The 56,357-nt window shown below is 63.3% G+C and carries 52 protein-coding genes and 1 pseudogene (1 of these 53 running past the window's edge); 12 read left to right on the top strand and 41 right to left on the bottom strand.

Going from position 1 to position 56,357, the window contains the following annotated elements; genetic code table 11:
• From EP867_RS02505 to EP867_RS02500, 3 genes are all read left to right on the top strand, one after another.
• Positions 1 to 548, top strand: partial view of a hypothetical protein gene (locus tag EP867_RS02505; protein ID WP_128486633.1) — the 3' portion only. Its footprint begins 67 nt before the window's first position; 548 of the gene's 615 nt are visible here — the last part of the coding sequence; the start codon falls outside the window, past its left edge; the stop codon is at positions 546 to 548.
• A gap of 68 nt (positions 549 to 616) precedes the next feature.
• Positions 617 to 766 carry a hypothetical protein gene (locus EP867_RS19745; RefSeq protein ID WP_164888742.1) on the top strand — a complete coding sequence of 50 codons (150 nt, stop codon included), beginning with the start codon at positions 617 to 619 and terminating at the stop codon, positions 764 to 766.
• Between the two features lie 208 nt (positions 767 to 974).
• Positions 975 to 1,178, top strand: coding sequence for a helix-turn-helix domain-containing protein (locus EP867_RS02500; protein WP_124965382.1), 204 nt, complete (start codon positions 975 to 977; stop codon positions 1,176 to 1,178).
• A gap of 92 nt (positions 1,179 to 1,270) precedes the next feature.
• Here EP867_RS02500 and EP867_RS20180 read toward each other — a convergent pair whose 3' ends face one another.
• From EP867_RS20180 to EP867_RS02475, 5 genes and pseudogenes are all read right to left on the bottom strand, one after another.
• Positions 1,271 to 2,014 carry a type VI secretion IcmF C-terminal domain-containing protein gene (locus tag EP867_RS20180; protein WP_241656802.1) on the bottom strand — a complete coding sequence of 248 codons (744 nt, stop codon included), beginning with the start codon at positions 2,012 to 2,014 and terminating at the stop codon, positions 1,271 to 1,273.
• 300 nt (positions 2,015 to 2,314) lie between these two features.
• Positions 2,315 to 3,262 (bottom strand): annotated as a pseudogene (locus EP867_RS20175) (ImcF-related family protein); the annotation flags it as partial.
• 120 nt (positions 3,263 to 3,382) lie between these two features.
• Positions 3,383 to 4,579, bottom strand: a complete 1,197-nt coding sequence (locus EP867_RS02485; protein ID WP_164888741.1) for a type VI secretion protein IcmF/TssM N-terminal domain-containing protein — start codon at positions 4,577 to 4,579, stop codon at positions 3,383 to 3,385.
• A 2-nt stretch (positions 4,580 to 4,581) separates the two neighbouring features.
• Positions 4,582 to 5,820 (bottom strand): type IVB secretion system protein IcmH/DotU, encoded by a 1,239-nt coding sequence (gene icmH / locus EP867_RS02480; protein WP_128486629.1) that lies wholly within the window; start codon positions 5,818 to 5,820, stop codon positions 4,582 to 4,584.
• Positions 5,821 to 6,456: 636 nt separating this feature from the next.
• Positions 6,457 to 7,137, bottom strand: a complete 681-nt coding sequence (locus tag EP867_RS02475; protein ID WP_128486628.1) for a nitroreductase — start codon at positions 7,135 to 7,137, stop codon at positions 6,457 to 6,459.
• 167 nt (positions 7,138 to 7,304) lie between these two features.
• On the opposite strand from EP867_RS02475, the gene EP867_RS02470 reads away from it, so the two are divergent.
• Together EP867_RS02470 and EP867_RS02465 are read left to right on the top strand one after the other, a co-directional pair.
• Entirely contained in the window at positions 7,305 to 8,483 is a 1,179-nt protein-coding gene (locus EP867_RS02470) for a thiolase domain-containing protein (protein ID WP_128486627.1), read from the top strand.
• 6 nt (positions 8,484 to 8,489) lie between these two features.
• Entirely contained in the window at positions 8,490 to 9,638 is a 1,149-nt protein-coding gene (locus EP867_RS02465) for an ATP-grasp domain-containing protein (RefSeq protein WP_241656793.1), read from the top strand.
• 19 nt (positions 9,639 to 9,657) lie between these two features.
• On the opposite strand, the gene EP867_RS02460 is transcribed toward EP867_RS02465, so the two are convergent.
• The 11 genes from EP867_RS02460 to secG all read right to left on the bottom strand — a co-directional run bounded on the left by EP867_RS02460 (position 9,658) and on the right by secG (position 20,963).
• On the bottom strand, positions 9,658 to 10,641 hold the full coding sequence (locus tag EP867_RS02460) for a Rieske 2Fe-2S domain-containing protein (RefSeq protein WP_128486626.1): 984 nt from the start codon (positions 10,639 to 10,641) through the stop codon (positions 9,658 to 9,660).
• Positions 10,638 to 11,735 carry a GNAT family N-acetyltransferase gene (locus EP867_RS02455; protein ID WP_128486625.1) on the bottom strand — a complete coding sequence of 366 codons (1,098 nt, stop codon included), beginning with the start codon at positions 11,733 to 11,735 and terminating at the stop codon, positions 10,638 to 10,640. Before EP867_RS02455 ends, EP867_RS02460 begins: the two co-directional genes overlap by 4 nt.
• Positions 11,732 to 12,979, bottom strand: a complete 1,248-nt coding sequence (locus EP867_RS02450) for a CoF synthetase (RefSeq protein ID WP_128486624.1) — start codon at positions 12,977 to 12,979, stop codon at positions 11,732 to 11,734. The genes EP867_RS02455 and EP867_RS02450 overlap by 4 nt, the downstream gene beginning before the upstream one ends.
• Positions 12,976 to 13,776 (bottom strand): MBL fold metallo-hydrolase, encoded by an 801-nt coding sequence (locus EP867_RS02445; RefSeq protein WP_128486623.1) that lies wholly within the window; start codon positions 13,774 to 13,776, stop codon positions 12,976 to 12,978. Before EP867_RS02445 ends, EP867_RS02450 begins: the two co-directional genes overlap by 4 nt.
• Positions 13,773 to 14,744 carry an NAD-dependent epimerase/dehydratase family protein gene (locus EP867_RS02440; RefSeq protein WP_128486622.1) on the bottom strand — a complete coding sequence of 324 codons (972 nt, stop codon included), beginning with the start codon at positions 14,742 to 14,744 and terminating at the stop codon, positions 13,773 to 13,775. Before EP867_RS02440 ends, EP867_RS02445 begins: the two co-directional genes overlap by 4 nt.
• Position 14,745: 1 nt before the next feature.
• The gene (locus EP867_RS02435; protein WP_128486621.1) at positions 14,746 to 15,723 is read right to left on the bottom strand and encodes a 3-oxoacyl-ACP synthase III family protein; all 978 of its coding nucleotides are present in this window, start codon (positions 15,721 to 15,723) and stop codon (positions 14,746 to 14,748) included.
• A 60-nt stretch (positions 15,724 to 15,783) separates the two neighbouring features.
• Positions 15,784 to 16,683 carry a LysR family transcriptional regulator gene (locus EP867_RS02430; RefSeq protein WP_128486620.1) on the bottom strand — a complete coding sequence of 300 codons (900 nt, stop codon included), beginning with the start codon at positions 16,681 to 16,683 and terminating at the stop codon, positions 15,784 to 15,786.
• 3 nt (positions 16,684 to 16,686) lie between these two features.
• Complete coding sequence (locus tag EP867_RS02425) at positions 16,687 to 17,655, bottom strand: glutathione S-transferase family protein (protein ID WP_128486619.1); 969 nt, start codon at positions 17,653 to 17,655, stop codon at positions 16,687 to 16,689.
• Between the two features lie 17 nt (positions 17,656 to 17,672).
• Positions 17,673 to 18,506: a VOC family protein gene (locus tag EP867_RS02420; RefSeq protein WP_128486618.1), complete on the bottom strand. Its 834-nt coding sequence runs from the start codon at positions 18,504 to 18,506 to the stop codon at positions 17,673 to 17,675.
• Positions 18,507 to 18,829: 323 nt separating this feature from the next.
• The gene (locus EP867_RS02415) at positions 18,830 to 20,473 is read right to left on the bottom strand and encodes a CTP synthase (protein ID WP_128486617.1); all 1,644 of its coding nucleotides are present in this window, start codon (positions 20,471 to 20,473) and stop codon (positions 18,830 to 18,832) included.
• Positions 20,474 to 20,609: 136 nt separating this feature from the next.
• Positions 20,610 to 20,963: a preprotein translocase subunit SecG gene (gene secG, locus EP867_RS02410; RefSeq protein WP_128486616.1), complete on the bottom strand. Its 354-nt coding sequence runs from the start codon at positions 20,961 to 20,963 to the stop codon at positions 20,610 to 20,612.
• A 544-nt stretch (positions 20,964 to 21,507) separates the two neighbouring features.
• On the opposite strand from secG, the gene EP867_RS02405 reads away from it, so the two are divergent.
• Positions 21,508 to 22,800, top strand: a complete 1,293-nt coding sequence (locus EP867_RS02405; RefSeq protein WP_128486615.1) for an adenylosuccinate synthase — start codon at positions 21,508 to 21,510, stop codon at positions 22,798 to 22,800.
• Positions 22,800 to 23,021 carry a DUF2842 domain-containing protein gene (locus tag EP867_RS02400; RefSeq protein ID WP_128486614.1) on the top strand — a complete coding sequence of 74 codons (222 nt, stop codon included), beginning with the start codon at positions 22,800 to 22,802 and terminating at the stop codon, positions 23,019 to 23,021. Before EP867_RS02405 ends, EP867_RS02400 begins: the two co-directional genes overlap by 1 nt.
• A gap of 64 nt (positions 23,022 to 23,085) precedes the next feature.
• Here the strand turns inward: EP867_RS02400 and EP867_RS02395 are convergent, their stop codons facing one another.
• The gene (locus EP867_RS02395) at positions 23,086 to 25,116 is read right to left on the bottom strand and encodes a hypothetical protein (protein WP_128486613.1); all 2,031 of its coding nucleotides are present in this window, start codon (positions 25,114 to 25,116) and stop codon (positions 23,086 to 23,088) included.
• Positions 25,117 to 25,253: 137 nt separating this feature from the next.
• Between EP867_RS02395 and EP867_RS02390 the strand changes: the two genes are divergently transcribed.
• The gene (locus EP867_RS02390; protein WP_128486612.1) at positions 25,254 to 25,937 is read left to right on the top strand and encodes a thiamine diphosphokinase; all 684 of its coding nucleotides are present in this window, start codon (positions 25,254 to 25,256) and stop codon (positions 25,935 to 25,937) included.
• Here the strand turns inward: EP867_RS02390 and EP867_RS02385 are convergent.
• From EP867_RS02385 to EP867_RS02330, 12 genes are all read right to left on the bottom strand, one after another.
• Positions 25,867 to 26,802, bottom strand: a complete 936-nt coding sequence (locus EP867_RS02385; RefSeq protein ID WP_128486611.1) for a DMT family transporter — start codon at positions 26,800 to 26,802, stop codon at positions 25,867 to 25,869. The two genes, EP867_RS02390 and EP867_RS02385, sit on opposite strands and share 71 nt — an antisense overlap.
• Positions 26,803 to 26,923: 121 nt before the next feature.
• A complete protein-coding gene (locus EP867_RS02380) occupies positions 26,924 to 28,093 on the bottom strand; it encodes an ABC transporter substrate-binding protein (RefSeq protein ID WP_128486610.1) in 1,170 nt (389 codons plus the stop codon).
• A 39-nt stretch (positions 28,094 to 28,132) separates the two neighbouring features.
• Positions 28,133 to 30,019: an AMP-dependent synthetase/ligase gene (locus tag EP867_RS02375; protein WP_128486609.1), complete on the bottom strand. Its 1,887-nt coding sequence runs from the start codon at positions 30,017 to 30,019 to the stop codon at positions 28,133 to 28,135.
• 2 nt (positions 30,020 to 30,021) lie between these two features.
• A complete protein-coding gene (locus EP867_RS02370) occupies positions 30,022 to 30,795 on the bottom strand; it encodes an ABC transporter ATP-binding protein (RefSeq protein ID WP_128486608.1) in 774 nt (257 codons plus the stop codon).
• Positions 30,792 to 31,592 (bottom strand): ABC transporter ATP-binding protein, encoded by an 801-nt coding sequence (locus EP867_RS02365; RefSeq protein WP_128486607.1) that lies wholly within the window; start codon positions 31,590 to 31,592, stop codon positions 30,792 to 30,794. Before EP867_RS02365 ends, EP867_RS02370 begins: the two co-directional genes overlap by 4 nt.
• Positions 31,589 to 32,671: a branched-chain amino acid ABC transporter permease gene (locus tag EP867_RS02360; protein ID WP_128486606.1), complete on the bottom strand. Its 1,083-nt coding sequence runs from the start codon at positions 32,669 to 32,671 to the stop codon at positions 31,589 to 31,591. The genes EP867_RS02365 and EP867_RS02360 overlap by 4 nt, the downstream gene beginning before the upstream one ends.
• A 3-nt stretch (positions 32,672 to 32,674) precedes the next feature.
• Positions 32,675 to 33,550 (bottom strand): branched-chain amino acid ABC transporter permease, encoded by an 876-nt coding sequence (locus EP867_RS02355; RefSeq protein WP_128486605.1) that lies wholly within the window; start codon positions 33,548 to 33,550, stop codon positions 32,675 to 32,677.
• 243 nt (positions 33,551 to 33,793) lie between these two features.
• Positions 33,794 to 34,585, bottom strand: coding sequence for a cytochrome c1 (locus EP867_RS02350; RefSeq protein ID WP_128486604.1), 792 nt, complete (start codon positions 34,583 to 34,585; stop codon positions 33,794 to 33,796).
• A 17-nt stretch (positions 34,586 to 34,602) separates the two neighbouring features.
• The gene (petB, locus tag EP867_RS02345; RefSeq protein WP_128486603.1) at positions 34,603 to 35,916 is read right to left on the bottom strand and encodes a cytochrome b; all 1,314 of its coding nucleotides are present in this window, start codon (positions 35,914 to 35,916) and stop codon (positions 34,603 to 34,605) included.
• A 10-nt stretch (positions 35,917 to 35,926) separates the two neighbouring features.
• Entirely contained in the window at positions 35,927 to 36,487 is a 561-nt protein-coding gene (gene petA, locus EP867_RS02340) for a ubiquinol-cytochrome c reductase iron-sulfur subunit (RefSeq protein WP_128486602.1), read from the bottom strand.
• A gap of 397 nt (positions 36,488 to 36,884) precedes the next feature.
• Positions 36,885 to 37,052: a YdcH family protein gene (locus tag EP867_RS02335; RefSeq protein ID WP_128486601.1), complete on the bottom strand. Its 168-nt coding sequence runs from the start codon at positions 37,050 to 37,052 to the stop codon at positions 36,885 to 36,887.
• A 99-nt stretch (positions 37,053 to 37,151) separates the two neighbouring features.
• Positions 37,152 to 37,916: a tRNA1(Val) (adenine(37)-N6)-methyltransferase gene (locus tag EP867_RS02330; RefSeq protein WP_128486600.1), complete on the bottom strand. Its 765-nt coding sequence runs from the start codon at positions 37,914 to 37,916 to the stop codon at positions 37,152 to 37,154.
• A gap of 245 nt (positions 37,917 to 38,161) precedes the next feature.
• Here EP867_RS02330 and EP867_RS02325 point away from each other — a divergent pair, with 245 nt between their 5' ends.
• Positions 38,162 to 39,097 (top strand): polyprenyl synthetase family protein, encoded by a 936-nt coding sequence (locus tag EP867_RS02325; RefSeq protein WP_128486790.1) that lies wholly within the window; start codon positions 38,162 to 38,164, stop codon positions 39,095 to 39,097.
• A gap of 57 nt (positions 39,098 to 39,154) precedes the next feature.
• Here EP867_RS02325 and murD read toward each other — a convergent pair whose 3' ends face one another.
• From murD to EP867_RS02310, 3 genes are all read right to left on the bottom strand, one after another.
• Positions 39,155 to 40,558 (bottom strand): UDP-N-acetylmuramoyl-L-alanine--D-glutamate ligase, encoded by a 1,404-nt coding sequence (gene murD / locus EP867_RS02320; RefSeq protein ID WP_128486599.1) that lies wholly within the window; start codon positions 40,556 to 40,558, stop codon positions 39,155 to 39,157.
• A gap of 3 nt (positions 40,559 to 40,561) precedes the next feature.
• A complete protein-coding gene (locus tag EP867_RS02315) occupies positions 40,562 to 43,672 on the bottom strand; it encodes a valine--tRNA ligase (protein ID WP_128486598.1) in 3,111 nt (1,036 codons plus the stop codon).
• A gap of 67 nt (positions 43,673 to 43,739) precedes the next feature.
• Positions 43,740 to 44,171, bottom strand: coding sequence for an Lrp/AsnC family transcriptional regulator (locus EP867_RS02310; RefSeq protein ID WP_128486597.1), 432 nt, complete (start codon positions 44,169 to 44,171; stop codon positions 43,740 to 43,742).
• A gap of 221 nt (positions 44,172 to 44,392) precedes the next feature.
• Here EP867_RS02310 and EP867_RS02305 point away from each other — a divergent pair, with 221 nt between their 5' ends.
• Positions 44,393 to 45,535 carry a type III PLP-dependent enzyme domain-containing protein gene (locus EP867_RS02305; protein ID WP_128486596.1) on the top strand — a complete coding sequence of 381 codons (1,143 nt, stop codon included), beginning with the start codon at positions 44,393 to 44,395 and terminating at the stop codon, positions 45,533 to 45,535.
• 41 nt (positions 45,536 to 45,576) lie between these two features.
• Here the strand turns inward: EP867_RS02305 and EP867_RS02300 are convergent, their stop codons facing one another.
• The 3 genes from EP867_RS02300 to EP867_RS02290 all read right to left on the bottom strand — a co-directional run bounded on the left by EP867_RS02300 (position 45,577) and on the right by EP867_RS02290 (position 49,884).
• Entirely contained in the window at positions 45,577 to 46,434 is an 858-nt protein-coding gene (locus tag EP867_RS02300; RefSeq protein WP_380050379.1) for a 4-(cytidine 5'-diphospho)-2-C-methyl-D-erythritol kinase, read from the bottom strand.
• 2 nt (positions 46,435 to 46,436) lie between these two features.
• The gene (locus tag EP867_RS02295) at positions 46,437 to 48,146 is read right to left on the bottom strand and encodes a tetratricopeptide repeat protein (RefSeq protein ID WP_241656792.1); all 1,710 of its coding nucleotides are present in this window, start codon (positions 48,144 to 48,146) and stop codon (positions 46,437 to 46,439) included.
• 82 nt (positions 48,147 to 48,228) lie between these two features.
• Positions 48,229 to 49,884 (bottom strand): electron transfer flavoprotein-ubiquinone oxidoreductase, encoded by a 1,656-nt coding sequence (locus EP867_RS02290; RefSeq protein ID WP_128486594.1) that lies wholly within the window; start codon positions 49,882 to 49,884, stop codon positions 48,229 to 48,231.
• A gap of 301 nt (positions 49,885 to 50,185) precedes the next feature.
• On the opposite strand from EP867_RS02290, the gene greA reads away from it, so the two are divergent.
• Together greA and EP867_RS20425 are read left to right on the top strand one after the other, a co-directional pair.
• Positions 50,186 to 50,656 (top strand): transcription elongation factor GreA, encoded by a 471-nt coding sequence (greA, locus tag EP867_RS02285; protein WP_128486593.1) that lies wholly within the window; start codon positions 50,186 to 50,188, stop codon positions 50,654 to 50,656.
• A 50-nt stretch (positions 50,657 to 50,706) separates the two neighbouring features.
• The gene (locus EP867_RS20425; protein ID WP_128486592.1) at positions 50,707 to 51,636 is read left to right on the top strand and encodes a hypothetical protein; all 930 of its coding nucleotides are present in this window, start codon (positions 50,707 to 50,709) and stop codon (positions 51,634 to 51,636) included.
• Between the two features lie 64 nt (positions 51,637 to 51,700).
• Here the strand turns inward: EP867_RS20425 and EP867_RS02275 are convergent, their stop codons facing one another.
• Genes EP867_RS02275 through EP867_RS02250 form a run of 6 tightly spaced genes read right to left on the bottom strand, consistent with a single transcriptional unit; the run spans position 51,701 to position 56,160 of the window.
• Entirely contained in the window at positions 51,701 to 51,973 is a 273-nt protein-coding gene (locus EP867_RS02275) for an HPr family phosphocarrier protein (protein WP_128486591.1), read from the bottom strand.
• Complete coding sequence (locus EP867_RS02270; RefSeq protein WP_128486590.1) at positions 51,970 to 52,398, bottom strand: PTS sugar transporter subunit IIA; 429 nt, start codon at positions 52,396 to 52,398, stop codon at positions 51,970 to 51,972. The genes EP867_RS02275 and EP867_RS02270 overlap by 4 nt, the downstream gene beginning before the upstream one ends.
• Positions 52,399 to 52,420: 22 nt before the next feature.
• Positions 52,421 to 53,332, bottom strand: a complete 912-nt coding sequence (gene rapZ / locus EP867_RS02265) for an RNase adapter RapZ (protein ID WP_128486788.1) — start codon at positions 53,330 to 53,332, stop codon at positions 52,421 to 52,423.
• Between the two features lie 10 nt (positions 53,333 to 53,342).
• Positions 53,343 to 53,765 carry an HPr kinase/phosphorylase gene (locus tag EP867_RS02260; protein ID WP_128486589.1) on the bottom strand — a complete coding sequence of 141 codons (423 nt, stop codon included), beginning with the start codon at positions 53,763 to 53,765 and terminating at the stop codon, positions 53,343 to 53,345.
• Positions 53,762 to 55,462: a sensor histidine kinase gene (locus EP867_RS02255; RefSeq protein ID WP_128486588.1), complete on the bottom strand. Its 1,701-nt coding sequence runs from the start codon at positions 55,460 to 55,462 to the stop codon at positions 53,762 to 53,764. Before EP867_RS02255 ends, EP867_RS02260 begins: the two co-directional genes overlap by 4 nt.
• Entirely contained in the window at positions 55,459 to 56,160 is a 702-nt protein-coding gene (locus EP867_RS02250; RefSeq protein WP_128486587.1) for a response regulator transcription factor, read from the bottom strand. Before EP867_RS02250 ends, EP867_RS02255 begins: the two co-directional genes overlap by 4 nt.
• Positions 56,161 to 56,357: the final 197 nt, after the last annotated feature.

The raw sequence follows: 56,357 nt of genomic DNA, 5'->3' as shown, positions 1-56,357 counted from the left end.
GATTGCATCTGAGCGGTGTTGAGGCCTCTTTCGCGGGCAATGAGACCGTTCAGGATACCCACCGCAGCTACCAGACCCGGATCGGCGAGCCCACTGACAGCGTGACTATGCATGACGCGCCGACCGGCACTGCGACGGGTGCAGGCGTCGGGGCCGCGGTCGGTGGCGGCGCGGGCCTGCTGGCAGGCTTGGGCATGCTCGCCATTCCGGGCCTCGGCCCGGTCGTGGCAGCCGGCTGGCTTGCGGCGACCCTCGCAGGTGCGGCGGGCGGCGCTCTGGCCGGGGGCGCGATCGGCGCGCTGGCCGATCTGGGCATCCCCGAAGAGGATGCGCCCCTTTACGGTGAGGCGCTGCGGCGCGGCGGGGTTCTGGTCTCGGTGCGCACGCCTGACGAGCACCGCGTCGCTGTTGAGAATGCCCTGAGTGTGGTCGCTGCCGCCGAAGTTGCAGAACTCCGCAGCCGCTATGAAGGAGAGGGCTGGCATGCCGCAGAAACCGAAGAGGAACGTGCAGAACGCCTGCGTCGCACCCCGCCGCCGATGATCTGACCGCCCGATTCGCGCCCGTGGCCATTCCTAGCCGCGGGCAGTCCTTTGCCCGAAAACCGGAGATCGCCATGACGGAAAATCCCGAAAAGACCGCCCCGCCAACCGCTGCCCCGGCGAAATCCGGGTCGCCGCCGCCCACCGGGCAACGCGAAGATCAGCCTCTGCGCCAGATCGGCGCGACTCAGGAAGAGGCCGCTGAAGACCAGGACGAGGGTTGAGGCGGCCAGTCGGCGCCCCTTTCCCATGTCCTTGCCTGCGTGGTTTTGTCACCGCCCGCCCCGAATGGAGTGGGCGGCGCCTTGTTTTTAAAGGGTTTTTACATCGGGTCCTCCGCAGGCGTCACCGCTCTGTCACCCATGCCGTTGCAGAGGGGCAAAGACTGTGCGAAAGGCGCGCTTTCCCGCCTGACAGCCAGAAAAGACCACCATGCACCTCTCCGAAAAAGACCGCGACATGCTGCTGAAGACTCTGGACAGCAAGAACCCGGAACTGCTCCAGGCCCGTATGGCCAATGCGCTTTTGCTGCTGGCAGACGGGCTCAGCGCTGAGGATGTGGCCGGCCTTCTCTTCATCGAAGAGCAGACCGTATCGACCTGGGAAAAGATCTACGCCCGTCGCCACGCCGCCTGAAGACCTCAGGATTCGCCGGCTGCCCTGCCAGCCGGCGCCCTGTCCCGGGGCCTCAGGGCCCGACTTGAGACGCTGAAAGATCCGGGCGGAGATTAAAACGACTGCGGACATTTAAATGTCGCAAGTGCTGCCAGTGTGTCTTCAAAACGTCCCCGGCTTTTTAGCGAAAAACTGACGCTGCGCCCGCCGATGCGGTAGAGGAGGAGCGTCCCGCCTTCGGTCGAGGGTCGCATCTCCGCCGCCGATAGAAGCCGGATCAGCGCCCAGGGTCCATGCCGGTGGAGGCTGTTTTCAACCCCCTCCCGCTCCGGCTCAAGGCTGATCCGCGCCCCGCCCGAGCGCCCCGGCCATGGCACAATCAGATCCCCGAAGTCTTCCGGGCCATAGGCTGTCCTATGCCCGTCAACTTCCAGCGTTATCCTTTGATCCTGCGCATCCGGTGCATGTGTTCCCAAACGGTGCGGTCTCAGTCGAAAACCTGCGCCGGAGGGAAGATCCGCCGCGAAAAAGCCGTCACGGATCTGCGCAGCGCGGTCAAAGGCTGCGATGACAAAAGGCGCCAAGGCAGGATCTTCCTGCGCCGCGCCGTTCTGGTCGGTCTCCGCTTTTTCTGTGGCAGTGAGATGTGTCTGGAAGAACCGCTCTATTGCACCCTCCGGCCCGAAAAGCGCCAAAAAGTCTTCCGGATGAACCTCAGCCTGAGCCCCTGGCTGGAAAGGATAGCCACCCTGGGTGACCTTTTCGCAGAGCGGCAGAACCTCGCTCTGCCAAAGCTGCGTGAGACGGCTGCGCAGACCGCTCCCCTCCGGAGCGGCGCGCGCCGCACGGATCTGCATCAGCCAGCGGTCGAGCAGGCGGGAGGGGTCTGAAGACCCGCCCCGCACGGCCGCGCCGATTCGCCCTGACGAACCGTCCCGGGGGTCAGCCAGGACAGCCCGCACTCTCTCGAAGGCCGAAGGCTGCCCGCCCGTCCCGTTCACCAGATCGCGCAGCGCACGAAAATGCCCCTCGACCACGGCACCCAGGCTGTCACTGCCGGGCGCATCGCCTCGGCCGTCCCGCAGACCCGCGCCCGTTTCTGCAGCACCAGTCGCCGTGGCGTCATCAGGCAGGCTCAGCAGGCTCTGCCGGGCGATCGCGTTCAGCAGGCTGAGCAGCGGCGAATCCGGTTGAGAAAGTTGTCTGAGCCCCTCAGCCGCATGCTGCGGATTCTCAAAGGGTATGATGTCGATGTCGCCCAGAAGGGCTTCATATCGCGCGATATAATCGCGGTAATAGATCCCCAGAACGTCCTGAACGACAGCGCGCTGCGCCTGATCGCCCGCGGCAGGCAGTCGGGCCGGACCGAGCACCCAGGCCTCGTTTTGCAAAAGCGCCCCGAGATCTGAGAGATGCGGCAGAATGACCTGATGAAAGCCCTGGCGGGTATAGAGCCCCTCAACCCCCTCTGTCAGCCCTGCGCCAGAGGGGCGGCGCAGGATCTGCGCGGCTCCCGGTCCTGCGGCCTCTTCGACCCGGAACGGGGGTGGCGCTTCTGCGGCAGCCCGGATGACAAGCTGAGCATAGATCCGTCGGGCCTGAGGCAGTCGTGCCAGAACACCGCGCATCTGCGTGATGAGCGACTCATCAAGCGCGACCGGCTGCATGGGTTGTCGCAGCAAATCTCCAAGGTGCACCGCCAGCCGCGCCCGCTGCGCCACGGACAGGGCATCGCCCCCCTGTTCAGCCCAATCCGCCGCGAACCAGTCAAGCACCTGCGATGGCACCATCAGCCCGGCCTGGCCCAGCATAAGATAGGTTCTGAGGGCGGAGAAAATCACCTCAGGCTCATTCACGCGGCCCTACATCACCTCTTCAAGCCGCAGGAGCAGCCGGGGGAGCAGCAGCCGGTTCAGGCCGTCACGATAGGCCAGACGGGCGCCGTTTTGCAGCAGATTGTCCACATAAAGGCCTGCCGAAGGATCCGGAGCTTTTGTAACCTCTCCCTCCGGCGCGCCGGGCAGACGGCGCAGGCGATCGAGTGCCGCAAGGACCGGCAGCGGATCGCTGTTAACCTCCGCTCCTTGGGGAATCTGCCTCTCCACCTCCTGGACCTGCTGTGCAACACGCGCGATCAGGGCCTCATTGGCGGCATGATGTTGAACCAGCGGAACGGCAAGTCCCAGCCCCAGACACAGGACCGCAGCAAAGGGGGCCACGCGCTTTCAGCCTTTCCACGCCCCTGTCTGTCCGGCCTCGGACAGAAGGATACGGTGAAAAAACCCATTCACAAACATCGGGGTACGGGTCTCATTTCCGCGCTGCGGCAGCTGCCGTGTCAGCCCGAAGCTGCGGAGCAATACGGGTCTCAGCGGATCGATCTGCCTGCCCCCTCCGCCGACGGAGCAAAACCAGACCCCCTGCAAAACGACAGTCTGCTCCCGCAGGTCGGGCGGAAAAATCTGCGCAAGCCACTCCGTCAGACGCGGGCGAAGCGCCGCCATGGCAGGGGGAAAACCAATCGCCAGCCGGAAGGCAGCCGGATCGCGTTGCACCGCCACACTGTCCGCGACCTGCGCGCTGAGCCGAGAGACCAGGGCGTCAAACCCCTGAGCAACCTGCACGGACGGATCAATCCGGGGACTGCGCCCCGATGCGGGCAGCCTGAACCCGAAGTGGTCAGGCGCAGGGCTCCCGTGCGGGAAACTTTCTGAAAATCCGGCAATCAGATCCGCCCTGGTCAGCAAAACCCAGACCGGAATGCGCGCACCCCGCCCCGTGTCAATCGCGGTCAGCAAAGGGGCGGGCAGCACAGACCTGGCGGGCTGTCCGGCGGCACCATCCGCAAGAGCACTCAGGCTCGCCATCAGGATGATCCCGTTCAGCCCAGGCTGCCCGCGCCGGGATTTCAGCAGGTCAATCAATGCCTGCGGGATCGTCCCCCCGCTGATTTCAATCAGCACTGCCTCCTTTGCAGGCAGGATCTGCCAGCCGCGCCCGGCCTGCCCGCCCCCGCCTGCGTCAGGATCGGGCGCAAAACTTAAGCCTGAGTTCAGAATGGCGGCAGTTTTCCCGACGCCCGGTGGCCCGATCACAAGATACCAGGGCCTTTCATGGAGGGGCCTCGCCCCGGTCGCACCACAGAGAGTTCCCCAGGGGAGCGTCGGATCAATCGCCGCCAGATCGCGCAGGAAGGCCGCTTCCCGTCGCCGCCTCAGTTGGTGTTTCCCCCGGATCGCGGCTGCAAGCCCCAGCCAGACCAGCGCAATGACGATCAGTCGGGTGCCTGCCGCATCCAGCGGGCGGTTCTGCGCAACCACCAGCAAGGGGCCCGAGACCCAGATGGCAAGGCTGAGCAGGAAAGCCGCCACAAGCGGGGGCGCGGGATCCGAAACCGCCCGGTTCAGGCGCAGCCAGGCCACTCTCATGGCTCCCTGACCAGCAAAAGATCGATGCTTTGATCACCGCCCGCAGCGCGGTGATGCGCCTCAGCGACGACACGCGGATGGTCTGAGAACAATCCGCGGCGAAGCCTCTCCGCTCGGGCAAGGCCAAGCGGCATCTGCGCGGGAAACCTGGCCGAGAGAATCCATTGATCCTCCGCGCGGGCGGAGACAAAAATCTGCCCCTCAAAGCCATCAAGCGCAGTGGCGATCCTGGCCAGGACGGGCCGGGTCGCGGGGCGCAGGCGATCACTGGCGGGAGTGAAAAACTGCTGCGGATCAAGCCTGAGCACGATCCTGCTCCCCTCCCCGATCAGACGGATCATGCCCCCGGAAATCTCCGGTGCGAGCTCTATTTCAAGCTGACGACGCTCCTCCCCGCTTCGGGGGGGGAGCTCCGGCACGAAGGGCCGCGCCGGGCGGCCGGAGGTGACGGGCCGGCCCTCAGGGGCTGCGGCAAAGGCTGCGAAAACCGCTTCGCTTTGGGTAAAAAGGCGCCTTGCGAGCAGCAACTGTCCCGCTGACCACAGACAGGCCATCAGTGCTGTCAGCAGAAAAATCCTGGCCGGGATGGAAGGGCGCCGCTGCGTCCGGACAGGATCCGGCGACCTCAGCGCCTGCGGGGCGCGCTTGCCCCCACTTGCCCGGATGAGGTCAGCAAGGCGCGTCAGGATCGCACGGCGCCGCGCCGCACCACCGGCAGTCCCGCGCAACTCCCCTTCAAAGCCTGCCGCGAGACAATGGTGAAAAACCTCCAGAAGATCACTGTTTCGACGCGGGTCACCCCCGAGCTGTTCCAGCAGATCAAAAAAATGGCAACCACCGATATTCTCCCGGTGAAAACTGCCGACCATCAGATCGCTCTCCCAACCTGATCCTTCGGACCATCCCGCGCTTTGCGCCAGATCATCGAGGGTTGCGCAAAGGGCATAGCGCGCGAGTTTCACCTGCTCAGGATCGGCACCCGCCTGCAGGGCCAGCCCTTCAAAAGCGCGGAGTTCCGCAAGGGCTGCACGATAAAGCCTTTCAGGGTCAGGCGGATGCGATGGCACCTGAAGACAGCCCATAAGCGCAAAGAGCCCGATGGCCGAGGTGCTGAGCGGGGTCTGTCCCGGACCGTCAGGACAGGGCAGACCGCAGGCGGCCGCGAAGCCGGACGGGGGAGCAGGTCCCGCCTGCGTATCGGCGATCGGAGCGGTTTTGCGACCCGGAAATCTCACCTCAACCTCCGCTGCCGATCAGAGCCAGGGAAGCCTCTCCCGCCGGTCTTCCGGCAGTGACGCAGGACGATGCCGCTGATGCAATCGGAACAACGCACCAGTGATACCCGCCTGCAGGCGCGTGCCATGGATTGCTCCGGTTGGCAGCCCTCCCTTGTCCGCGCGGCGCCACTCGCAGCCGCCCGGACAAGGGCGAAAGCTTCCCAATGTCAGGTCGACGGGACCCTGTCTCAGAAACGTTCACGACACTCCCTCTGCGCGGGGCCTGAAGCACCCGGCCCTCTCCGGAAACAGAAGTTTTCACAGCTCAGGCTTCCCGCAGCCGTAACGGTGCAACGGGGTGCCTCACGCGATCTAAACTCATCCTGAAGGAGAAATCGTTAAGATGCCCAGATTACTTCTGAGAGAGATCAGTCCTGCTGGCGGGTCAGCCACCCGGCCCGAGTGAAGCGTGAAACAAGGGCGGCCCCAGGCCGGGTCTGCGGGACCCCGGACTGTATCTCAATGCCTGGATGACGGGGCCCGCTGATGAAGATGCATTTTTAATAAGTAGGGTGCTCAGCGTGACGACTGAAGCACCAGCCCCGCAGAAGCTGCTTCGCCCTGCCCTTCGCGGGCGCGGCACGCAGATCCGCGTCAGCCGACCCAGGTGACGAAATCCTCCGGCGCGATGCGCGCAGGGGTGAAGGCGTTTTCCGGCGCTGCAGGATCTTCATACCCAAGGGCCATGCCGCAGACCAGTTGCAGGTCCTCCGGCAGCCCGAGGAAGCGGGGGATCAGGCGGGGGAAATCGGCAAAGGCTGCCTGCGGGCAGCTGTGCAGCCCAAGGCCCCGTGCGGCGATCATGATGTTCTGAATGAACATGCCCAGATCAAGCCAGCTGCCGATCTCCATATCCCTGTCAAAAAGAAAGAAAATCCCGACCGGGGCATCGAAGAAGCGATAGTTGCGGGCATGCTGCGCGGCCATGCGATCTGTCTGGCCCTTTTCAATTCCGAGTGCGGAGTAAAGCCCCCAGCCCGTGGCACGGCGGCGGGCGAGATAGGGCTCACGCCAGCTGCGCGGGTAGTAGTCATATTCCCGCCCCTCAACCTCTCCGGCGAGATATTTCGCGCTCAACTCGTCGCCCAGCGCTTTCAGGGGGGCTCCGGTCACCACAGCCACTTTCCAGGGCTGGATGTTTGACCCCGAAGGCGTGCGCGTGGCGGCAGCGAGGATCTCGCGGATCATCTCACCCGGCACCTCACGCGGCAGATAGGCCCGCACCGAGCGGCGTGAGCGGATGGCCTCAAGGACCGGGTTCTCTGTTGACGTCATGGATTTCCTCCCCACCTCTGGAAGGTAATCTGCGGTGGTGGCAGGCGCTGCGCAAGGCTGTGATCGCCGGAGAGGCGGCTGCGGCTTGATCGGCAGCAACAACCGCATTAAGCATGAGTAAGCTCTATACCGATGAGTAACATCGGCGAGCCCCAGGAGGAGCCAGCATGATCCCGAACGTCTCGAAAGTCAGCATCATCGGCGCGGGTCACACCCGCTTCGGACGGCTGTCGCAAAACCTTGAAGAACTGATTACCGAAGCCACGCAGGAAGCCCTGGCGGATGCCGGAGTGGCGGCCGCAGATGTTGATGCGATCTTCGTGGGTCATTTCAACTCGGGCCTCGTCTCCGATGGCTTCCCCTCATCGCTGGTGCATCAGGCTGATCCGGGCTTTCGCTTCACCCCGGCGGCGCGGATGGAAAACGCCTGCGCCTCAGGCTCGGCAGCGATTTTTGCGGGACTGAACGCCATTCTTTCGGGTCAGGCAGAGACGGTGCTGGTGGTGGGCGTCGAAAAGATGACCTCCCGCTCGACCGCAGAGGTGACAACGGCTCTGGCCGGTGCGGGCTATCAGAACGACGAATTTGAAGCCTCGCTGAGCTTCCCGGATGTCTTTGCCCTTGCAGCCCGGACTTACGCCGAGCGTTATGGCGATCCGCTGCCGGCCATGGCGAAGATCGCCTCGAAAAACCACATGAATGCGATGAAAAACCCGCTCGCGCAGATGCATCGTCCGATGACGCCCGAGCAGGCCAATACCGTGACCGAGAAGAACCCGGTGATCTCGGCGCCGCTGCGCCTGTCAGACTGCTCGCTGATCTCAGACGGGGCGGCGGCGATTGTTCTGACCACCACGGAGCGGGCAAAGGATTTCCCCCGTGCGGTGCAGTTCAAAGCGGCCGTTCATGTCAGCGACAGCCTGCCGATGACGGGCCGCGATGTCATCAGCTTCGAGGGCCCCGCCCGCGCCATCGGCAAAGCCTATGAGCAGGCGGGGGTTACCGTCGGCGATCTGAGCTTCGCGGAAGTGCATGACTGTTTCACCATTGCAGAACTGCTGATCTATGAAGCCATGGGTCTGGCTGAAAAGGGCAAAGGCGCAGAGGCGATTGACAGCGGCCGGGTGCTGGCTGAAGGCAGCCTGCCGGTGAACCTTTCGGGCGGGCTGAAGGCGAAGGGGCATCCGGTGGGCGCAACCGGCGTCTCCATGCATGCGCTGTCTTATCGTCAGCTCACCGGCCAGGCCGGAGAGATGCAACTGGCTGATCCGCGAAACGCGCTGATCTTCAACATGGGCGGCGCTGCCGTGGCCAATTACGCAACCATCCTCAGCCGACGCGACTGATCTGCGGTGAGCCTGCCTGAGACCCTTCTGGTGACCGGCGCGCGGGCGCCGGTTGCTTTGCATCTGACGCGGCTTTTGTCGGCGGCAGGACACCGCGTCTTGCTTGCCGACAGCCTGCATCTGCCGCTGGCGCGGTTTTCGCGGATGAAAGCGGGTTATCTGCGCATTCCGCCCCTGCGGTTTCAGCCCGAAGCCGCCGCCGGAGCCCTGAGTGATCTGATCACGCGGGAGGGGGTGGGGCTGATCCTGCCAACCTGCGAAGAGATCTTTCATCTCGCACGTCTGGCGCAGCAGGGGACCCTGCCCTCTCCTTTGTTCGCGCCGCCCTTCGCGCTGCTGCGAGAGGCCCATGACAAAGGCGCCTTCATCCGGCGCTGCGCGGCGCTGGGGCTGGCGGTGCCGCGCAGCCTTGTGCTGACCTCCCGCGCGGAACTGGAGCAGCTGCGCCCTGAGGCGGGGGATCTGGTCTTTAAACCCGTCTGGTCACGCTTTGCCGCAAAGGTGCTGCTGCGCCCTTCGCCGCAGGCGCTTGATCCTATCCGGCCCACGCCGCAGGCCCCCTGGCTGGCCCAGGCCTATCTGCCCGGCGAGGAAATCAGCCTCTGGGCCATGGCGCGTCACGGCAGGCTGCGCGGGCTTGCGGCCTATCGGGCGCGGGCACGGGCCGGTCAGGGCGCCGCCATCGCCTGCGAACCGGCAGAGAGCGCTGATATCACCGACTTCGCCCGCCGCTTCATTGAAGGCACCGGCTGGCATGGCCAGATCTCCTTTGATCTGCGCCGGGACGCAGAGGGACGTCTTCTTCCGATCGAATGCAACCCCCGCGCCACCTCGGGGCTGCATTTCTTTCGCGATCCCAAAGCCTTCGCCGCAGCCTTCGGTGCAGAGGGCCGCGAGGTTCACCCCGATGTGACGGGGCCGCAGGGCGTGAAAGCCGCAATGCTGGCCTGGGGGGTAAGGCCGCTTTTGCGTCATCCGCGACAGTTTCTGCGCGACTGGTCTGCCACGGGCGAGATGACCGCCTGGCCCGGGGATCCGCCCGGCCCGGGCGGGCAGATCGCGGCCATGGCGGAATTCACGCTGACCGCGCTGCGGCACCGCCTGTCGCTGCAGGAGGCCTCCACCCGCGACATCGAATGGAACGGCGAGGATTAAGGGCCCCGCCGGTCCCGGCTTACAGTTCGATGTAATGCACCCTCGGTGCGGCGGCGGCGGTCGGCATCTCTCCGTCGAGGATCTTTGCGATATCGCGGCGCAGGAAATCCAGCGGACCGATCACCGGTTTTTGCCCCGGCACGGCATTGGCCCGCGCAGAGGCGAGGACACGGCGGTCCTGCTCCAGCGCGACCCGGAAAAGCGGTTTAAAGAACAAAGCCTTCAGATGACCAAGCCCGCCCTGATGCGGGCCGGCCAGCCAGCCCACACCTTCCACGGTATCGGCATCCGCCTGGCGCAGGTGAAACGAGGTCGCCAGCACCATGCCCTTCGGCCCCCAGTATTCCAGCTCGGCAATCCCCGGCGCAAGAAAGCGCCCCACGGTTTTCATCCGCGCACCTTCGAGCAGCTTGGAGATCAGCCCGTGCTGCTCCTCCTCGCCCTCATAGCTGGCCTCGACCCAGCCCGGACCGCCGGTCACCTCAACCTTCACGCGGTAGCGCTTTGCCGAAAGGCCGCGCAGCACGCCTTTATGGGTGAAATGGGTATGGGTCGCATCCAGAATATTTTCAGCCGCATCAATCAGCGTCGAGCGGGTGGAACTGCGCACCACCCGGGTGACGATCTTCTGACCCGCGAGGCAGTGGCTGTAGGGCTGCCCCTCAGGCGTGCCGGAGGCCACAAAGATCGCGCCCTCATGTTCAACCGCCCGAAAGCGACGGACCCGCAGCGGCGGCAGCGCCTCACAAAGACCGGGGATCGCGGTGCAGGCCCCGTCACCGCCAAAGCGCCAGCCGTGATAGGGGCATTCGATCTCACCCTCGACCACCTTCCCCTTTGAGAGTTCCACAAAGCGGTGCGGGCAGCGATCGGTCAACGCGGCCACGCCCTTTGCACTGCGAAAAAGAACCAGGGGCTCCCCCTCCCACATCACCCGCAGCGGCTTTGCGCCCAGATCGGCTGAACGCGCGAGAGCCACCCAATGGCCCGGATCCGTCGTCATAAATCAAACCTTTGCAAAAGCGGTATCCCAAGCCGGGTCAGAACCCCGGCAATAACGGAGGTGGCGCGGCGCTGAACCGCAGGCAGATGGCCGGTATAGACCGCGGTATATTCGATGACCGGCTGCGCGCGGCGGTTTTTCTTAAACCCGGCCGCCCCCGCGCTCATATTAAAAAACCGCCCCGCATCTTCCGCGCGCTGCCGCGAGAGCGCCATCATCCGGCGATAAAGCCCCTCCGCCTCCGGACGCGTGGTGTCATAGCCGACCACGGGCTGCGTCAGGGTCAGGCCGCTCTCAAAGAGCCCCGTCACCGCGACCAGATCCCCCTCCGGGCCACGCAGGGCGATCAGATCCAGCAGCCCCGCGCGGTGCATCTCGCTCAGGAACAGCCCCTGGTACTGCGGATTGAGGGGGGTGTATTTGTGCAGATAAAGCTGGCCGTAAAGCTGTGCTGCTGCGTCATACTCCTGCGCGGAGAACTCTGTGACCGTCTCAAATGCGCCATCGCGCAGCAAAGCCTCATCGCGCCGGATGTCGCGGGACCGCGCGGGGCTGCACCCGTCGTAAAGCCAGATCCGCCGCGCCGGCAGCATTTGAAACCCGGCCTCACGAAGTGCTGCCATGCTCTCCCCATCCGCCACCTCATTGAGCGAGCGGATCACCAGCGCCCTGTCGGGATAAGCGGCGCAAAGCCTGTCGCGGATCAGCCGCGCCTGCGCGCCCCCCAGCGCGGGGACGGGATTGGTCGAAAAGAGCCAGTTGTTGATCTGCACCTGATGATCGAGACCGCTGGCGCGCAACAGCGGGCGGCAGGCGCGGATCAGCCCCGCCATACTGCGCTGCAACAGCGGCTGACGGGCGAAGTGGCGGATCTCCTCCAGCGCATAATCGATATAGGCCGCAGAGGGGCGGCAGATATAGCAGTTGCCCGCCTCGCCCCGATCGTTCAGCGTCAGCGGAAAGGCGGCCCCGTCCGGGTCGAAAAGCGACATCCGTGTGGTCAGACCCGCGATCAGATCCTCGATAGGATGGGCATTGATCAGCGCGACAAAGGCAGCGGCCCGTGCCGGATCAGCCGCCGCGAGACCCCTCATCCGCGCGCCTTCACGCGGTTCTCAATCCGGCGCAGCTTGCGCGAGGGATCAAAGACCAGCGGCTCGCGCAGCAGCACCACGCCGACCGACAGCCCCCGGCCCGAGACATACTCCCGCAGCGCCGCCAGCGCCCGCGCCGCAGCCTCATCGGGCAGATCGGGGGGAAGCACCAGCCGGATCACCTGCGCGCCTGTGCGGATCACCCGGTAGTCGGTGATGCGCGGATCGGCTTTCACCACGGCATTGCGCAGCGCATCGGGCGTGATCAGGCGGCCTTCAATCTCAAAGCAATCGTCGCGCCGCCCCACCACTTCACTGACGAGCCGCAGCGGCGAGCCGCAGGCGCAGGGGCTGTCCGAGAGGCGCAGCAGATCATTCATCCGGTAGCGGGCCATGATCTGCGTCTCACGGCGGAAACTGGTGATCAGCGGGCTGACCAGATCGTCGCCCACCGGCTCAAATTCGAAAAACACCGAATCTTCTGCCAGATGCAGCCCGCCATGCGCACAGGAGACGCCCAGAAGCCCCTCGGTCGCCATATAGATCTGCCGCAGCGGCTGACCTGACCAGGCCTCAATCGCCGCGCGCTCCTGCAGATCAAGGGTTTCTGCTGCCGAAAAGATCCGCCGCGGGCGGAGCGGGCTTTGCCGCGCTGCCAGCCAGCTGAGCAGGCGCGGCGGGGCCACGAGCACATCGGGGGCAAAAGCCTCGAGCGCGTCAACGAAGGTCTCCGGTCCCTCGGTGATATCAAAAAACCGCAACTCAATGCGCCGGGTCTTTCGTGCGGCGTCGTAAAGGCGGGTGTTTTGCGGCAAAATCACCGCCACCCGCACCCGTGAGAGCAGAAGATCCGGGATCGCCTTGCCCAGGAGGCTCCCAAGCCAGCGATAACGCTCGGCATCCGAGATCACGAAAAATCCGCGATTTCCGCTGGTCCCGGTGCTGGCCCCGACGGTGTGGCTTCCGATCCGGCAGTCCTGCTGCAGCGCCTGCGCCACCTCTTCCGCAGAGATGCCGGGGCGGTTGAAAGCTGCGAAATCCGCCATCAGCCGCGTCTTATCCATGACCGGCAGATCCTGAAGCCGCGCCGCACCAACCCTGTAAGCCGCCACCTGGATCACATCCCGGGCCAGCCAGCGTGAGAGGGCCCGGGCCTGCCAGGCCTCAAAGCGCGCCCGGCTTACCTTCGGCGAAGCCGCAAGGCGGGCCGTGGCGAAACTGCTCAGCGCCTCGGTGAGCTTCATGCGGGCTCTCCCTCATCAAAGGGCGTGGGTGCAGGGTCGTGACAGAGCACGATTTTCGCCCCCCGCGCCTCCGCCTCGCGCACAAAGCGGCGGCTGTCGGCGGCAGAGGTTGTGTCACTTGCCACCAGAGAGGATGTCACAGGTGGGGTGCCGCCCGGTGAGAGGGCCTGTTTCACCCATTCGGTATCGACAGCGTAAAGAAGCTTTGCCTGCGCAAACCAGAGGCCGAAATGTCCCTCAGCATGTCCGGGCAGTGCCACGGCCAGCACCGAACCATCGCCAAAGAGATCGCGGCCCGAGGGCGGGCTTTCGCGCAGCGGCAGGCTCTCCACCTCGGTCAGGCGGCTTTCAAGATCTTCGGGCAGCAGTTCCGGAAAGACGCCGTGGCGCAGATTTCCAAGGGTGCCTGCCGCCCGGATCGCCCGCAGAGCACCGCCATGGCCAATCACCCGCGCCCTTGGAAACAGCCCCAGCCCCGAGATGTGATCGGCATGATAATGCGTCACGATCACCACTTTGATATCGGCAGGCCGCAGGCCCTGACGGGCAAGAAAATCCACCGGCTGCGCGTCCGGAGTAATCTGCAAAGCGCGGGCATAAAGCTTCAGTGGCAGGGAGCGCCCGGCCCCTTCGGTGACCGCATAGCTGTAACCGGTGTCAATCAGCACCGGCCCCGCTTCGGGGTGACGAAAAAGCCCGTAGCGCACCTTAAGCCGCAGTCTGGAAAAGCCCCCGCCGCGCTGCACGAGGAAGCGGCGCACCGGCACAAAGGCGCTGTTGGCAAAAACCGGGATCATGGCGCATGTCCGAAGGTGCGCCGCAGTCCTTCCTCGAAAGAGATCTGCGGCTGCCAGCCCAGCGCCTCGCGCGCGCGGCTGAGATCGAGACTTTGCCGAAAAGCAAAAAGCGCCAGCGAATAGGGCGTGATCATCGGCTCATACCCGCGAAAGCGCGCTATGAACTCAACGATCCGGGCCACAGCCATGGCCCCGCGCCAGGGCAGCGGCCGCCACTGCGGCGTAAAGCCGGAACGCGCGCAGGCCGCCTCGACGATATCAACCACCGAAAGCATCTCACCGCCCGAGATGTTATAAACCGCGCCCTCTGCAGCCTCGGGCGCGTCGAGGGCTGCGCGGATCGCAGAGATGACGTCATCCACATGCGTCAGATCGATGGCGGCATTTCCGCCCCGCAGCATCGGCAGCGGACGGCTCTTCGCAACCTTCAGAAGGCGGGGCAGAAGCGCGGTATCCCCGGCGCCATAGATCCCGCGCGGGCGCAGAATGACCGGACCGACCTCAGGGGTGGCGAGGACCAGGTCTTCGGCCTCGCGCTTGGTGCGGGCATAATGGTTGATGGGTTTGGGGAGCGGCGCGGTCTCTGAGAGGTTGATCTGATCGCGCGGCGCAAAACCGACCGCAGGGCTTGAGATCTGCACAAAGCGGCGCACCGCACAGGCCCGCGCCACCGCCAGCGCATTTACGGTGCCGGTCACATTGGCCGCGCGAAACGCCTCCAGAGGCCCGAAGGGAGAGGAGAGCGCCGCCGTATGCACAACTGCATCAAAAGGCCCTGCCAGCGTCAACGCCGCCACGCAGGAGGGATGTGAGAGATCTGCCGCGAGAGCAGGAATGCCCTCTGCCTGCAGCGCCGCCAAAGCCGCGCCGCTGCGCCCGGTTCCCACCACCCCGCGCCCCTCTCGTGCGAGGTTGCGGATCAGCGCGCCGCCTAAAAATCCGGTCGCTCCGGTGACAAGGATGCGCATCTTAAATCTCCAGTGCCAGACCGCCGAAAGAAACCCCCGCCGAAGTGCCGAGGATCAGCACCTTCGTGCCGGGGCTGACCCGCCCCTCACGCCGCGCAAGATCAAGCACCAACGGGATAGAGGCCGCGATCTGATTGCCGTAATCCGCCGCCACATCGACCACCCGCTCCGGCGCAAAACCGGTCAGACGGATCATATGCGCCAGCCCGCCGGGACTGGCCTGATGGGGGATCACCAGATCGGGCCCCCCGCGCCAGCCCGCAAGGTCCAGAAGATCCTTCACGAAGCTTGCGAAATGCCGCACGGTCAGGCGGAACAACTCGCGCCCGTCCATGCGGAAGACCGCGTTGCGGGCAAAATCTTCGCCTTCATGATGATAGTCATAGCGCGTGCCGCCTGAGCCGATCGAACAGCCCTCCCAGCCCGAGGGGTAGCTGCGCAAAAGCGCAGCCGCCAGCCGCCCCGATCCGCCGCCGCGCAGCACGGCCGCCCCCGCGCCGTCACCGAAAAGCCCTGCCACCTCAGGCGCTTCTGCCCAGGGAAGCGCACGTGAGGCCAGCTCAGAGGAGAAAACGAGCCCGTATTGCCCGGCCCCCAGCATCCGGGCGGCCACCTCAAAACCGGTCACAAAGCTCAGGCAGGAACTGTTCACATCAAAGGCCGCGACCTGCCCCTCTGCCACGCCAAGCTGCCCGGCGAGCAGCGGTGCCGTGGCAGGCAGCGGCTGATAGGGCACTGCCGAGGCACCGATCACCAGCGAGAGATCGGCTGCAGAGATGCCGGCCGCAGAGAGCGCCTGACGTGCCGCCCCGGCGGCGAGGGTCATCTGATCTTCGCCCGGCCCCGCCTCATAGCGGCTGCGCACCCCGCAGGCCCCCTCAAGCCATCCGGCAGGACGGCCGAGGCGGTCATCAATTTCGAAAGATGTCAGGCGACGCTGCGGCAGCGCCGAACCCGTGCCACAAAGCGTGATGTGCATGGGCTGACCTCATTTCCTGCGAACGCGTTACCCCACTGATGTAGCAACGCAATCCCCGGCTCACAAGGAAGAGGTCGGATTTTCCCTGCGCCCGAAGTCCTGGGCCAGTGCATCCACCAGCGCGCGGACTTTGCCTGCCAGATGGCGGCCGGGCGGCCAGACCACGTGGATGGGGATGGCCGCGGGCTCAAACTCGGACAGAACTTCCCGCAGCGCGCCTGAGGCCAGCGCCTCTCCGGCGACGAAATCCGGCAAGCGTGTGATGCCGAAGCCCGAAAGCGCCGCAGTCAGGCAGGCCTCCGCATTGGAAAAGCGAAGCCGTCCGGTGACCCCCACAGGCTCTGCGCCGCGAAAGCTCCAGCGCGTCGGGTCGCGCATATTGCTGTCGAGGATCAGATCATGCCCGGCCAGATCCTCGGGCCTCTCGGGCAGACCCCGGGCCTCAAGATAGGCCGGTGCGGCCAGAGTGATCAGCCGCGTCTCGCCAAGCCGGCGGGCAATCAGGCTGCTGTCGGGGGCCATTCCGACCCGAACCGCCAGATCAAAGCCCTCTTCCAGGAGGTTCACCACCCGGTCCGAGAACTGCACGTCCAGCCGGATCGCCGGGTAGTCCGCGGCAAAGCGCATCATCAAAGGCACCAGCCGCCTCGTGCCAAAGGTCACCGGTGCCGAGACCCTGAGCCGCCCGGCCGCCAGCCCCGACTGGCTGCGCACCGAGGTCTCAAGCGCTTCCATCTCGGCGAGAAGATCCTTCATGCGCTCATAATAGACCTGCCCCGCCTCTGTGGGGGCCAGCGCCCGCGTAGTGCGGTTGAGAAGCTGCACCCCCAGATCCGCCTCCAGCCGCGCCACCAGGCGCGAGGCCTGCCCCGTTGAGGTCTGCAGCCGCCGTGCGGCCGCTGCAAAACTGCCCGTATCGAGCACCGAGACAAACATGCGGTCGCAGGCAAGGCGGTCCACGGCTTACTCCCGGCGCAGCCAGGGCAGATCGGGACCTTTTGGCACGATCCCGTTCGGGTTCAGCGTTTTGATCGAGTAATATCCGCGTTTGACGTGATCGATATTCACCGTCTCGCGCACACCGGGAATATTCATCGCGCGCTCAAGGTAGCTCTGCAGCGCCGGATAATCCGCGATGCGGCGGCGGTTGCATTTGAAAAGCCCGTGATAGGCCGCATCAAAGCGCACGAGGGTCACGAAGAGCCGCACATCGGCCTCCGTGAAGCGCGTGCCCATCAGCCAGGGGCCGGTGCGGTGCAGACGCTCCTCCAGCTTATCGAGGCAGGCGAAAACGCCTTCATAGGCCTCCTCATAAGCCAGTTGAGTGGTGGCGAAGCCCGCGCGATAGACACCATTGTTGAGCGCGGGGTAGATCTCGGCATTGATCGCCTCAATCCCCTCGCGCAGATCCTCAGGGAAGAGGTCCGGTCCGGAGGCAAGATCACCGAAACCCGAGTTGAACATCCGCAGGATATCGGCGGATTCATTGTTCACGATGGTGCCGCGCTTTTTATCCCAAAGCACCGGGACCGTGGCACGGCCGGAAAAGACCGGATCGGCTTTGGTGTAGATCTCATGCATATAGGTGGCACCATTCACCTGATCCGGCCCGGTGAACTGCGGCCCCTCCACCTCCCCGAAGCGCCAGCCCTGGGGGCTGAGTTCCGGCTCCACCACCGAGACCGACACCACCCCGGTCAGGCCTTTCATGCGCCGTGCGATCAGCGTGCGCGAAGCCCAAGGACAGATGAGTGCCACATAAAGGTGATAGCGTCCGGCCTCGGCTTCAAAGCCGCCCTCACCGGTGGGGCCTGCGGCCCCGTCCGGCGTGACCCAGTTGCGAAAGCCCGAGACCTGACGGACAAAGCCCCCCTTCTCGTCTTTCGCCTGAACCGGCTGCCAGTCTTCGGTCCATTTGCCATTTACCAGCATGTCACTCTTCCTCTGTCTCAGACCGCGCGGATGGTGATGGGGGTGTTCCAGGGATCGCGCAGCTCAAACCCAAGCGGGCTCTCAGCGTTAAGTCCGGCGGCGCGCCGCAGTTCCACCGCGCGGGCGGCATCGACACGGATTTCCATATCGGAAAGCCCCGTTGAGGGCATGTCGCGCGGCCCCGCATTGCGGCTGTTCCACACATTGGCCGCGATATGGTGGTGATAGCCATCGGCCGCCATAAAGACCGCGCCCGGGTAATGGCAGGTCACATCAAGCCCCAGATCGCCGGTGTAGAACTTCTGCGCCTCTGCCACAGAGCCCACCTGAAGATGCACATGGCCCACCACCGACCCTTCAGGGACACCCTGCCATTTTACAGAGCCTGCCGATTTCACGATGCCCTCGATATCGAGCGGATCGCTCGACATTTCGACCAGACCGTCTTTCCAGGACCATTGATCCCGGGGCCGGTCGATGTAAATCTCAATGCCGTTGCCTTCGGGATCATTGAGATAGATGGCTTCCGAGACGAGGTGATCGGCAACGCCGCTGACCGGAGCCTGCTGCGCAATCGCCTGTTTCACCCAGGCCCCGAGATCCGCACGCGAGGGCAGCAGGAAGGCCGTGTGGAAAAGCCCGGCCTCTCTTGCGCTGCGCTGCCTTTCTGCTCGATCCTGGCGCAATTCGAGCAGAACCTCGGATCCCGCACCATACCGAGCCGTCTCGCCATCCCGGCCCATCGGGTGAAGGCCGATCACCTCTTCGTAGTAACGTCCCACTTTGTCCAGATCGCGGACGGTCAGGGCGACGCGCCCCATGTGAAGGCTGCTTCCGGTCGGATTGCTCATTTCGGTCTCCCATGCCCTGGGACCAACGCCCGGGCCTGAATATGCGTTGCCCTGAATATGCACTTCCGTTGATTGCTGCAAAAGTGAGTGTGATTGCGATAAACTCCTTCCAATATGGAAGGAATTAAAGCCCTTCACCGCGCGGGGAGAGCGCCCCCCCCTGCCCCGGGCGCGACCCGCCCCCTGACGTCCCGCAACCACGGCGCAAAGCGCCCGGGTAGCGCCTCAGGTGAAGGTTACAGCCCTCAACCCTGCATCTGGCATCGGGCAAAAGAAAACCCCGGCCGGAAGGGCCGGGGTTTGTCTGCGCTGCTCTGAAGACCTCAGACCAGGCGCGAATTTTCCGTCGCCGCACGGATGAAATCGGCAAAGAGCGGATGGGGCTCAAAGGGTTTCGACTTCAGCTCCGGGTGGAACTGCACGCCGATATACCACGGGTGATCTTCCACCTCGACGATCTCAGGCAGCTTGCCGTCGGGCGAAAGGCCCGAGAACTTCAGGCCGCAGCCTTCCAGCTGCTCCATATAGCGGGCATCGACCTCATAACGGTGGCGGTGACGCTCTTCGATCTCGGTGGTGCCATAGACTTCGGCCACGCGGCTGCCGGGGACCAGCTTCGCCGAATAGGCGCCAAGGCGCATGGTGCCGCCCTTGTCATCCGTCGCCTTACGCTCAACCTTATGGTTGCCCTGCACCCATTCTTTCAGATGGTAAACCACCGGGGTGAAACGCTTTTCACCGGCTTCATGGTCGAACTCTTCCGAGCCTGCGTCTTTGATACCGGCAAGGTTCCGCGCGGCTTCAATGACGGCCATCTGCATGCCCAGACAGATGCCCATGTAAGGCACCTTCTTTTCACGCGCAAAGCGGGCCGCTTTGATCTTGCCTTCGGTCCCGCGCTCACCAAAGCCACCCGGAACGAGGATCGCATGGAAGCCTTCGAGGAAGGGGGCCGGATCTTCTTTGTCAAAGATCTCTGCATCAATCCATTCCGCGCGCACTTTCACACGGTTGGCCATGCCACCATGGGTCAGCGCTTCGGCGATCGACTTATAGGCGTCTTCGAGCTGGGTGTATTTGCCGACGATGGCGACACGCACCTCGCCTTCCGGGTTGGTCATGCGGTCCATGACGTCTTCCCAGCGGGCCAGATTCGGCTTCGGCGCAGGCTCAATGCCAAAGGCATTCAGCACGGCCGTATCGAGACCTTCGGCGTGATAGGCCAGCGGTGCCTGATAGATGGTCTTCAGGTCATAGGCCGGGATCACATGCTCTTTGCGCACGTTGCAAAAGAGAGCTATCTTCTCGCGCTCACGCTCAGGAATCGGGTGCTCCGAGCGGCAGACGAGGACGTCAGGTGCCAGACCGATCGACTGCAGCTCTTTCACGGAATGCTGAGTCGGTTTGGTCTTCAGCTCACCCGAAGCGGCCAGATAGGGCAGCAGCGTCAGGTGCATCAGGATGCATTCACCGCGCGGACGCTCATGGATGAACTGACGGATGGCTTCAAAGAAGGGCAGACCCTCAATGTCGCCCACAGTGCCGCCGATTTCACACAGCATGAAATCGACCTCATCTTCGCCGATGCGAAGGTAGTCTTTGATTTCATTGGTGACATGGGGGACGACCTGAATGGTCTTGCCGAGGTAATCACCACGGCGCTCGCGCTCAAGCACGTTGGAATAGATCCGGCCCGAGGAGATCGAGTCGGTCTTGCGCGCCGAGACACCGGTGAAGCGCTCATAGTGGCCAAGGTCGAGGTCAGTTTCCGCGCCGTCATCGGTCACAAAGACTTCGCCATGTTCAAAAGGCGACATCGTGCCGGGATCGACGTTCAGATAGGGGTCGAGCTTGCGCAGACGCACGGAATAGCCGCGGGCCTGAAGCAAAGCGCCAAGAGCGGCCGAAGCCAGCCCTTTACCAAGGGACGAAACAACGCCGCCGGTAATGAAGATATAACGTGCCAAGGCGGCCTCCGTGAGTTGGCGAGCGAATAGCAGAATCGCAGGATCACGGGAGTCAGATCATAAGGATCCGATCCCCCAAATGCAATGCGCGCCCATGTGACCCGGGCGCGCAGGCAGCGAATGCAGCAGGTAGGGATCAGTCGACGCGCGGCGGCGTCAGCGGCTGATTGCCGATGCCAGGCGGCAGCAGATCCGAGCCCGGAGCAGCCGGAGCGGTCATCTGACCATCGGCACCCGGAACGGTATCAACGACCGAAGAGCTAGCAGCATCCTGACGCGCCAGAACGGTCAGCGCGAGCGAGGTGCAGATAAAGGCGATTGCGAGGCCCCAGGTGACCTTGCTCATTGCGGTCGCGGCCGCGCGGCCCGAGACGACGCCACCGCCGCCCCCGCCGATTCCAAGGCCACCGCCCTCAGAGCGCTGCAGCAGGACAACCCCCACCAGCGCAAGCGCGAGGATCAGATGAACGGTGAGGACGATATTTTCCATGCTCAGAACCTTATGATCGGCTGACGCAACTACTTAGGCGCAGAAAAAGTTCAGTGCAAGCACCTGTTCCGGGGAAGAGCGACCCGAACAGTATTTTGCCGCAGCCTTATGGGCGGTGAGCGAGGGCAGTCCATCTGCGCATATCTCAAGCCCGTTCAGGCCCTGTCGCGGCACTCTCGGGACATCCCGCGCAACGGCCTTAAGGGGCTCATGGTCACCTCTTTGTCAGAATCAACGACATCCCGCAGTTCAAACCGGCAGCGGGGCCTTGGGAATCGGTACAAATCCGAACCCGCCCGCCAAATACTCCGGAAATCTGTGGCAGAACGGGCCGGGCACCTTCGCCCTTGCCCTTCACAGGAGGATGGGGCAGAAGAGAGTGAAACCTGTGCCGGGTCAAGCGACCGGCTTCCCGGGCAGCCGGTTTCACCCGCTGCCTGATGACGCATGCCGTGGCCTGCGTTTTTTGGCATTTACAGGTTTGCACCCCGCGCTTCTGTCGATATAGGGGCCAGGGTTTTCTCTCGAGGCAAGGATATTCCTCATGGCCAATGTTGTTGTCGTGGGCGCCCAGTGGGGCGACGAAGGCAAAGGCAAGATCGTCGACTGGCTGTCGGAGCGCGCGGATGTCATCGCCCGCTTCCAGGGCGGTCATAACGCAGGCCACACGCTGGTCATCGACGGCAATGTCTACAAGCTCTCGCTGCTGCCTTCGGGCATCGTGCGCGGCGGCAAGCTGTCGGTCATCGGCAACGGCGTTGTGCTCGATCCCTGGCACCTCGTGACCGAGATCGAAAAGCTGCGCGGTCAGGGCGTCGATATCTCGCCCGAGAATCTGATGATCGCCGAAAACACCTCGCTGATCCTGCCGCTGCACGGCGAGCTGGACCGCGCCCGTGAAGGCGCTGTCGGCGTGGCGAAGATCGGCACCACCGGTCGCGGCATCGGCCCGGCCTATGAAGACAAAGTCGGCCGTCGCGCAATCCGCGTCGCTGACCTTGCCGATGAGGCCACTGTTGAGCTGCGCGTTGACCGCCTGCTGGCACATCACGATGCGCTGCGCCGTGGTCTGGGCCTGGAGCCGATCGACCGTGCAGCCCTGATCGCGCTGCTGAAAGAAATCGCGCCGAAAGTGCTGCCCTATGCACAGCCGGTCTGGAAAGTGCTGACCGACGCGCGCCGCGCCGGCAAGCGCATCCTCTTTGAAGGCGCACAGGGCGCGCTGCTGGACGTCGACTTCGGCACCTATCCCTTCGTGACCTCGTCGAACACGCTCGCAGGCCAGGCCGCGACCGGCGTGGGCCTTGGGCCGACCGCGATCGACTTCGTGCTGGGTATCGTGAAAGCCTACACCACCCGCGTGGGGGAAGGTCCCTTCGCGGCAGAACTCCACGACGAAGACGGTCAGCGTCTGGGCGAGCGCGGCCATGAATTCGGCACCGTCACCGGCCGTAAGCGCCGCTGCGGCTGGTTCGATGCGGTTCTCGTGCGTCAGACCTGCGCCACCTCGGGCGTCTCGGGCATCGCGCTGACCAAGCTCGACGTTCTGGACGGCTTCAAAACGCTGAAAATCTGCGTGGCTTATGAACTCGATGGCAAGCGCATCGACTTCCTGCCGACCGCAGCCGATCAGCAGGCGCGCTGCAAGCCGATCTATGAAGAGATGGAAGGCTGGAGCGAATCGACCGAGGGCGCCCGCTCCTGGGCAGACCTGCCGGCGGCTGCGATCAAATACGTCCGCCGCGTGGAAGAGCTGATCCAATGCCCGGTCGCCATGCTCTCGACCTCGCCCGAGCGCGATGACACCATCCTCGTCACCGATCCCTTCGCTGACTGATGGCGTTAAGCTACCGCGCCAGAAAGCGCCTCGCGCTTTTCATTCTGGTCATTGGCCTGCCGGTTTATATTGTGCTGGCCGTGACCCTTGTCGGGCTGATCGAGCGCCCTTCCCTATGGCTTGAGCTGGCGATTTATATCGGGCTCGGGCTGTTGTGGATCTTCCCGCTGAAGAAAGTTTTTCTTGGCGTGGGACAGGCTGATCCGGACCAGGGCGACTGAACCTGCGGTATAAGCAAAAGGCGCATCCCCCGGGATGCGCCTTTTTTCATGTTCCGGCCTCAGTTCAGGCGGCGGCGCCGTCCTCTGCGAGGGTGAACAACCCGCGGCTCGCGCGCAGGATACGGCCCTCCCGCAGCAGAGTGCCGAAAGCGATCAGCGCTTCATCCCGGCTGAAACCACGGGCATCGAGAGCCGCTTCGCGCATCAGTTGCGGGCGGGTGAACACCGGCTCATCCGCAGAGGCGAGAAGCGCCTGGGCCGCGCTTTCGAGAAGCCGGGTTGCCTGTTCAATCGAGCGACCGGCGCTGCGGGGGCTGACCGGCTCAGGGGCGAGAGCTTCGGCCAGCACGGCAGAGCTGACACGGCGCGGGCGCGCCGGGGCCGCAACCTCCCCCATCTCTTCGGCAACGACGGGTGCAGGCGCACGCTCGACCCGCTGCGAGGAGACCAGCACAAGCGGCGCCACGCGGTCCGCAGGGAGGCTGCGCCCCTGGTCTTCCAGGCTGACCGCATCGGCCAGGTCGTTGCGGTAAACCACGGTTTCATCCTTCGCCTCACGACGAAGACCGGGGATCATGCGCTCAGCCACGGTGGCTGCAACCGCAGCCTTCAGATGAGCGATGGTCGAGGTCCGGCGGCGGGTGGCGGGCTCTTCCATCTCCGAGCCGACCTGACGGATCAGGCGCTCAACAGAGACCTGCGCCGCAGGGGTCGCAGGGGCGGCTTCCGCGCGTTCACGCAGCGGACGCAGCGGTGCCGGGCGGGCGGTTGCGGTCCCGCTGCGCTCAGGGCGGCGCGGCCGGGGCGGACGCGCGACCTCAGCTTCCGCCGCGGCGGGGGCGACCGGCTCCTGCGAAGGGGCGGTATTCACCGCTGGCTCAACAGGGGCCACGGGAGAAGCCTGCGCAGCCGTGGTCTCGGCCAGCGCCCCCAGAAGCGAGGCAATCATACTGTCGGTCCCGGCCTCTGCCTCTGCAGCGGCGGGACGCGCGACGGCGGGGGCATCTTCGCGCAGGATACGGATAACCCGGCGCGGCGGACCGGGGCGGGCCTCAGGCTCTGCCGCAGTCTGCCCCGTCATGCGGGCAATCAGGCTTTGAACATCGCCACCGGCCTCAGGCTCATGCGGGACGGGAGCGCGGCTCTCATTTGCCAGATCGCTGCGCGCCTCAGCCTCAAAACCGGCAAGGCTGTCTTCCAGAGCGTCGAGGCTGAAGGTCGTGTCGGTCGCAGGCGCGGGCGCATCCGGATCTGCGAGGGCAAAATTCGGCGCCACTGAGGGGGCCTCAGCGGCGGCAGCCTCAGTCGCAACAGCCTCAGTCGCAGCAGCCTCGCGCGCGGCAGCCTCACGCGCGGCGCGGCGGGCGCGGCGGCGCTCCATCTGGCGCTGGCGGCGGCGGACTTCCCAGCCCTTCGGGTTCTCTGCGGCAGCCGCAGGCCCCTCAGATTTGGCCTCAGGGGCGGGCTCTTCCTCTGCCGGAAGGGACTCTGCCTCTGCCAGCAGGCTGGCGGCAGTGCGCGACCCTGCGGCAACGAGATCTTCGCCAAGATCACTCTCGGGTGCCAGATCCAGCGTCAGATCCGTCAGATCGGGCATCTGAGCCTCAAGGCCCTCAGCCGCCTGCAGGACGTCGGCCGGCAAAGCCGCAGTCTCCGCCCCGGCGTCGCGGGCCTGAGAGGCCGCACGCAGACGCACCAGACGCTCCGCCGCCGTCTCGCCCCCCGCCTCGGGCGCATCCGCACCACGCAGGACAGGACGCTGCGGAGGCACAGACTGCTCCGTCGCTGCGGCGGGCATGGTCACCTTAGGGGGCTCACGCTCATCAACCTGCGGCGCATCCTCTTCGGCACGCAGCACGACGCTGTTCTCAGTCACCCTTGCTTCGACGCGGCGCTGCAGTTCACGCTCGGCAATGCGGTGCAGCATGGCAGCATCGGGCTGCGGCGGCTCTGCCCCGAAAAACCGATCCTCAGACGCGAGGTCACGAAAGTATTCTGCAATCGCCTTCATCGTGCCGAAGGGATCATTGAACCCCTCCAGCGTGCAGGAGAAGGTTCCGTAAGAAACCGTCAGAATACGGTTCTGTTGCACCATGACATTCTGCCTTCCGTCGGAACGAAACCCTTAACTCTCCCTCTTATCGCCTGTCTCCTGGGAACGGTCAGGGCGAGAAGAAGGATTGTTCATGGCCGAACTTGCCAAACTTTGCCTTAATTGAGATGAGTTTTTCCATGGAAACGAAGCTTGTCGAGTCCCTCCACGGGATCACCCTGATCGGCGGCGGCCCGGTGCCGCCTGCCCTGATGACCGAAGCCCTGGGGCTTGCTCCCACCCTGGTTGCAGCAGACGGCGGGGCGGACCGGGCAATAAAACTTGGGGTTTCCCCCCGGGCAGTCATCGGAGATCTCGACAGTCTGAGCCGTGCAGCGCGGCAGCGGTTCGCCGATCGGTTGCATCGGATCACTGAGCAGTATTCCACCGATTTCGACAAAGCCCTGCGCCATATTTCGGCCCCATTCTGCCTTTGCCTTGGTTTTTCCGGCGGCCGGGTTGATCACACCCTCGCCGTTTTCAACTCTCTCGTGCAAAGATCCGAACGACATGCTCTGATTCTGTCGGCGTCTGACGTGGTTCTTGCAGCGCCGCCGGGGCGGGAGCTGCAGCTGTCGCTGCCCCCCCGCTGCAGAGTGTCGCTCTTTCCCATGGCCTCGGTCACAGGCCGCTCGCAGGGGCTGCGCTGGCCGATCGAGGGGATCCGTTTCACCCCGGCGGGTCACATCGGAACCTCGAATATCGCAAGCTGCCCCGAGGTGCGCCTGCAGTTCGATCAGCCCGGAATGCTGGTTATTCTGCCGCGGGCGCAGCTGCGGGCCGCGCTTTCAGCCCTCGGGACACAACATGTTCCCGGTAAATGATGTAAAGCCCTGAGGCCACGATCACACCGATCCCGCACCAGGTCAGAAGATCGGGGAAGTCGCCAAAGACCGCCCAGGCCAGGGTCGCGGCAGAGACGATCTCAAGATAATGCAGCGGTGCCAGAACGGAGGAGGCGGCGAAACGGAAGGCATAGGTCATCATCAGATGGCTGACGGTCGCGGCCACCCCGACGCCCGCCACCCAGGCCCAGGCGATGCCCTGCGGCAGCACAGGCGCAAGATCCGCGATCTGCCACAGCCCGCCCGCCGCCAGCAGCGGCAGACAGATCAGCGCGGACATCCAGGCGGTGTGAAACTGCATCGCCTCAGGGGCCACATGAAGGGACGCTTCACGGGTAATCATCATATAAGCCGCAAAGCTGATCGCCGTGCCCACGGGCAGCAGGGCCACAAGGCCAAACTCGGAAAATGAGGGCTGGATCACCAGAAGCGCCCCGGCAAAGCCCACCGCACAGGCGGCAATCCGGCGCGGGCCGACCTGCTCGGCAAAGAAGATCCGCCCGGCCAGCAGGATGATGAACGGCTCGACAAAAGCGATGGCCAGGGCATCTGCGATCGGCATAACCGCCACCGCCCGCACAAAGGTCAGGGTCGAGAGAACCGAGGCCAGCGAGCGCCAGAACACCAGCTGTGCGCCGCGCCGCGACATCCCGCCCGGAAAGCGCCCGAGATAAAGCACCGGGGCCATCAGGGCCCCCTGCACCACATAGCGTCCGAGCGTGATGATGCCCACCGAGACCGTGGCCGTTGCGAGCTTTGAGCTCACATCAATCAGCGGCGCGAAAAGACAAAAGCCCAGCATCAGAACAATCCCGGTCATCACCCGGTCACCGGAACGCTGCATTGCCTGCCCTCTTCTGTCTGCCCCCTTCTGATCCATAGCCGCAGCGGCGGTTTGGTAAAGAGCTAAAGCGCAAACAGAACGGCAGCCCCGAAGGGCTGCCGCACTTAAGCCGCACAAAGGGTCAGAGCGTTTCGCGCGCGATCAGATGCCACATGCCGTCTTTGACGATCGAGATGGTCACCTCATTGGCGCCCTGATGGTTATCGGGGGTATATTTCATATGCATGTCGGTCAGCTCGTCATGGAAGTCGAGCTGCTCCATCGCAGCAAGAAAGCTGTCGCGGTTCAGGTCTTTGCCTGCGGCTTCCAGCGCACGCACCACGATATCGGCCGTTGAGTAACCCAGCATGGCAAATCCGGTGGCGGGCTGGCCGTATTTCTCTTCATAAGCCTTCACGAAAGCCGCCGGGACCGGATCCCCCTTGCGCGGCTGCAGATCCACCCAGCCCGCGGCCGCATAAAGCCCGTCGGTAACGCCACCGGGAACCGCCGCCACCGCCTCAAGGAAGCCCGCCGAAGTGGCGAGGAATTTCACATCCGTCCAGCCCATCTGCTTGGCGGTGCCGACCACGGTGATGCCCGCCCGCACGCCCAGCGCCATGGTGATGATCTGACACCCATCGGCCTTCAGTTTCTGCACTGCGCCCACGAAATCCTGCTCATCGGGCTTGTGGGTGGTCTCAGAGGCGAACTCCAGCCCCAGCTCCGCCGCCTTCTCTTTGGTGGCCGAAGAGATCTCTGTGCCAAAGTCGGTCGGCAGATACATCGTGCAGACCTTTTTCAGCCCGGTCTCTTTGGCCAGATAGCGCAGCCCCGCGACGGTCTGATCGTAATAGCTGGAGAAGCCGATGAACTTGGTTTTGAAATTGTCATGCGGCAGCATTTCACGCGCAGCCGTCAGCGGGTTGATGTTAAAGACCCCCTTCGGGTCCATCACCTGAAAGCCTGCCAGGTTATGCGGCGTGCCAAGCGACTGGATCATCGCAAAAACTTTGTCGCGGTTGACCAGCTTGTTATAGGCCTGGGTCGCGCGGGGGAGCTGATAGCCCATATCTTCGGCGATGAATTTGATCTGGCGGCCATGCACGCCGCCTGCGGCATTGGCCTGCTCAAAGCGCAGGGCCGCCCCGTTCATCGCAGGCACACCGATGGCGGCAAAGATCCCCGACATATCATTGACCGAGCCGATCACGACCTCACTGTCGCTGACGCCCTGGGTCTGCGCCAGCGCCGCCTGGGACAGGCCCAGAGCCAGCATGGCACCCGCAACTGCCTTCATGGTCCGTTTCATTCCGTCCTCCCTGCTGCGGCGGCCCTGCCCCCGCGTCACTCAATACATCTGGTCAATCAGTGCCTTATGCTTCTTCTCAACGAAGCTGCGCTTCAGCTTCATGGTGGCGGTCAGTTCGTCATCTTCGGCCGTCAGCAGAACGTCGATGAGGCGAAAATCCTTGATCTGCTCGACACGGGCGAATTCTTTGTTCACGGCCTCAACTTCCGCCCGGATGAGCGCCTGCACCTCTGCGGTGCGGGTCAGAGAGGCAAAGTCAGAGTAGAAGACCTTATGGGTCTGAGCGTACTTTTCGACGTTCTCCTGGTCGATCATAATCAGCGCGGTCAGATATTTGCGCCGGTCACCGATGATCACCGCATCTGAGATGTAATGGCTGAACTTCAGCCGGCTCTCGATCTCGGCGGGGGTGATATTCTTGCCTCCTGCGGTGATGATGATGTCCTTCAGACGCCCGGTGATATAAAGATAACCCTGCTCGTCAATGCGCCCGATATCCCCGGTCCTGAGCCAGCCGTCTGCGGTAAAGGTCTCGGCGGTCTTTTCCGGCAGGTTCAGATAGCCTTTGAAATTTGCCAGCGCTTTGGTCTGGATCTCCCCATCTTCAGCGATCCGCAGATCCACCCCGGGCATCGCCTGACCGACTGAGCCGTGTTTCTCGGCGCCGGGGCGGTTCACGGTGCAGTTCGCGGCATTTTCGGTCATGCCATAGCCCTCATAGACCGGCACGCCGATGGCACGATACCATTTGATCAGCGCCGGACTGATCGGGGCCGCACCGGAAATCCCCTGCTGCAACCGGTCAAGCCCCAGAAGCTGACGCAGATTGCGGAAAACCAACAGATCCGCCGCCCCGATCGCCAGTCGCTGCAGGGGGTTCGGTGCTTTGCCCGAGGCCTGCAGATCGGCGCGCAGCATCCCGGCCTTCATCGCCAGATCAAAGGCTTTGCGCCCGGTCCAGGTCGCCTCCTGGGCAAGGATCAGCACGCGGGAATAGATCTTCTCCCAGACCCGCGGCACGGCGGAAAAGGTCTGCGGGCTGACCTCGCGCAGGTTGTCGAAAACCGTCTCAGTGCTTTCGGCAAAATTCACGATCGAACGCGCCGCCAGCGGGAAATAGGCCGAGTTGTCCCGCTCAAAAATATGACAAAGCGGCAGAAAGCAGAGCTGCTCAGCCCCCGGCTTTACCGCCAGATTGCAAAGCCCGCCGTGAATGGCGTGAATGATATTCTCATGGGTCAGCATCGCGCCTTTGGGCGGGCCGGTGGTGCCGGAGGTATAGATGAGCAGCGCCACATCTTCGGGGCGGTTGCAGTCAATCTCGGCCTCAAAGAGCCCGGGGTTTGCCGCCTCAAAACTGCGGCCAAGATCGTAAAGCGCGTCCAGAAACAGAAAGCGCTCGCCGCTCAGCGCGTGGAGGCCCTCGTCTTCGAGGATGATGACCTTTTCCACCCCCGGCGCGCCGTCGGGAATTTCGAGAAATTTATCAAGCTGTTCTTCGTTTTCCACCACCAGAAAGCGGCAGCGGCTGTCACTCAGGATATAGCCGAGCTGGCTGGCGGAATCGGTGGTATAGACCCCCGAAGAAATGCCCCCCATGCATTGCACGCCCTGGTCGATATACAGCCACTCTTTGCGGTCTTCTGACAGGATCTGCACCACATCACCGCGCTGCATCCCAAGGCTGCGCAGGCCCAGGCCGATCCATCGGGCATGGGTATAGTAGTCGCCCCAGGTAAATTCCTTCCAGATGCCAAGGTGCTTCTCTCGATGCGCCACCGCATCCGGCGTCTCCTCCGCCCGCAAGCGAAAGAGCGCGGACAGCGTGGCACAGCCATCCACCATCAGCGGGCGCTGGCCACTGTCTTCATTGATCGAGATGCCTTTGACGCTGCGCATTTTCGGAACCGGCTGCTGCATCGACATGCTCACCTCCAGGTCTTTCGGCGCTTCCAGCGGCGCTCACCGCGGGCACCTTCATTGGCGTGGCCCAGATAGAAGCTCTGAATATCCTCCGACTCCGCCAGCCGCGCGGCAGAGCCGTTCATCACAATCCGCCCAAGCTCCAGCACATAGCCATCATCGGCCAGATCCAGCGCCACGGCCGCATTCTGCTCAACCAGCATCATGGTGACGCCTTCATCTTTATTGAGCCGCCGGAGGATCGCGAAAATCTCCTGCGTCAGCAGCGGCGAAAGGCCGAGCGAAGGCTCATCAAGCAGCATCAGCTTCGGTCGCAGCATCAGCCCGCGTCCGATGGCCAGCATCTGCTGCTGCCCGCCCGAAAGCGTGCCTGCTTCCTGGGCGCGGCGCTCGGCAAGGATCGGGAAGTAGGTGAAGACCATCTCACGGTCGCGGGCGATCTCCGCCTTATCCCGGCGCCGGTAAGCCCCAAGCGTCAGGTTCTCATCCACCGTCAGCAGGGGAAAGACCTCACGCCCCTCCGGGACATGGACGATACCGGCCTCAACAACGCGGTGCGGCTCCAGCCCGCTGACCGTCTCGCCCTCCAGCAAAATCTCACCCTTCTCGGCGGTCATAATGCCGGAGACGGTCTTCAGAAGCGTGGTCTTCCCCGCGCCATTGGCCCCCAGAACCGCAACCACCCTGCCCCGCGCCACACTCAGCGAGACGCCCCGCAGCGCCATGATCGGACCGTAGAAGGTTTCGAGATTGCGGATCTCCAGCAGAGGTGTGCTCATCTGCGCTCTCCGCTGGCTGTGGCGGTTTTAGAGATGGCGCTGGTCCCGAGGTAGGCTGCGATCACTGCCGGATCGGATTGAACCTCCGCAGGCGTGCCTTCAGCGATCTTTTTGCCGCCATCGAGCGCCACCACCCGGTCACAGACCCGCGCCACCAGGCCCATGTCATGCTCAACCATCAGAACCGTGATGCCCATCTGGCGGCGGATGTCATCGATCCACCAGCGCATATTCTGCGTCTCTTCGACCGAGAGGCCGGAGGCAGGTTCATCAAGCAGCAGAAGGCGCGGTTTTGTGGCGAGCGCCCGGCCCAGTTCCACCACTTTGCGGATGCCGTAAGGCAGCCCGGCAATGCGCTGGTCGCGATAGGGTTGCAGATCCAGAAAGTCGATCACCTCTTCCACAGCCTCCCGGTGGGCCCGCTCCTCCGCGCGGACCCGCGGGGTGAAGAGGATATTCTCAAGAGCGCTGGCCCGCCGGTGGCGGTGACGACCGACCAGCAGGTTCTGCAAAACCGTTGCCTGGTGAAAAAGCTCGATGTTCTGAAAGGTCCGCGCCACGCCTGAGGACGGAACAGCATGAGACGGACGGGCCAGAAGATCCTGCCCGTCAAAGCGGATGGTGCCGGAAGCGGGCGTGTAGAACCGTGAGATCAGGTTGAAGACGGTCGACTTCCCCGCCCCATTCGGCCCGACGAGAGCGAAAACCTCCCCCTCATTGACCGAGAGGTTCAGCGCGTTCACGGCCGTCAGCCCGCCGAATTTCAGGGTGACGTCTTTTAATTCCAAAAGGCTCACCGCAGACGCTCCGTTTTGAGATAGGACTTCTGACGCTTGAACATGTCCTTACGCGCAAAGGGGAATAATTCTGCCCATGTACGTATTTTCAGCCATCTTCCATAGAGTCCCATCGGCTCAAAGAGGATGAAGAGGATCAGAAGGAACCCAAAGACACCCGTTTCCAGTCCCGGTACCGACATGCCCCGCCCGAAGGAGGAGGTGAGAATGGAGAGGAGCTGCGGCAGGAAGGCCACGACAACGGCCCCCAGAAAAGCGCCATGGATGAAGCCAAGGCCGCCGACAACCACCATCATCACCAGCTGAATGGCGATCAGGAAGTTGAAGGTCTCATTGTTAAAGGCCCCGGCAAACAGCCCCATCAGCGCGCCGCCAAGACCTGCAATGGCACAGGAAAGACCAAAAGCCATTGTCTTTGTCCGGGCGATATCAACCCCCATGGCCTGCGCCGAGATCTCACTGTCGCGCACGGCAGCAAAGCTGCGCCCAAGGGGAGAGCGCAGGATATTGCGGTAAGCAAAGGTCACCCCGATCACCACCGCCAGCACCATCCAGTAATAGTAATCCGGGGTGGACCAGCGGTCGATCACCAACCCGAAGATGTTGATTTCCGGGGCATATTTCCCGTTCACGCCTCCCGTCCAGGGAGCCAGAAGCACAATCAGATCATCCGCCAGAATGGCCAGAGCAAGCGTCGCAATCGCCAGATAGACCCCGTGCAGTTTCAGGGCCGGTATGGCGATCAACGCGCCTACCAGCCCGGTGATCACGCCCGCCAGCAGGAAGGCGGGGATGAAAGGCACGCCCGCCTCCATCATCATCACGCAGGCATAACAGCCAAGCGCCATGAAGGCGGAATGCCCAAGGCTCACCTGCCCTGTCTGTCCCGTCAGCAACATCAGACCCAGACCTGAGACGGTCCAGATCAGCACATTGGTCATCTCCCCAATAAAAAACTCATCCAGCAGAAAGGGCAGAGACAGCGCCAGGACCAGCAGCGCCAGATAAAGCCCCCGCTTCCACCAATCGGGGAAGAGGTCGATGTCGGTGTCGTAACCGGTCTTAAAGTGAAACCGCATCGCTCAGACCTTTTTGGTGCGGACCTGCGCAAACAGGCCATGCGGACGAAACACAAGAACAAGGATCAACAGGGCATAGGGAGCAATCTGGCTGTAGCCCGGTGGCAGGTAGCGCGCTGCAAAGGGTTCGATCACCCCGACGATGATGCCGCCGAAAAGCGCCCCGGGCAGCGAGCCGAAGCCGCCGATCACCGCTGCCGCGAAGGCCTTGATGCCAATAAATCCGGCATTCGGATCGATCGCGCCTTTTGAGGCATAAAGCACCCCGGCCACCGCCGCGACCACACCGGCCAGCGCCCAGACCAGACCCTGGACGCGCTTTACCGGGATCCCCATGTAATAGGCTGCCATCTGGTTCTGACTGGCCGCCTGCATCGCAAGGCCGATCCGGGTGCGCTGAAAGAACTGAAAGAGAAAAAAGGTCAGCAGCAGCGTGGTGATAATCACCGCCAGATCCGCCACGCTCAGCACCACGCCGCCGAAGCGCAGTTCCCCGCCTGCCAGCGGTGAATGCAGCGACTGCGGGTCATGCCCCCAGATCACGCCCACCACAAAGCGGATCACAAAGCCCAGAGCAATCGTCAGAATGATGACCGAAGTCTGGCTCTCTCCAAATACCGCGCGCAGGATCGTGGCATCGATCAGATAACCGATGGCGGCCATGATCAGCAGCGCAAGCGGCAGCGCCAGCCAGAAGGGAATTCCAAGGTACTGCGGATTCACGAGGCCCAGGGTGACAAAGGCCCCAAGCATCATCAGATCCCCCTGGGCGAAATTCACCGCCTCGGTAGCCTTGTAGATCAGAACGAAGCCAAGCGCGACCAGCCCGTAGACACAGCCATTGGCCAGCCCGCTTACGAGGAGCTGTACCACGTCCATCGATGTCCTCCCTGAGCAGGCGATGCTCTGCGGCGGCGTCCTGCACCGGGCAGGCCTCCCGCCTGCCCCTGAGCCATGTGGCATCGCCTCAGGCGCAGTCGTCAAGGAAAATTCCCGGCTGACCTTAGGGAAGCGGACGGCCCGGGAGATCACACCGGCGTCACCGTCGCGGCATTTCGGCGTGAGCACATGCGAAAAAGCCCCGCAAAAGCGGGGCTTATCCAGGTCACATCTCATCAGAGATCAGGCGTGTTTTTTCTTGCGGCCTTTGATGCCCGACCAGAGCTTTTTGTTGGTCAGATAGAGCAGAACAGCAAGGATGCTCAGGAAGATCACAGCCGTGAAGCCAGCCTGTTTACGGGCCATCATCTTCGGCTCAGCCGTCCACATCAGGAAGGCGGTGACATCTTCAGCCATCGCGCGTGCGGTATTGGCGTGACCATCGTCATATTCAACGAGACCATCCGAGGCCAGCGGCGGGGCCATGGCGATCCAGCCGCCCGGGAAGGCGGTGTTTTCATAGAAGGTCGAGCCGGCTTCTTCTTTCTCGTTGCCGGTGTAACCGGTGAGAAGCGAAGCGATATACTCAGGACCGCCGATGCCATTGACGAACTGGTTGATGCCAAGGCCGTAGGGGCCGTGGAAGCCCGAGCGGGCTTTTGCCATCAGCGACAGATCCGGCGCGGTCGGCAGACCCGAAGCCGGGAAGTGGTCCGAGGTCTCACGGGCACGCTCTTCGCCATCAGGCAGAGCCACGGGGGCAAGGCCTTTGGCATAGGCACGGACCTGGTCTTCGGGCAGCGCAGGGCCGCCCTTGTCTGCCAGCGAGCGGATCGCGACATGCTCAAGACCGTGGCAGGCGGCGCAGACTTCGGTGTAGACCTTCAGACCGCGCTGCAGCTGCAGCTCATCGTATTTACCGAAGGGGCCTTCAAAGGAGAAGGCGAAGTCTTCGATGTGACCGGCAGCGCCTGCAGCCATGGCTGCGGCCGGAGCCAGTGCCAGGGCAGCTGCGAGGGAGAGTTTGCGGATCATGTTCATTGTCCCTTCTCTCACTTCGCCGGCTGTTCGTAGTGCGAGTTGAAGTCATCTTCGATGGTTGCCGGCAGCGGCAGCGGCTTCTCAATGAGGCCCAGCAGCGGCAGGATCACCAGGAAGTAGGCGAACCAATAGGTCGATGCGATCAGCGAGATCCAGGTGTAGAGGCCTTCAGCCGGCATTGCGCCAACCCACATCAGCACCATGAAGTCGATGGCCAGCAGCCAGTACCACCATTTGAACATCGGACGGTATTTGCCCGAACGCACCGAGGAGGTGTCCAGCCAGGGCGCCAGCGCCAGCACGGCAATCGCGCCGAACATCGCCAGAACACCGAAGAATTTCGCGTCGACGATACCGAAGGTGACCCAGTTGACCAGCATCACAACCCAGACGTCTGCGGTGAAGGCGCGCAGGATCGCGTAGAAGGGCAGGAAGTACCATTCCGGGACGATATGTGCCGGGGTGACCAGCGGGTTCGCCGGGATGTAGTTGTCCGGGTGGCCGAGGTAGTTCGGCATGAAGCCCACGATCGCGAAGAAGACGATCAGCACGACAGCAAGGGCCAGCAGATCCTTGATGACGTAGTAGGGCCAGAACGGAACGGTGTCTTTTTCCGCTTCGGCTTTCGAGGTGCGACGCACTTCGACACCGGTCGGGTTGCCGTTGCCAACGTGGTGGAAGGCCCAGATGTGCAGACCCACCAGAGCAGCGATGACGAAGGGCAGCAGGTAGTGCAGCGAGAAGAAGCGGTTCAGCGTTGCGTTATCAACAGCCGGTCCGCCCAGCAGCCACTCCTGAATCGCCGGACCAACGCCCGGGATCGCGCCGAAGAGGCCGGTGATCACGGTTGCACCCCAGAACGACATCTGACCCCAGGGCAGAACATAGCCCATGAAGGCCGTCGCCATCATCGCAAGGTAGATCAGCATCCCGAGGATCCAGACCACTTCGCGCGGCGCTTTGTACGAGCCGTAGTAAAGGCCACGGAACATGTGCAGGTAAACGGCAACGAAGAAGAGCGACGCTCCGTTGGCATGCAGATAGCGGATCATATGGCCGCCGTTCACGTTGCGCATGATATGCTCAACCGACGAGAAGGCCAGATCCACATGGGGGGTGTAGTGCATCACGAGGACGATGCCGGTGATGATCTGAAGACCAAGGCAGAATGCGAGGACAATGCCCCAGATCCACATCCAGTTCAGGTTCTTCGGCGTCGGGATCATCAGCGTGTCATAGGCGACCGAGACGATCGGCAGGCGCTTATGGAGCCACTTTTCGATGCCGGTCTTCGGCTCGTAGTGATCGTGCGGGATTCCAGACATGGGTCGCTCCTCAGCCCAGCTTGATGGTGTTGGGGTCGACGAAGGACGCGACCGGAATATGCAGGTTTTCCGGCGCAGGCCCGCGGCGGATACGGCCGGCCGTATCGTAGTGCGATCCGTGGCACGGGCAGAACCAGCCACCGAAGTCGCCGGCAGCATTCCCGATCGGCACGCAGCCAAGGTGCGTACAGACGCCCGACATCACCAGCCATTCGCCGGCGTCATCCATTGCGCGGTTGGCATCGGACGCATCGGTCCCGGCCTTGTTCGGGTTGCGCGACGAATTGTCGATCAGCGCTGCGCCGTCATCTTTGCGACCGGCTTCAATCTCAGCCGCGGTGCGGCGACGAATGAAGACGGGCTTACCGAGATATTTGACGGTCAGCTGGGTGCCGGCCTCAATGCCCGAAATGTCGACAAAAATTGACGACAGAGCCTGAACATCTGCGGACGGGTTCATCTGGTTGATCAGCGGCCAGACGGCGGCGCCGGTCGCAACTGCGCCCGCCCCGGCCGTGGCATAATACAGGAAATCCCTGCGGGTGCCTGCGTGATCATCTGCGTGGGACACGTGTCTAACTCCCTCTGCCGGCCGGGGAGACCGGCCAAATGCGCTGAACGGGGACGCGCACGGCATCCCCCTCATGGGCGGCTTTTAGCCGCACACATGGCCCACGTCCAGCGAACAAACCAAATCCAGGGGCGGCTTTTTACCGCCTGCGACCTGATGGCCACCCTGAAATTGCCTTGCTTCGAAAGAAAAAGTCACGCGTGAAAGCTGACCGCTTCGGTCAGGCTTTGGCCGAAGTGCGGGGGGAATCACATTTCAGTTAATGTCACAGCCGGGATCATCCCCGCCCTGGGGGCGGGACGACAGCGCCGCTGCCCCGCGCCGGTACTGAGAAAATCAAAACGCATCTGCGGAGACCGCAGATGCGCGGGGCCATGTCACCATGACCGGTGCAGGATCAGACAGACGCGATACGCGACATCTCTTCCTTCAGGCGCATCTTCTGGCGCTTCATTTCTGTGATCTTGAGGTCATCACTGGCGGGGCTGCGCTGCTCCTGCTCAACCTTGACAGAGAGGGCTTCATGTTTCCGGCGAAGTTCCTGCAGATGCGAACTCACGGTCATTTCGGTCTCCTTCTGAACCCTGATGGGAGTTCCATGGCAACACGGAAGACGAGTCGTGTCACTACACCGAAATGTTACAAAGCCGTTTAATTCTGCCTCTCAGCCAAAGACCGCCAGGGCCGCGCCTTCGCGCAGCACCGAACGCGCAAGGGGCGCATAGCTTTCGCGGTCGCCCCCGTGCACGGCCCCCTCATGCATGATCAGCGGAGCCAGAAGCCGGAAAGCCCCCTTCGCCCCCTTGCGTGCCTGCACGATGACCCGGTTCGCGGCCCGGCCCTCCCGGGGGGCCAGCGGCAGAACGGTGATCGCGCCAAAGCCGTTGCAGCCAGCCAGAATATCCGGCAGCCGGTCAGCGGAATTGATCATCGTCAGATAGCCGCCCGGATGAAGCCGTTTGCGTGCCGCAAGGATCCAGTCCGAAAGCGGCGTGTCCTCACGCTGCGCCGTCTCACGGCCTGCGTCGCGGGCAGCGGTGCCTCCCTCTGCCGTAAAATAGGGCGGATTGGCGATCACATGATCAAACGAGCCCCGCAGAGCCGGAGGCATCTCGCGCAGATCACCGGTATGGACCTCAAAGGCTATCCCGGTGGTGGCGGCATTCTGCCGCGCCAGCGCCGCATAGGCGGGCTGCAACTCCAGGCCAGAAAGGCTCAGGCCCGGAACGCGGCTGCCCAGGCAAAGCGAGGCCACCCCCACGCCGCAGCCCAGTTCCAGCACAGCCTGCCCCGGTCGGGCCGAACAGGCCGCTGCCAGAAGAACCGGATCCGCGGCCGCCCGATAGCCCTCCCGCGGCTGGGCCAGACGCAGACGCCCCCCGAGGAAAAGATCCTGACTCTGCGCCTCAGGCGGGAAACACTCGGTCATCCCGGTCAACTCCAGTCCGTCTGCCGTCACAAGGCCCTGAAGCGGGCCGCCCTGCCCTATGCCATTGGTGGACGCGCCGCGGCAAGACGGTTATACCGCAATGCGATTATGCCGCCCCGGCAAAGGGGCCCGGCCTGAGCCCTGCCGCCTTCCTCGCGGCGGGGCCGAGAGGGATAAAGGATACCGCTTTGAACCAGAACGCGAGCAAACCCCACGACCGCCTTGCCGCTTCCCTCGCCGCTGAGATGGAGGCCGTCAATGCCGTGATCCGCGAGCGCATGGCCAGCCGGCACGCGCCGCGCATCCCTGAGGTGACGGCGCATCTGGTCGAAGCCGGTGGCAAGCGTTTGCGCCCGATGCTGACGCTGGCGGCGGCAAAGCTTCTGGGCAGCGATGACATCCGCGCGGTGAAACTGGCGGCAACGGTTGAGTTCATCCACACCGCAACCCTGCTGCACGACGATGTGGTCGACGAAAGCACAAAGCGCCGTGGCCGCCCGACGGCGAACCTGCTGTGGGACAATAAATCCTCAGTTCTGGTCGGGGATTATCTCCTCGCCCGTGCCTTTCAGCTGATGACCGAATGCGGCTCGCTGGAGGTGGTGACCACCCTGGCCAATGCCTCAGCCGTCATCTCGGAAGGGGAGGTGCTGCAGCTGACCGCCGCCCAAAGCCTGGAAACCGGGACCGAGATTTATCTCAACGTCATCCGTGGCAAGACGGCCGCGCTCTTCTCGGCGGCCTGCGAAGTCGGCGGCATGGTCGCAAATGCCACCCCCGCGCAGCAGGCCGCGCTTTTTGCCTATGGTGACGCGCTTGGCATCGCCTTCCAGATGGCAGATGACCTTCTGGACTACGGTGGCACCTCAGCCATCGGCAAGAACATCGGCGACGATTTCCGCGAGCGCAAGCTGACCCTGCCGGTGATCCTGGCGGTCGAGAAAGCCGATGTGGAGGAGCGCGCTTTCTGGACCCGCGTCATTGAAAAGGGCGACCAGCGCGAGGGCGATCTCGAAGAGGCGCTGCGCCTGATGCAAAAACACGGCACGCTGGAGGCGACCCGCCTTGAAGCCCATGCCTGGGCCGACAAAGCCCGTGCCGCCCTGGCCGATCTGCCCGATCACCCGCTGCGCGGCATTCTGGCTGATGTGGCGACCTATGTGGTGGCGCGGCTGACCTGAGCCTCGCGGCCCTGCCCCATGAAAAAGGCCCGGAGGTCACCTCCGGGCCTTTTTCCGTCAGGCTTCGGGCAGAGCCCGGACCAGATCGGTGAAATGCTCACCCCGTTTCTCGAAGCTGGTGTATTGATCGAAACTCGCCGCCGCAGGGGCCAGCAGGACCACCTCACCCGGCTCGGCTTCGGCATGGGCGCGGGCCACGGCCTGCTCCATGGTCTCGCAGATCTCCTGCTCAAGACCGCCAAGCTGCAGCGCAAATTCGCGGGCCGAATGGCCGATCAGATAGGCCTTGACCACATTGCCCAGATCATTCAGCGCGCCCTGAACGCCGCCGTCTTTGCCAAGCCCGCCCGCGATCCAGCGGATCTTCGGGAAGGCCCGCAGCGCCTGAACCGCGCTGTCGACATTGGTGGCCTTGCTGTCGTTGACGTAACGCACACCATTGATCTCACGCACAATCTGGCTGCGGTGCGGCAGACCGGCAAAGCTGTGCAGGGCCAGTTCAATATCGCGCGGACCAAGGCCAAGCGCCCGGCAGGCCGCCCAGGCGGCAGCGGCGTTCTGATGGTTATGCGCGCCCGGCAGCCCCGGAACGCCGCGCAGATCCACAGAGGCCAGCTGACGGCCCTTGCGATACTCCGACAAAAACCCCTTACGCGCGAAGACCGACCAGCCGAACTGATCAAGCTTTTGCCCCGAGGAGATGCGGATCACCCGGTCATCCTGGGGCCCGTGGCTGAGCTGCCCGGCGAGATAGACGCCTTCCGGCTCATCCACACCGATCACCGCACGGTCCGGACCACCTTCCGCGAAAAGGCGGCGCTTGGCGGCGAAATAGCCGCCCATGCCGTTGTGACGATCCATGTGATCGGGCGAGAGATTGGTGAAAACCGCCACATCCGGCGTCAGCGCCCGCGCCAGATCGGTCTGATAAGACGAAAGCTCCAGCACCACGATGCCGCCGTCTTCGGGCGGATCAATATCCAGCACACCGCGACCGATATTCCCGGCCATGACCGCATCACGTCCGGCTTCCTGCAGGATATGGGTGATCAGCGCCGTGGTGGTCGATTTGCCGTTTGATCCGGTGACCGCCACCACACGCGGGGCGACATCGTAGTCCCCCCAGGAGCTTTGCCCCAGCGAGCGGAAGAACAGCCCGATGTCATTGTCGACCGGCACGCCAAGCTGCATCGCCCGCGCCAGCACAGGGTGCGGCGCGGGGTAAAGATGCGGGATGCCGGGCGAGGTGATCACGCAGGCCAGCGTCGTCAGTACATTGTCGCGGCGCAGATCTTCAGGGGCAAAGCCCTCAGCCTCTGCCTTTGCGCGCCCCTCAGCGCTGTCATCCCAGACCACCGGGATAGCCCCCCCGGCCGCCAGCGCCCGCGCGGTGGCGAGGCCGGAGCGTCCAAGCCCCAGCACCCCCACACGCTGCCCTTCAAAACCCTCAACCGGGATCATGGCTCAGCCGATCTCTGCAAGACGGGCCAGCGCCGCCTTGAGTTTCGAAAGCTCTTCCTCACGCAGGGCGAGGTTGGTGCGGGCTTCCTCAACCACTTCTTCCGCCGCGCTTTCGACGAATTTCGGGTTCGACAGACGCCCGCGCAGACCGCCGGCCTCTTTCTCGATCTTCGCCGCAGCCTTCTCGAGGCGCGCCTTTTCAGCCGCCACGTCGATCACCCCTGCCAGCGGCAGCGCGAAGGCCCCGCCCTCAACCGGGATGGTGACCGAACCCTTCGGGGCCGCACCTTCCGTGATGTCGCCCAGACGGGCCAGACGCTTGATGAGCGCTTCGTTGCGGGCAAAGGCCGCGCGGCCGGTCGCATCCAGCTCGGTCATCAGGACCGGCAGGTGCAGCCCCACCGGCACGCCCATCTGCGCACGGGCCGAGCGGATGTCTTCGATCAATGCGATCACCCAGTTCATCTCGCGGGTCGCTTCCGCGTCGATCATCTCGTCGCCGTAGGTCGGCCAGTCCTGATGGACCAGCAGCTTCGGGCGCGCGCCGGTCAGCGCCCAAAGCTCTTCGGTGATAAAGGGCATGATCGGATGCAGCAGGATCATCGACTGATCGAGCACGAAGGCCATGGTCGCACGGGTTTCCGCCGCCAGTGCCTCATCGGCGAAGAGCGGTTTGGCAAATTCGACGTACCAGTCGCAGACCTTGCCCCAGACGAATTTGTAAAGCGCATCCGCCGCATCGTTGAAGCGGAAGTTCTCGAGAGCTTCATCGACCTCAGCCCGCACTTTCGCAGCTTCCGAGAGAATCCAGCGGTTCACCACGGCGGTGGCCTTGGGGGCCTCCGTCTGCGTGGTATGACCTTCCCAGACGCCGTTCATCTCCGCGAAGCGGGTGGCGTTCCAGAGCTTGGTGCCGAAGTTCCGGTAGCCGGTGATGCGGCTCATATCCATCTTCAGCACGCCACCGATCGAGGCCATGGCCGCATTCGTGAAGCGCAAAGCATCCGCGCCGAATTCGTCGATGATCTCCAGCGGGTCGACGACGTTGCCCAGAGATTTCGACATCTTCTTGCCCTTGGCGTCGCGCACGAGGCCATGGAGATAGACGGTGTGGAAGGGCACGTCTTCGACCACGGCAAGCTGCATCATCATCATCCGGGCAACCCAGAAGAAGAGGATGTCTGCCCCGGTGATCAGAACGGAGGTCGGATGGTATTTCGCCAGTTCCGGCGTCTGCTCCGGCCAGCCCATGGTGCCGATCGGCCAGAGGCCCGAGGAGAACCAGGTGTCAAGCACATCGGCTTCGCGCCAGACCGGATAGACCAGTTTGGTCGGATCCTGGCTGAGGTTATACTCAGCCAGCGAGGAAACCAGCAGATCCATGGCTTCCGCGCGGGTTTCCACTTCCACGATGCGGGCATGGTTCAGCGGCATCGGCAGCGGAGCCAATGCGTCACGGAACTGTCCGCAGACCGCGTCAAAGTTCGGGGCGCAGAAATAGGCCGGGTCTTTGGCGTTGAAATGACCCTCGTTCAGCAGGCGGAAAAGCTCCACGTGATCGAGCGCATTGTCGCCCTGGTCGTCGGTGAAGCCACCTGCGATATCAAGGCCATACCAGACCGGGATCTGGTGACCCCACCAGAGCTGACGCGAGATGCACCAGGGCTCGATGTTTTCCAGCCAGTGGTAATAGGTCTTCTCACCCGATTCCGGGATGATTTTGGTTTTACCCGAGCGCACGGCGTCCAGCGCCGGTTCCACGATCTTCGCGGTATCGACGAACCACTGGTCGGTCAGCATCGGCTCGATGACCACTTTCGAGCGGTCGCCGAAGGGCTGCATGATCTTCTTGTCTTCGACCACCGGGACCAGCGAGAGGTCTTCAGCATTGGTCTCAGGATCAATCTCTTTAACCAGCTCGGTCACGGCAAAGCCGTCGCCGGTGACCTGTTCGATCACGGCTTTGCGGCATTCATAACGATCAAGTCCGCGCCAGGCGTCCGGCACCAGGTTGATCAGATCGACTTCGCCTTCCGTGAAGGGCGCACCGGCGGCAATCTCACGCGCTTTTGCAACCGAGGTGGCATAGTCATAGCCATCGGTGCGCATGCGGGCTTTGGTGTCCATCAGACGGTAGAGCGGCAGATTGGCCCGCTTGGCGACCTGATAGTCGTTGAAATCATGCGCGCCGGTGATCTTCACCGCGCCCGAGCCGAAATCCATTTCCGGATAGGGGTCCGCAATGATCGGGATCAGGCGGCGGCCCTCTTCGGGACCGGCGGGCAGTTCGACCATTTTCCCGATGATCGGCTGATAACGCTCATCTGCCGGGTTCACAGCAATCGCGCCATCGCCGAGCATGGTCTCGGGACGGGTGGTGGCGATCGAAATATAGTTGCGCTCTTCCTCGAAGATGACTTCGCCGTCTTCGTCCTTCTCGCGGTAGATATAGGTCTCCCCACCGGCGAGCGGATATTTGAAGTGCCACATGTGGCCGGCGACTTCGGTCTGCTCCACTTCCAGATCCGAGATTGCGGTCTCAAAATGGGGGTCCCAGTTCACCAGGCGCTTGCCGCGATAGATCAGACCCTTCTGATACATATCGACGAAGACCTTGATCACCGCGTCGTGGAAGTTGCCTTCCTCGCCCTCAGGCGCGCCGGGGGCCCCCGACATGGTGAAGGCTTCACGTGCCCAGTCGGCCGAGGCGCCAAGGCGCTTCAGCTGGCCGATAATATTGCCGCGCGATTTCTTCTTCTGCTCCCAGACGAGCTTGGTGAAATCTTCGCGGGTGAAATCGGTGCGGCGCTTGCCCTCTTTGCCAAGCTCACGCTCAACCACCATCTGGGTCGCGATGCCCGCATGGTCGGTGCCCGGCTGCCAGAGGGTGTCAAAGCCGCGCATGCGGTGCCAGCGCGTCAGGATATCCTGCAGCGTGTTGTTGAAGGCATGGCCCATATGCAGGCTGCCGGTGACATTCGGCGGCGGGATGACGATGGAGAAAGTCTCCGGGCGGCTGGCATTGGCACCGGCTGCGAAGGCATTGGCCTCATCCCAGCGGGCGGCAATGCGGGCTTCGGCCTCGGCGGGGTTAAACGTCTTTTCCATCGGCATGACAGGGTATCCCTATTTTCTTGACCGTTATGTAGCGATTGGAACCCGCAAGGGGAAGTGCGGCAGGTCAGACCGCGCGGTCGATCCGGGTGGAAAGATGAATGAGCGACTCGGAGGATTTCACCCCGGTCAGCAGACCGATGCGGTCCAACACCTCATCGAGAGCCGCTGTCGAAGGCGCGGCCACCTGCAAAAGGAGATCAAAGCGCCCCGAGGTGGTATGCGCCACCTCAACCTCCGGCACCGATTTCAGACGCGAGAGAATCGCGGCCTGGGCGCGGGGCTCAATCGTCAGAAGAATGGTCGCCCGGATCCGCGCCGCCCGCGCCGCTTCGCCCAGTTTCAGCGTATAGCCCGCAATGATCCCCGAGGCCTCCAGCCGCTCGAGCCGCGCCTGAACGGTGGAGCGTGCCACCTTCAGCCGCCGCGCCAGCGTGGCCACCGACATGCGGGCATCCGCGCTGAGCAGGCCTAAGATGGTCCGGTCCATGTCATCCATGTCACACCCCTTCAGAATGACGATCTTTTCGTCATTATAACGGCATATTTCGTCGAATGACAGGTTTTCAACGCAGTCTTTGTGCCGCATATCGCCAATTCAGTTTTCAGGAAAAGGGCGGCTCATACGCACCTGGCCTGGTTGGATGAAACGCACACGCGCGTTCCCCAACCCGAAGTCCGGGGCAAGGATGCTGCGTTCTGTTGGCAAAGGATTGGCCGATGGGACTGTCGAAAACGATCTGGGCAAAGCCGGCGGAATATATCGCCCACCAGCGCCCGGAAAATCCGGTGATGTTCTTCGCGCCCGGTGTCCTGCAGGATGTCGCGCGCCGCTTCATTGACGGCTTTCCGGGCTTTGTGAGCTATGCGGTCAAGGCCAATCCCATGGAAGTGGTGATCGAAAACCTGGCCACCGCCGGTCTTCGCGGCTTTCACGTGGGCTCTGTGGCCGAGATGCGCCTGATCCGCCGCCTCGCACCCGATGCGGTGATCCATTACAACAACCCCGTCCGCGCACGCCATGAGATCATCGCCGCCCATGAGCTGCGGGTGAAAAGCTTTGCCGTCGACAGCCGCAGTGAACTGGCCAAGCTGGTTGAGCTGCTGCCCACGCAGGGCGTTGAAATCAGCGTTCGCTTCCGCCTGCCCGCCCCGGGCGCAGAGGACCGCGCCTTTGCCAAATTCGGCGCAGACCCTGAGCTTGCTGCAGATCTGCTGGCACAGGTGGCGGCCGCAGGCTTCACCCCCTCGCTCAGCTTCCACCCTGGCACCCAATGCACGGAAGCCGCAGAGTGGGAGCGTCATATTCTGGCCGCGGCTGAGATTGCGCAAAAGGCCGGGGTGACGATCGCCCGTCTGAACGTCGGCGGTGGCTTTCCGGGGCACCGCCTGAACGGCGAGAAGCCTGATCTGAAGGGGATCTTCGCCGCCATTGCTGTCAGCACCCAAAGTGCTTTCGGCGAAACCGCGCCCCAACTCGTCTGCGAGCCGGGGCGCGGGATGGTGGCGGAATGCTTCACCCTTGGCACCTGCGTGCGGGCGCTGCGCGATGATGAGCATGTTTTTCTGAACGACGGCACCTATGGCAGTCTTGATGAGCTGCCGCTCGTCGGTCTGACGGACCGCATCGAGGTGCTGAGCCCGGAAGGGCAGCGGAAAAACGGCCCCGCACGGCTGCGGGTGCTCTTTGGCCCGACCTGCGACTGGGTTGACCGTCTGCCGGGGGCCGTTCCGCTCGCGGGCGATCTGGCCGAGGGGGACTATCTGCTTTTCAGCGGGCTCGGGGCCTATTCCATCGCCACCAACACCCGCTTCAACGGCTTCGGGGATGTGGCGATTGAAACCGTGCTCTCGCTGAAATGACACCTGACGGAGCGGCCCGCACAGCGGGCCCTCCGCCGCCCTCATTCTTCGGGCGAAACCTCTGCTGCATCCCCCAACGGACCAGCCGCCACCCACCAGTCCGGGTAGCAGTCCTGCACGTCATAAACCGCCCGCATCGCGGCTGATTTTTCCGCAAAAAGCGCAAAGCAGGTGGCGCCTGAGCCGGACATCCGGGCGAAAAGAACCTCCGGCAGATCCCAGAGCGTATCGAGCAGATCACCGATCTGAGGCGCCAGAGCAATCGCGGGCTCTTCGAGATCATTGCGCTGCTCTGCCAGCCAGTCGAGAAACGCGCCCGCATCCGCCCAAGAGGTCTCCGGCAGCGCCAGAGGCGGGTTCTCCTTCACCTTCAGGGCGCGAAAGACCGCAGGCGTCGGCACTTCGACCCGAGGATTGGCCAGCAGCACCCAAAGCTTCGGCAGCGCCGGAGCCGGCGTCAGAATTTCGCCGATCCCTGACATCCGGCAACTCTGCCCGGCCAGACAGACCGGAACATCCGCCCCCAGCGACAGGACCGCCCCCGCCCCCGGAAGCGCCGCCCCGCTGTTGCGCGAAAGCAGCCGCAAAGTCGCTGCCGCATCCGCGGAACCGCCACCGATGCCAGAGGCCCGCGGCAAAGACTTTTCCAGTTCAAGCCCCAGCCCCTCAGGCAGGCCGCAAAGCCGGGCGGCTTTCAGAACCAGATTATCTTCCCCCGCAGAAAGGCCCCGCCCCTCCGGGCCGATGATCCGCAGCGGCTCTGCTGCGCCTTCGACCAGCCTCAGGCGGTCCCCCACCCCGGCAAAGCTGACCAGGCTGTCAAGCAGGTGGTAGCCATCATCGCGCTGCCCGGTCACATGAAGGGCCAGGTTGATCTTAGCGGCGGCAAATTCAGTCAGGCTCATTTTTTAACGCGTCGTGCATCCAGTGTGGGAAGTTTTTCTTCGACCAGAACCTGATCCAGCCCGACCTCCAGCTTGCGGCGGATGCGGTTAGCGTCCTTTTCCGTCGGCTCAAAGGAGAGGGCGCGGCGCCACTGGAAGCGGGCTTCAGAGTGACGCCCCACCGCCCAATACACATCGCCAAGGTGATCGGTCACAATCGGATCCACCGGCATCAGCAGAGAGGCGGTCTCCATATGCTGCACCGCCTCCTCGTAACGGCCGGTCAGGAACAGCCCCCAGGCCAGAGAGTCGATGATATAACCATCGCGCGGCCGCTTGCGCACGGCTTCCTCGATCATCCCGATCGCTTCTTCAATCTTCATATTCCGATCGAGAAGCGAGTAGCCAAGGTAATTCAGAACCTCCGGCTGACCGGGGTTCAACTCAAGCGCTTTGCGGAAATCCGGTTCTGCTTTGCCGAATTCCTTTGCCTGCTCCCAGGCGATGCCACGGCTGTAGTAAAGCGCCCAATGGGCTGGTTCCGGACGGCCCAGCAGTTCAATGGCCCGCGAATAGGCGGCGGCGGCTTCGCCATAACGCTCTTCGCGGCGCAGCAGATCGCCGAGGCCCACATGAACCGAGAGATACTTCGGATAGGCTTTGACCAGTTCGGTCATGCCCGCAACGGCCTCCGCCTTGCGGTCTGACTGATAAAGCGCCGTCACCCTGCCCGTCTGGGCCGCGAGGTAGCTGGGGTTGGCGGCGGGGATACGATCATAAGCCTCAACTGCCAGCTCGTATCGACCAAGGTTTTCGAGCACCGAGGCGGTCAGCAGCGTTGCGTCGGTATGATCGGGGCGCAGATATTCTGACAGACGCGACTGGATCAGCGTCTCGCTGTCGGGGGCCTCCCCCTGCATCAGCCCTGCGAGAATGTGAAAGACCTCTGCCGCACCATCCTGGGCAGTGCGCACGGTTTCAAAAGGCAGCGCCTCACGCTTGTCCAGACGGGCACGCAGGGTGGCAATCTCCGGATCGGTGCGATCCCCGAAGCCCGCATCCAGCAGACCTTTTGCTTCGTCAAAGCGATCAAGCTGGCTGAGCACTTCAATGCGGGCGAAGGTGCCACGGCGGGTCGAGAAGAGAGCATTCTTCTCATCCGCCATCAATTCGGCTGCGCCTTCAAAATCCCCGGCCATCGCAAGGGCAAGTGCCTTGTGGTAAAGCCCGAAGAGCTCCATCCCGGCGGCTTTGTTCAGCGCGTCGAAAGCGGCGATCCCCTCAGACATGCTGCCCGCGCCGATATGCGCCCAGCCAAGCAGCAGCTGATTGACCAGATTGCCCGGACCGATCTGCGCGGCGGGCAGATCACTGAGAAGGGCTGCATAATCCTGCGCGGCGAATTTGCCTGCGATGATCACGGTGGTGGTGATCGGTGCCGCCTCACCCAGCCCGGCCAGACGCTCTGCGACGGGGACGGCTCTGGCAACCTCTCCCTCGCCGGTCAGGGCCACCACCAGACTTTCCAGCAGAGTGACATTCGCCGGATCATGCTCCAGCGCCAGCCCCAGCCAGTGGGACGCCTCGCGGAAGTCAGAGGCGATATCGGCAGAGCGTGCTGCCAGATAGGGCCCGGCCACCTCTGCCTTCGCAGGCAGCGCGCTCAGCGGCAATAAAGAAGCCCCGGCAAGGGCCAGGACGAAACGCAGGGACGACAAAGAAGTCAAATCGGATCTCCGGCTTACCTGCGACAAGCTAAGGCCCAATGCGCGCCGGGGCAATTCCCCCGGCGCGCATATCACGCAAGCGTCACATATTCGGGTAGTTCGGACCGTCGCCACCCTGCGGCGTGGTCCAGTTGATGTTCTGCGACGGGTCTTTGATGTCGCAGGTTTTGCAATGGACGCAGTTCTGGAAGTTGATCTGGAAGCGGGCATCCGCCCCCTCCCCGATCACCTCATAGACGCCGGCCGGGCAATACCGCTGCGCGGGTTCTGCATATTTCGGCAGGTTGACCGCGATCGGGATCGACTTGTCTTTGAGCTTCAGGTGGCAGGGCTGGCTCTCTTCATGGTTGGTGAAAGAGAAAGCCACGTTGGTCAGACGATCGAAGGACAAAACGCCATCGGGTTTCGGGTAATCGATCGGCTTGAAGTTCTTCGCCTCACCGGTCGCCTGAGCGTCGTTTTTGCCGTGCCCCAGAGTGCCAAAGAGCGACAGACCGAAGAGGTTGTTGGTCCACATATCAAGACCACCGAGCGGCACGCCAAGCGCGAGACCAAATTTCGACCAGAGCGGCTTCATATTGCGCACGGGCTTGAGGTCTTTGGCGATCGGACCCGAACGCACCGAAGTCTCATAAGCGGTCAGCTCATCGCTTTCCCGACCGGCCTTCAGCGCCTCATAGGCAGCCTCAGCCGCCGCTTTGCCCGAGAGCATCGCGTTGTGGTTGCCCTTGATGCGCGGCACGTTGACCATACCGGCCGAGCAGCCCAGCAGCGCCACGCCCGGAGCCACGAGCTTCGGCAGCGACTGCCAGCCGCCCTCAGTAATGGCGCGCGCACCGTAAGCCACGCGCTTGCCGCCCTTCAGAAGCTCCGCCACCACCGGGTGATGCTTGAAGCGCTGGAACTCCATATAGGGGTAGAGATAGGGGTTTTCGTAGTTCAGGTGGACCACGAAGCCCACGTAAACCTGATTGTTCTCGATGTGATAGATGAAGGAACCGCCACCGGTTTTATTGCCCAGCGGCCAGCCCATGGTATGGGTGACCGAACCAAGCTTGTGCTTGGCGGGATCGATCTCCCAGATTTCTTTCATCCCGATGCCGAACTTCTGCGGCTCTTTACCGGCAGAAAGATCGTATTTCGCAATGACTTCCTTCGAGAGCGAGCCGCGCACGCCTTCCGACAGGAAGACATATTTGCCCAGCAGCTCCATCCCCGGCTCATAGCCCGGACCCGGCTCGCCGGTCTCACCGTCGCGGCCGAATTCACCGGCGACCACGCCTTTGACTTCGCCGTTCGGCCCATAGACCAGCTGGCTTGCCGACATGCCGGGGAAGATTTCCACGCCGAGCGCTTCGGCCTGTTCCGCCAGCCAGCGGCAGACATTCGCCATCGAGACGATGTAATTGCCGTGGTTGTGCATGAAGCCCGGCATCGGCCAGTTCGGAATGCGCAGGCTGCCCGCTTCGCCAAGCACGAGGAAATTGTCGTCCTTCACCTCAACGGTGACCGGCGCACCCTTTTCCTTCCAGTCCGGGATCAGCGCATCAAGACCCGCGGGGTCGAGAACCGCGCCGGAGAGAATATGCGCCCCGATCTCAGAGCCCTTTTCCAGCAGAACCACCGACAGATCGGGGTCAAGCTGCTTCAGCCGGATCGCGGCCGAAAGCCCCGACGGACCACCGCCAACGATGACCACATCATATTCCATCGACTCGCGTTCGATCGCTTCCGTCATTTTTGCCTCCGTCAAGTCGGGGTCCGCTAGCGCACGGGCCCGCGCGCGTGGGTCTTTGTGTCGCGGCCTTGCTAGCGAAGCCTCCCGCAGGGGTCAATCGCGCGATAACATTATTGCGCATATGCATATCACTTCTGCATCTTTCCTCAGCATCCGCGCAGAAAATCCGGGCCTTGCGGGGTTCTGCCGCATCACGAAGCGGGGGCTTGCAATCCGGCCCCGCAGCGGTCAGGAATTAATCAAACACTCAGGACGCCGTGCCCCCAAAAGGCATGGCGTCAGCTTTTAAGGAGGCGGGGCGATGGAAAAGATCCCGATGACCCGGGCAGGATTTGACCAGCTCGACGCAGAACTGCGTCAACTGAAAAGCGAAGAGCGGCCTGCAGTTATCCGCGCGATTGCAGAGGCACGTGAGCACGGTGACCTCTCGGAAAACGCTGAGTATCATGCGGCGCGTGAGCGCCAGAGCTTTGTAGAGGGCCGAATCAAGGAACTCGAAGGGCTGCTGGGCCTGGCAGAGGTGATTGACACGTCGAAACTCTCGGGTTCGATCAAGTTCGGCGCCAAGATCGTCATCGTTGATGAAGACACCGATGAAGAGCGCAGCTATCAGATCGTCGGTGAAGCCGAAGCCGATCTTGAGCGCGGCCTGCTGAACATCAAATCGCCCCTCGCCCGCGCCCTGATCGGCAAAGACGAAGGCGACAGCGTCGAAGTGCGCACCCCCGGCGGGCAGCGTAACTATGAAGTGATCTCCATCCGTTACGAGTAAGCAGCGGGTAAGACCATGTGCAGGATCACCCGCCATGTCTGAGCATCTTCATGCCTGAGCGTCTTCGCCCCACAACGCCCCCCGGCCCGGCGGGTGAGCCGGTCGTTTCGCAGGTCAGTGCTGCGGAAGTGCTGACCCTCGGACTGGGTCTGGTCTGGCTGGCCGGCGGTCTCGCGCTGGCTTTCTTCGGCGGCGAAAGTGCGCCGCGCGGTGTCAGCCTGATCGCGCTGGTCGTTCTGCCCGCGCTGCTTTTTGCCGGCGCGGGCTTTGCCCTGCACCGCATGCGCCTGCTGAAAGAAGAGGCCCGCAGCCTGCGTGCCGCCCTTGAGGCCCTGCGCCAGGAGCGCACCACCCGCACCCAGGCCAGCGCCGCAGCGCTGCGTCCCGCGGCCGCCCCGTCCCAGCCTGCCCCCCGCCCCCAGCCTGCGGCGGCCCGGCCCCAGCCTGCGCAGCGCGCGCCCTCTGAGGATCAGTCCTCTCTCGCCTTTGATCTGCAGCCTGCAGGCCCGCCCCTGCGCCCCGAGGAACTCAGCCGTGCGCTGAACTTCCCCGACGGCCCCGAGGATGCAGAGGGCATCCGCTGCCTGCGCCTGGCGCTTGAAGACCGCGATGCGGCACGGATGATCCGCTCAGCCCAGGATGTGCTGACGCTTCTGGCGCAGGACGGCATCTATATGGATGATCTTCTTCCCGAACCGGCGCCGACGGAACTCTGGCGGCGTTTCGCGGGCGGCGAGCGCGGGGCCACGGTTGCCGCCATCGGCGGGATCCACGACCGCTCCTCGCTGGCGCTGACCGGGGCGCGGATGCGCTCGGATGCCGTTTTCCGCGATGCGGCACATCATTTCCTGCGCCAATACGACCGCTGCCTGCAGACCTTCAGCAAAGAGGCCTCCGATGCTGATCTCCAGGCCATGTCCGAGACCCGCACCTCCCGCGCCTTCATGCTGCTGGGCCGGGTGGCCGGGGTCTTTGACTGACCCCGCCTTCATCGCATGAAAAAGGCCCCTCGAAGGGGCCTTTGATCCGAACATCCTGCGCGGATCAGAAGTCTTCGCCGAAGCGGTTCGCCACCAGCGCCTGCAATGCGCTCAGCAGTTCACTGGCCTGAGGGCCGCTGGTCTCGACTTCGATAAAAGTGCCCTTATGGGCCCCCAGCATCAGCAGGCCCATGATCGAATCGCCCGAAACGCGCATCCCGTCGCGGCTGACCATGGCCACGCCGTCGAAGGACTCCACCGTCTCAACAAACTTCGCCGAAGCCCGGGCATGCAGCCCTTTCTCGTTGACGATCTTCAGGTTTTGACTGGTGGTCACAGGCGGCTCTCCCCCGGCCCCAGATCGCGGCCGTCAATGTACTTACGACCCGCAAGTACCGCAGCCTGAACCGCCTCGTCCAGCGGAAGATGTCGCGATTGCATGAGTTTAAGCAACATAGGCACATTGGCCCCGGTCAGAATATGCCGCGCACCCGGACCTTTCACCGCCTGACAGAGGTTGGCCGGAGAGCTTCCGTGCAGATCGACCACCACCGCCACACCAGAGCCGGTATCCACCGACATGGCCGCATCGCGGATCTCGACCCATTTGGCGGTGCGATCGTAATCAGCATCAATGCTGACTGCGCGCACACCATTCTGAATGCCCACCACATGCTGCACCGCAGCAAGCAACTCGCGTGCGAGGCCGCCATGCGCGACGATCACAATGCCGATGTCGGCGGTGGTTGAGAGATGAGACATTGCCTGGCCCATGGCGGCTGACTTACTCCTCACCCGCGGCAGGCGCTTTCGCAGCCGCGGTGCCCTGTGGGGCGCGCTCAAGTTCGCGGTGGCGGATTGCAACCTGCCAGCCTTCCTGTGACAGGGTATCGCCCAGTTTTTCTGCGACTGCAACAGACCTGTGCTGACCGCCCGTGCAGCCAAATCCGATGACCAGATGCGCCTTACCCTCCTCTATATGGGCAGGGAGCAGCATCCTTACCAGACCCGCGACCCGATCAAAGTATTCCGCAAAACGGGGGTCTTTACTGACGTAATCCGCCACTCGCGGGTCGCGCCCGTTCAGGGGGCGCAGCTTCGGCTCCCAATAGGGATTGCGCAGAAAGCGGCAGTCGAAAATCATATCGACGCCCCGCGGGATGCCGCGCTTATAGCTGAAACTCTGCACCGAAACCGCCAGCCGCTGCGCCGGGGCATCGCCGATCCAGGCTGCCAGCTCGGCCTTCAGATCGTGCGGCGAGAGATCCGAGGTATCAATCAGCAGATCCGCCCGGTTGCGGATCGGCACCAGCAGATCGGCTTCCCGCAGAATGCCTTCCAGCGGCGGCTGAGAGGGCAACAGAGGATGGCGGCGACGGGTCTCAGAATAGCGGTGAACCAGCACATCGACACGGCAATCGAGATAAAGCAGTTCAAGCGAGACGCGCGGGTCAGCCGTCAGAGTGTCGATCAGCTCAATAAAACCAAGCGCGCTGAAATCGCGGTTGCGCACATCGATCCCCAGGGCCACGCGCCGGCCAAGGATCGGCCCGTCCAGCAGCCGCGGAATCAGCGAAAGCGGCAGGTTGTCGATCGCTTCAAAGCCGAGATCTTCCAGCACCGAAATCGCCGTGCCGCGCCCTGCCCCCGAAGGGCCGGTGACCAGCACGATACGCTGCTGAACTTCTCCCGTGATTTCACTCACTTCAACTCTCCCGTCCGCACCGAATATATTGCCGGATCGCGGCCCCAAGATGGCAAGAGAGCGGCGCAGAGACAAGTTCCAGCCGGTGGTTGAGCAGGCATCTGTCACAAAACTGTGGCAGTCTCGGTCCCTGACGTTGGGTCAGCTCAACCCAGAGGTGTAACGTCGTTTCCGCGCAAAGCTCTGCGCGCAGCAGGCCGATGCCGCGCGCCTCGATCAGATGCGGCAATCCCGCCGGGGCCCGGGCGATCACCCCCTCAGGAGCCGCGCGCAGCTCCACGCAGTCATCCGCGACCAGCCGCCCGCCATAGCCCATCAGTTGCAGCGCCAGAGAGGATTTTCCCGCCCCCGAAGGACCGGTGATCAGAACCCCGCGCCCCTCAAAGTCGACGCAGCTTGCGTGCAGCCTCTCCGTCCCGCTCACACCCGCAGACCCACCACGAAGCGTGCGCCCAGCGGCGGCGAGGTGATGTCATCTTCGGTCGGGCGGATATTTTCCGCCCAGATCACGCCGCCATGCGCCTCAATGATCTGTTTTGAGATCGCCAGACCAAGGCCCGAATGTTCGCCGAACTGCCCCTCCGGACGCTCAGAGTAAAAACGGTTGAAGATCTTTGAGAGCGCCTCTTCCGGGATCCCCGGCCCCGTGTCCTCTACGACCACCAGCACCCGGTTCTCGCGCCGGCGCACCCAGACCCGGACGGCGTCCCCCTCTTCACAAAAGGAAATCGCATTGCCGATCAGATTGACGAAAACCTGTGCCAGCCGCCCCTCCAGCCCGTGGATCAGGATGGGGTCAGCGGGCAGATCGGTGATGAAATCAACGCCCTTCTCCCCGGCCTGCTGACCGAGATATTCGTTGATATTCCTGACGGTTCGCAGAAGGTTGAACTCCTCCTCCTCCTCTTTGACCAGCTCACTGTCGAGCCGCGAGGCATTGGAAATATCGCTGACCAGCCGGTCGAGGCGGCGCACGTCATGGTCAATCACATCAAGCAGGCGGTCCCGATGTTCCGGCTTGCTGACCAGCCGCAGGCTGCCGACCGCCGAGCGCAGAGAGGCCAGCGGGTTCTTGATCTCATGGGCCACATCCGCCGCGAACTGTTCATTGGCATCAATGCGGTCGTAAAGTGCGGCCACCATGCCGCGCAGAGCCCCCGACAGACGTCCGATCTCATCGGGGCGTGCCGTCAGATCGGGAATGCGCACCCGGCCCGGGGCCAGCTTGCGGGCGTTGCGATCCCGGCCAAGCTCGGCCGCCGCCGCAAGATCGGCGAGTGGATTGGCGATGGTCGAGGCCAGAACCAGGCTGAGCGCCACAGAGACGACCAGCGCGATGGCAAACATCCGAAGGATCTGCTCGCGCTCATTGCGGACAAGGCGGTCCAGCGCCCCCCCCTCGGTCAGCGCAACAAGGATCCCGCTCTCTCTGTCCCCCGGGCGCAGCGGGGCGGCCACAGCGAAAAGCGTGGCTCCGCGCGCATCAAGCCCGCTGACAGAAGCGGTCTGCCCGCCTGCCAGAACCTGCGCCACCAGCGAAGCCGCCACCTCAGAGCGAATGGTCGCCTCTCGCGGGGGCGCGCTGCCGGGGATCATATCGGCGACCAGATGCCAGACGCCGGAGAGCAGATCACTCAGGACCGTATTCTCGTCAGAGGCCGCAGACCTCTCCTCAGGATCGGCAGGCGCCGGGGCGGTGCCGGTCACACGCCCCGACCGGTCATAAAGACGCAGCTCGGTATGCGGCGAGCGTGGCAGATCGGCCAGTTGTGCAATCTTCGCCTCTGCTCCCCCCTCCTGCCGCGCCACGAGCGAGGCGATCAGCCGGGTCTCGGTGACGAGAGCTGCCTCACGCTGGACCAGAAGGCTGGTGCGGAAGGGATGGAGAAACAGCACCCCCGCCACCATGACGACCAGGGCCATCAGGTTAAAAATCACGATCTTACGCGCCAGAGGCGAGCGGTTCAGCGACAGCATGCCACGCCGGCGCCGCCGGTCGCGCAGATCGGCATCCGCCGTGGCGGAGGGGCTGACCCAGTCTTCCCCCAGAACCACGCTGCCCTCCTCAGGGCGCGGGGTCTGCTGCGGGCGGTCAGAGAGAGGGGAGGAAGCGGCGCTCATTCTTCGTTGTAACGATAGCCGATGCCATAAAGCGTCTCGATGGCGGCGAAATCGCTGTCGACGGCGCGCATCTTCTTGCGAAGGCGCTTGACGTGGCTGTCGATCGTGCGGTCATCGACATAGACCTGATCGTCATAGGCCACATCCATCAGCTGGTCGCGCGACTTTACGAACCCCGGCCGCTGGGCAAGCGCCTGCAACAGCAAAAACTCGGTCACGGTCAGAGAGACGTCCTGGCCTTTCCAGGTGACGGAATGCCGCAAAGGGTCCATGCGCAGATGTCCGCGCTCCATCAGACGGCTTTCTTCGTTCTGCGGCGTTTCCGCGCCCTGCCGAAACTCCTGCCGACGCAGAAGGGCGCGGATCCGCTCAACCAGAAGGCGTTGACTGAAGGGTTTGCGGATATAGTCATCCGCGCCCATCCGCAGGCCCAGAAGCTCGTCGATCTCATCGTCCTTCGAGGTCAGAAAGATCACGGGCATATTGGTTTTCTGCCGCAGACGCTGCAGCAGATCCATGCCGTCCATTCGCGGCATTTTGATATCAAGCACCGCCAGATCCGGCAATTTACGGTTGAACCCGTCGAGCGCTGACTGGCCATCGTTGTAAGTTTCCACCTCAAAGCCCTCGGCCTCGAGAGTGATAGATACCGACGTCAGAATATTTCTGTCGTCGTCCACAAGCGCGATACGCGACATCACACCGTCCCCAAACTACTGCTCAATGTATTGTTTTGCGCTTATTGTCCTTATTTCACGGGCCGCCTTCAACCGGAAAGGCGAATCGAGCGCCCCTCTGAGGGGTATCAGGCCGCAGTAATTCCCAGGCTTTGACTAGGCCCCGTGGACATTCGGGATTCCCAACCGGTCTGAATTCTGATTCAAGCTTCCAAAAT

Source organism: Falsigemmobacter intermedius (assembly GCF_004054105.1).
In the GTDB taxonomy this organism is placed as follows: Bacteria; Pseudomonadota; Alphaproteobacteria; order Rhodobacterales; family Rhodobacteraceae; genus Wagnerdoeblera; species Wagnerdoeblera intermedia.
This window is presented reverse-complemented; position numbering and strand designations above follow the sequence as displayed.

What these genes read in the sequence shown, in the direction of transcription:
- EP867_RS02335 (WP_128486601.1), bottom strand. Translation starts at nt 37,052, where the DNA reads ATGACCGTGAGTTCGCATCTGCAGGAACTTCGCCGGAAACATGAAGCC.
- EP867_RS19745 (WP_164888742.1), top strand. Translation starts at nt 617, where the DNA reads ATGACGGAAAATCCCGAAAAGACCGCCCCGCCAACCGCTGCCCCGGCG.
- murD (WP_128486599.1), bottom strand. Translation starts at nt 40,558, where the DNA reads ATGATCCCGGTTGAGGGTTTTGAAGGGCAGCGTGTGGGGGTGCTGGGG.
- EP867_RS02460 (WP_128486626.1), bottom strand. Translation starts at nt 10,641, where the DNA reads ATGACGACGGATCCGGGCCATTGGGTGGCTCTCGCGCGTTCAGCCGAT.
- secG (WP_128486616.1), bottom strand. Translation starts at nt 20,963, where the DNA reads ATGGAAAATATCGTCCTCACCGTTCATCTGATCCTCGCGCTTGCGCTG.
- EP867_RS02455 (WP_128486625.1), bottom strand. Translation starts at nt 11,735, where the DNA reads ATGAGGGGTCTCGCGGCGGCTGATCCGGCACGGGCCGCTGCCTTTGTC.
- EP867_RS02440 (WP_128486622.1), bottom strand. Translation starts at nt 14,744, where the DNA reads ATGCGCATCCTTGTCACCGGAGCGACCGGATTTTTAGGCGGCGCGCTG.
- EP867_RS02255 (WP_128486588.1), bottom strand. Translation starts at nt 55,462, where the DNA reads ATGAGCGCCGCTTCCTCCCCTCTCTCTGACCGCCCGCAGCAGACCCCG.
- EP867_RS02355 (WP_128486605.1), bottom strand. Translation starts at nt 33,550, where the DNA reads ATGGACGTGGTACAGCTCCTCGTAAGCGGGCTGGCCAATGGCTGTGTC.
- EP867_RS02425 (WP_128486619.1), bottom strand. Translation starts at nt 17,655, where the DNA reads ATGCTGGTAAATGGCAAATGGACCGAAGACTGGCAGCCGGTTCAGGCG.
- EP867_RS02350 (WP_128486604.1), bottom strand. Translation starts at nt 34,585, where the DNA reads ATGATCCGCAAACTCTCCCTCGCAGCTGCCCTGGCACTGGCTCCGGCC.
- EP867_RS02445 (WP_128486623.1), bottom strand. Translation starts at nt 13,776, where the DNA reads ATGATCCCGGTTTTTGCCAACAGCGCCTTTGTGCCGGTGCGCCGCTTC.
- EP867_RS02375 (WP_128486609.1), bottom strand. Translation starts at nt 30,019, where the DNA reads ATGTCGATGCAGCAGCCGGTTCCGAAAATGCGCAGCGTCAAAGGCATC.
- EP867_RS02330 (WP_128486600.1), bottom strand. Translation starts at nt 37,916, where the DNA reads ATGACCGAGTGTTTCCCGCCTGAGGCGCAGAGTCAGGATCTTTTCCTC.
- greA (WP_128486593.1), top strand. Translation starts at nt 50,186, where the DNA reads ATGGAAAAGATCCCGATGACCCGGGCAGGATTTGACCAGCTCGACGCA.
- EP867_RS02395 (WP_128486613.1), bottom strand. Translation starts at nt 25,116, where the DNA reads ATGGTGCAACAGAACCGTATTCTGACGGTTTCTTACGGAACCTTCTCC.
- EP867_RS02470 (WP_128486627.1), top strand. Translation starts at nt 7,305, where the DNA reads ATGATCCCGAACGTCTCGAAAGTCAGCATCATCGGCGCGGGTCACACC.
- EP867_RS02390 (WP_128486612.1), top strand. Translation starts at nt 25,254, where the DNA reads ATGGAAACGAAGCTTGTCGAGTCCCTCCACGGGATCACCCTGATCGGC.
- EP867_RS02420 (WP_128486618.1), bottom strand. Translation starts at nt 18,506, where the DNA reads ATGAGCAATCCGACCGGAAGCAGCCTTCACATGGGGCGCGTCGCCCTG.
- EP867_RS02385 (WP_128486611.1), bottom strand. Translation starts at nt 26,802, where the DNA reads ATGCAGCGTTCCGGTGACCGGGTGATGACCGGGATTGTTCTGATGCTG.
- EP867_RS02305 (WP_128486596.1), top strand. Translation starts at nt 44,393, where the DNA reads ATGGGACTGTCGAAAACGATCTGGGCAAAGCCGGCGGAATATATCGCC.
- EP867_RS02380 (WP_128486610.1), bottom strand. Translation starts at nt 28,093, where the DNA reads ATGAAACGGACCATGAAGGCAGTTGCGGGTGCCATGCTGGCTCTGGGC.
- EP867_RS02310 (WP_128486597.1), bottom strand. Translation starts at nt 44,171, where the DNA reads ATGGATGACATGGACCGGACCATCTTAGGCCTGCTCAGCGCGGATGCC.
- EP867_RS02290 (WP_128486594.1), bottom strand. Translation starts at nt 49,884, where the DNA reads ATGACGGAAGCGATCGAACGCGAGTCGATGGAATATGATGTGGTCATC.
- EP867_RS02360 (WP_128486606.1), bottom strand. Translation starts at nt 32,671, where the DNA reads ATGCGGTTTCACTTTAAGACCGGTTACGACACCGACATCGACCTCTTC.
- EP867_RS02435 (WP_128486621.1), bottom strand. Translation starts at nt 15,723, where the DNA reads ATGCACATCACGCTTTGTGGCACGGGTTCGGCGCTGCCGCAGCGTCGC.
- EP867_RS02270 (WP_128486590.1), bottom strand. Translation starts at nt 52,398, where the DNA reads ATGTCTCATCTCTCAACCACCGCCGACATCGGCATTGTGATCGTCGCG.
- EP867_RS20180 (WP_241656802.1), bottom strand. Translation starts at nt 2,014, where the DNA reads ATGCAGATCCGTGCGGCGCGCGCCGCTCCGGAGGGGAGCGGTCTGCGC.
- EP867_RS20425 (WP_128486592.1), top strand. Translation starts at nt 50,707, where the DNA reads ATGCCTGAGCGTCTTCGCCCCACAACGCCCCCCGGCCCGGCGGGTGAG.
- EP867_RS02250 (WP_128486587.1), bottom strand. Translation starts at nt 56,160, where the DNA reads ATGTCGCGTATCGCGCTTGTGGACGACGACAGAAATATTCTGACGTCG.
- petB (WP_128486603.1), bottom strand. Translation starts at nt 35,916, where the DNA reads ATGTCTGGAATCCCGCACGATCACTACGAGCCGAAGACCGGCATCGAA.
- EP867_RS02475 (WP_128486628.1), bottom strand. Translation starts at nt 7,137, where the DNA reads ATGACGTCAACAGAGAACCCGGTCCTTGAGGCCATCCGCTCACGCCGC.
- EP867_RS02325 (WP_128486790.1), top strand. Translation starts at nt 38,162, where the DNA reads ATGGAGGCCGTCAATGCCGTGATCCGCGAGCGCATGGCCAGCCGGCAC.
- EP867_RS02500 (WP_124965382.1), top strand. Translation starts at nt 975, where the DNA reads ATGCACCTCTCCGAAAAAGACCGCGACATGCTGCTGAAGACTCTGGAC.
- EP867_RS02400 (WP_128486614.1), top strand. Translation starts at nt 22,800, where the DNA reads ATGGCGTTAAGCTACCGCGCCAGAAAGCGCCTCGCGCTTTTCATTCTG.
- EP867_RS02370 (WP_128486608.1), bottom strand. Translation starts at nt 30,795, where the DNA reads ATGAGCACACCTCTGCTGGAGATCCGCAATCTCGAAACCTTCTACGGT.
- EP867_RS02450 (WP_128486624.1), bottom strand. Translation starts at nt 12,979, where the DNA reads ATGAAGCTCACCGAGGCGCTGAGCAGTTTCGCCACGGCCCGCCTTGCG.
- EP867_RS02315 (WP_128486598.1), bottom strand. Translation starts at nt 43,672, where the DNA reads ATGCCGATGGAAAAGACGTTTAACCCCGCCGAGGCCGAAGCCCGCATT.
- EP867_RS02405 (WP_128486615.1), top strand. Translation starts at nt 21,508, where the DNA reads ATGGCCAATGTTGTTGTCGTGGGCGCCCAGTGGGGCGACGAAGGCAAA.